The 47,684-nt window shown below is 66.4% G+C and carries 46 protein-coding genes and 1 tRNA gene; 15 read left to right on the top strand and 32 right to left on the bottom strand.

The genetic code is table 11. The features are described from left to right. Positions 1-98: 98 nt before the first annotated feature. The gene (locus AUP43_RS07485) at positions 99-869 is read right to left on the bottom strand and encodes a class II aldolase/adducin family protein (protein ID WP_067554581.1); all 771 of its coding nucleotides are present in this window, start codon (positions 867-869) and stop codon (positions 99-101) included. Between the two features lie 19 nt (positions 870-888). Further along, a complete protein-coding gene (locus AUP43_RS07490; RefSeq protein ID WP_067554584.1) occupies positions 889-2,130 on the bottom strand; it encodes an MFS transporter in 1,242 nt (413 codons plus the stop codon). A 209-nt stretch (positions 2,131-2,339) separates the two neighbouring features. Here AUP43_RS07490 and AUP43_RS07495 point away from each other — a divergent pair, with 209 nt between their 5' ends. Further along, the gene (locus tag AUP43_RS07495; RefSeq protein WP_067554588.1) at positions 2,340-3,542 is read left to right on the top strand and encodes a pyridoxal phosphate-dependent aminotransferase; all 1,203 of its coding nucleotides are present in this window, start codon (positions 2,340-2,342) and stop codon (positions 3,540-3,542) included. 42 nt (positions 3,543-3,584) lie between these two features. Here the strand turns inward: AUP43_RS07495 and AUP43_RS07500 are convergent, their stop codons facing one another. After that, a complete protein-coding gene (locus tag AUP43_RS07500) occupies positions 3,585-4,772 on the bottom strand; it encodes an AI-2E family transporter (RefSeq protein WP_067554591.1) in 1,188 nt (395 codons plus the stop codon). Between the two features lie 188 nt (positions 4,773-4,960). Between AUP43_RS07500 and AUP43_RS07505 the strand changes: the two genes are divergently transcribed. Next, positions 4,961-5,272, top strand: coding sequence for a DUF883 family protein (locus AUP43_RS07505; protein WP_067554594.1), 312 nt, complete (start codon positions 4,961-4,963; stop codon positions 5,270-5,272). Positions 5,273-5,283: 11 nt separating this feature from the next. Further along, entirely contained in the window at positions 5,284-5,766 is a 483-nt protein-coding gene (locus AUP43_RS07510) for a hypothetical protein (RefSeq protein WP_157089269.1), read from the top strand. A gap of 13 nt (positions 5,767-5,779) precedes the next feature. Here the strand turns inward: AUP43_RS07510 and AUP43_RS07515 are convergent, their stop codons facing one another. The 4 genes from AUP43_RS07515 to AUP43_RS07530 all read right to left on the bottom strand — a co-directional run bounded on the left by AUP43_RS07515 (position 5,780) and on the right by AUP43_RS07530 (position 8,873). Beyond that, entirely contained in the window at positions 5,780-6,634 is an 855-nt protein-coding gene (locus AUP43_RS07515) for an alpha/beta hydrolase (protein ID WP_067554600.1), read from the bottom strand. Next, positions 6,634-7,482: a fumarylacetoacetate hydrolase family protein gene (locus tag AUP43_RS07520; protein WP_067554603.1), complete on the bottom strand. Its 849-nt coding sequence runs from the start codon at positions 7,480-7,482 to the stop codon at positions 6,634-6,636. Before AUP43_RS07520 ends, AUP43_RS07515 begins: the two co-directional genes overlap by 1 nt. Before the next feature lie 34 nt (positions 7,483-7,516). Beyond that, positions 7,517-8,260, bottom strand: a complete 744-nt coding sequence (locus tag AUP43_RS07525) for an SDR family oxidoreductase (RefSeq protein WP_067554606.1) — start codon at positions 8,258-8,260, stop codon at positions 7,517-7,519. Between the two features lie 94 nt (positions 8,261-8,354). Then, positions 8,355-8,873, bottom strand: a complete 519-nt coding sequence (locus AUP43_RS07530; protein WP_232314913.1) for a hypothetical protein — start codon at positions 8,871-8,873, stop codon at positions 8,355-8,357. Between the two features lie 249 nt (positions 8,874-9,122). On the opposite strand from AUP43_RS07530, the gene AUP43_RS19560 reads away from it, so the two are divergent. Then, positions 9,123-10,199 (top strand): methyl-accepting chemotaxis protein, encoded by a 1,077-nt coding sequence (locus tag AUP43_RS19560; RefSeq protein WP_067554711.1) that lies wholly within the window; start codon positions 9,123-9,125, stop codon positions 10,197-10,199. A gap of 13 nt (positions 10,200-10,212) precedes the next feature. Here the strand turns inward: AUP43_RS19560 and AUP43_RS07540 are convergent. Beyond that, positions 10,213-10,287: transfer RNA gene (locus tag AUP43_RS07540), tRNA-Val, on the bottom strand. Between the two features lie 57 nt (positions 10,288-10,344). Further along, the gene (gph, locus tag AUP43_RS07545) at positions 10,345-11,037 is read right to left on the bottom strand and encodes a phosphoglycolate phosphatase (RefSeq protein WP_067554609.1); all 693 of its coding nucleotides are present in this window, start codon (positions 11,035-11,037) and stop codon (positions 10,345-10,347) included. A gap of 79 nt (positions 11,038-11,116) precedes the next feature. Between gph and glmU the strand changes: the two genes are divergently transcribed. Continuing rightward, positions 11,117-12,478, top strand: coding sequence for a bifunctional UDP-N-acetylglucosamine diphosphorylase/glucosamine-1-phosphate N-acetyltransferase GlmU (gene glmU / locus AUP43_RS07550; RefSeq protein ID WP_067554612.1), 1,362 nt, complete (start codon positions 11,117-11,119; stop codon positions 12,476-12,478). Between the two features lie 6 nt (positions 12,479-12,484). Here glmU and AUP43_RS07555 read toward each other — a convergent pair whose 3' ends face one another. The 4 genes from AUP43_RS07555 to AUP43_RS07570 form a co-directional block, all read right to left on the bottom strand. Continuing rightward, the gene (locus AUP43_RS07555; RefSeq protein WP_067554714.1) at positions 12,485-13,030 is read right to left on the bottom strand and encodes a hypothetical protein; all 546 of its coding nucleotides are present in this window, start codon (positions 13,028-13,030) and stop codon (positions 12,485-12,487) included. 81 nt (positions 13,031-13,111) lie between these two features. Then, a complete protein-coding gene (rnd, locus tag AUP43_RS07560; RefSeq protein WP_067554615.1) occupies positions 13,112-14,281 on the bottom strand; it encodes a ribonuclease D in 1,170 nt (389 codons plus the stop codon). A 46-nt stretch (positions 14,282-14,327) separates the two neighbouring features. Then, positions 14,328-15,080: a GGDEF domain-containing protein gene (locus AUP43_RS07565; RefSeq protein WP_067554618.1), complete on the bottom strand. Its 753-nt coding sequence runs from the start codon at positions 15,078-15,080 to the stop codon at positions 14,328-14,330. 170 nt (positions 15,081-15,250) lie between these two features. Continuing rightward, positions 15,251-16,219 (bottom strand): 2-hydroxyacid dehydrogenase, encoded by a 969-nt coding sequence (locus AUP43_RS07570; RefSeq protein ID WP_067554621.1) that lies wholly within the window; start codon positions 16,217-16,219, stop codon positions 15,251-15,253. A 129-nt stretch (positions 16,220-16,348) separates the two neighbouring features. Between AUP43_RS07570 and AUP43_RS07575 the strand changes: the two genes are divergently transcribed. Beyond that, entirely contained in the window at positions 16,349-17,155 is an 807-nt protein-coding gene (locus AUP43_RS07575; RefSeq protein WP_198154845.1) for a cell envelope integrity EipB family protein, read from the top strand. 35 nt (positions 17,156-17,190) lie between these two features. Here AUP43_RS07575 and AUP43_RS07580 read toward each other — a convergent pair whose 3' ends face one another. Next, positions 17,191-18,474 (bottom strand): DNA polymerase IV, encoded by a 1,284-nt coding sequence (locus AUP43_RS07580; protein WP_067554627.1) that lies wholly within the window; start codon positions 18,472-18,474, stop codon positions 17,191-17,193. Then, on the bottom strand, positions 18,461-19,396 hold the full coding sequence (locus AUP43_RS07585) for an ROK family protein (RefSeq protein ID WP_067554630.1): 936 nt from the start codon (positions 19,394-19,396) through the stop codon (positions 18,461-18,463). Before AUP43_RS07585 ends, AUP43_RS07580 begins: the two co-directional genes overlap by 14 nt. 199 nt (positions 19,397-19,595) lie before the next feature. On the opposite strand from AUP43_RS07585, the gene AUP43_RS07590 reads away from it, so the two are divergent. Both AUP43_RS07590 and AUP43_RS07595 read left to right on the top strand, forming a co-directional pair. Next, positions 19,596-19,961 carry a response regulator gene (locus AUP43_RS07590; protein WP_067554633.1) on the top strand — a complete coding sequence of 122 codons (366 nt, stop codon included), beginning with the start codon at positions 19,596-19,598 and terminating at the stop codon, positions 19,959-19,961. Between the two features lie 4 nt (positions 19,962-19,965). After that, positions 19,966-21,396 carry a PleD family two-component system response regulator gene (locus tag AUP43_RS07595; RefSeq protein WP_067554636.1) on the top strand — a complete coding sequence of 477 codons (1,431 nt, stop codon included), beginning with the start codon at positions 19,966-19,968 and terminating at the stop codon, positions 21,394-21,396. Positions 21,397-21,465: 69 nt separating this feature from the next. Here the strand turns inward: AUP43_RS07595 and rpmG are convergent, their stop codons facing one another. From rpmG to AUP43_RS07630, 7 genes are all read right to left on the bottom strand, one after another. Next, positions 21,466-21,633, bottom strand: coding sequence for a 50S ribosomal protein L33 (gene rpmG, locus AUP43_RS07600; protein WP_067554639.1), 168 nt, complete (start codon positions 21,631-21,633; stop codon positions 21,466-21,468). Between the two features lie 115 nt (positions 21,634-21,748). Next, positions 21,749-23,311 carry a S41 family peptidase gene (locus tag AUP43_RS07605; RefSeq protein ID WP_198154846.1) on the bottom strand — a complete coding sequence of 521 codons (1,563 nt, stop codon included), beginning with the start codon at positions 23,309-23,311 and terminating at the stop codon, positions 21,749-21,751. A gap of 237 nt (positions 23,312-23,548) precedes the next feature. Then, complete coding sequence (gene rnr, locus AUP43_RS07610; protein ID WP_067554645.1) at positions 23,549-25,831, bottom strand: ribonuclease R; 2,283 nt, start codon at positions 25,829-25,831, stop codon at positions 23,549-23,551. After that, entirely contained in the window at positions 25,832-28,363 is a 2,532-nt protein-coding gene (topA, locus tag AUP43_RS07615) for a type I DNA topoisomerase (RefSeq protein ID WP_067554648.1), read from the bottom strand. It lies immediately after the preceding gene. 60 nt (positions 28,364-28,423) lie between these two features. After that, positions 28,424-29,563: a DNA-processing protein DprA gene (gene dprA / locus AUP43_RS07620; RefSeq protein ID WP_067554651.1), complete on the bottom strand. Its 1,140-nt coding sequence runs from the start codon at positions 29,561-29,563 to the stop codon at positions 28,424-28,426. 89 nt (positions 29,564-29,652) lie between these two features. Beyond that, entirely contained in the window at positions 29,653-30,333 is a 681-nt protein-coding gene (locus AUP43_RS07625; RefSeq protein WP_067554653.1) for a response regulator transcription factor, read from the bottom strand. A 92-nt stretch (positions 30,334-30,425) separates the two neighbouring features. Next, positions 30,426-31,853 carry a sensor histidine kinase gene (locus AUP43_RS07630; protein WP_067554656.1) on the bottom strand — a complete coding sequence of 476 codons (1,428 nt, stop codon included), beginning with the start codon at positions 31,851-31,853 and terminating at the stop codon, positions 30,426-30,428. A gap of 146 nt (positions 31,854-31,999) precedes the next feature. Here AUP43_RS07630 and AUP43_RS07635 point away from each other — a divergent pair, with 146 nt between their 5' ends. Next, positions 32,000-32,974 carry an NAD(P)H-dependent flavin oxidoreductase gene (locus AUP43_RS07635; protein ID WP_067554659.1) on the top strand — a complete coding sequence of 325 codons (975 nt, stop codon included), beginning with the start codon at positions 32,000-32,002 and terminating at the stop codon, positions 32,972-32,974. 57 nt (positions 32,975-33,031) lie between these two features. On the opposite strand, the gene AUP43_RS07640 is transcribed toward AUP43_RS07635, so the two are convergent. From AUP43_RS07640 to AUP43_RS07675, 8 genes are all read right to left on the bottom strand, one after another. Beyond that, complete coding sequence (locus AUP43_RS07640; protein ID WP_067554662.1) at positions 33,032-33,217, bottom strand: Thivi_2564 family membrane protein; 186 nt, start codon at positions 33,215-33,217, stop codon at positions 33,032-33,034. 173 nt (positions 33,218-33,390) lie between these two features. Further along, a complete protein-coding gene (locus AUP43_RS07645) occupies positions 33,391-33,849 on the bottom strand; it encodes a molybdenum cofactor biosynthesis protein MoaE (RefSeq protein ID WP_067554665.1) in 459 nt (152 codons plus the stop codon). Between the two features lie 4 nt (positions 33,850-33,853). Then, on the bottom strand, positions 33,854-34,105 hold the full coding sequence (gene moaD / locus AUP43_RS07650; RefSeq protein ID WP_067554668.1) for a molybdopterin converting factor subunit 1: 252 nt from the start codon (positions 34,103-34,105) through the stop codon (positions 33,854-33,856). Next, positions 34,102-35,373, bottom strand: a complete 1,272-nt coding sequence (locus AUP43_RS07655; RefSeq protein WP_067554671.1) for a molybdopterin molybdotransferase MoeA — start codon at positions 35,371-35,373, stop codon at positions 34,102-34,104. Before AUP43_RS07655 ends, moaD begins: the two co-directional genes overlap by 4 nt. Before the next feature lie 13 nt (positions 35,374-35,386). Next, positions 35,387-35,890, bottom strand: a complete 504-nt coding sequence (mobB, locus tag AUP43_RS07660; protein WP_067554673.1) for a molybdopterin-guanine dinucleotide biosynthesis protein B — start codon at positions 35,888-35,890, stop codon at positions 35,387-35,389. Between the two features lie 10 nt (positions 35,891-35,900). After that, complete coding sequence (gene pgsA / locus AUP43_RS07665; protein WP_067554676.1) at positions 35,901-36,545, bottom strand: CDP-diacylglycerol--glycerol-3-phosphate 3-phosphatidyltransferase; 645 nt, start codon at positions 36,543-36,545, stop codon at positions 35,901-35,903. 51 nt (positions 36,546-36,596) lie between these two features. Next, positions 36,597-38,522, bottom strand: coding sequence for an excinuclease ABC subunit UvrC (uvrC, locus tag AUP43_RS07670; RefSeq protein ID WP_198154847.1), 1,926 nt, complete (start codon positions 38,520-38,522; stop codon positions 36,597-36,599). A 507-nt stretch (positions 38,523-39,029) separates the two neighbouring features. After that, positions 39,030-39,791, bottom strand: coding sequence for an SDR family oxidoreductase (locus AUP43_RS07675; protein ID WP_067554679.1), 762 nt, complete (start codon positions 39,789-39,791; stop codon positions 39,030-39,032). A 126-nt stretch (positions 39,792-39,917) separates the two neighbouring features. Here AUP43_RS07675 and AUP43_RS07680 point away from each other — a divergent pair, with 126 nt between their 5' ends. The 4 genes from AUP43_RS07680 to AUP43_RS07695 are packed head-to-tail and all read left to right on the top strand — an operon-like array spanning position 39,918 to position 43,841. After that, entirely contained in the window at positions 39,918-41,732 is a 1,815-nt protein-coding gene (locus AUP43_RS07680; protein WP_067554683.1) for a monovalent cation:proton antiporter-2 (CPA2) family protein, read from the top strand. Beyond that, entirely contained in the window at positions 41,729-42,625 is an 897-nt protein-coding gene (locus tag AUP43_RS07685) for a DMT family transporter (RefSeq protein WP_067554686.1), read from the top strand. Before AUP43_RS07680 ends, AUP43_RS07685 begins: the two co-directional genes overlap by 4 nt. A 33-nt stretch (positions 42,626-42,658) precedes the next feature. Next, positions 42,659-43,525, top strand: coding sequence for a S49 family peptidase (locus tag AUP43_RS07690; RefSeq protein WP_067554689.1), 867 nt, complete (start codon positions 42,659-42,661; stop codon positions 43,523-43,525). Between the two features lie 13 nt (positions 43,526-43,538). After that, a complete protein-coding gene (locus tag AUP43_RS07695) occupies positions 43,539-43,841 on the top strand; it encodes a hypothetical protein (RefSeq protein WP_067554692.1) in 303 nt (100 codons plus the stop codon). Positions 43,842-43,844: 3 nt separating this feature from the next. Here the strand turns inward: AUP43_RS07695 and AUP43_RS07700 are convergent, their stop codons facing one another. Both AUP43_RS07700 and AUP43_RS07705 read right to left on the bottom strand, forming a co-directional pair. Beyond that, entirely contained in the window at positions 43,845-44,246 is a 402-nt protein-coding gene (locus AUP43_RS07700) for a type II toxin-antitoxin system VapC family toxin (protein ID WP_067554695.1), read from the bottom strand. Next, complete coding sequence (locus AUP43_RS07705) at positions 44,246-44,509, bottom strand: type II toxin-antitoxin system Phd/YefM family antitoxin (RefSeq protein WP_067554698.1); 264 nt, start codon at positions 44,507-44,509, stop codon at positions 44,246-44,248. The genes AUP43_RS07700 and AUP43_RS07705 overlap by 1 nt, the downstream gene beginning before the upstream one ends. Positions 44,510-44,674: 165 nt before the next feature. Between AUP43_RS07705 and AUP43_RS07710 the strand changes: the two genes are divergently transcribed. Then, complete coding sequence (locus AUP43_RS07710; protein ID WP_067554701.1) at positions 44,675-45,601, top strand: glycine--tRNA ligase subunit alpha; 927 nt, start codon at positions 44,675-44,677, stop codon at positions 45,599-45,601. 2 nt (positions 45,602-45,603) lie between these two features. Next, positions 45,604-47,658 (top strand): glycine--tRNA ligase subunit beta, encoded by a 2,055-nt coding sequence (gene glyS, locus AUP43_RS07715; RefSeq protein ID WP_067554704.1) that lies wholly within the window; start codon positions 45,604-45,606, stop codon positions 47,656-47,658. Positions 47,659-47,684: the final 26 nt, after the last annotated feature.

Below are 47,684 nucleotides of genomic sequence, written 5' to 3' on the forward strand. Positions count from 1 at the left end.
TGGCTCCTCAGCATGAGGTCATATGTGGCAGCGGTTAGTATTATAATAGCTTGTGCTGCGTTTCCCCCCTGCGCCCACTATGCCGAGGATATGGCCACCTACTCCCTGTAGCTGGGGTCCAGCTTGTCGAGGCGGCGGAGGTGGCCGGGCCAGTCGCGCGATCCCAGGATGCCGAATGCCTCGTACTGGCGGGCGGTGTGCTCGCAGACCTGGCCGGGCGGGAGGGTGAGCTTCTGGCCGCCGGAGAGCGCGTCGATCTGCGACTGGCAGCATTTCTCCAGATAATGGATCAGGCTGAAGGCTTCCGGGATGGTGCGCCCGGCGCTGAGCAGGCCGTGATTGCGCAGGATCATCGCGCGGTGCGTGCCGAGGTCGCGGACCAGCCGCTTCTTCTCGTCCTCGTCCTGCGCCAGCCCCTCGTAATCGTGATAGCCAAGGCGGTTGTAGAAGCGCATCGAATGCTGGCTGATCGGCAGCAAGCCGCATTCCATCGCCGAGACCGCCATGCCGGCGCGGGTATGGGTGTGCAGCACGCAATCGACATCCTCGCGCGCGGCATGGATCGCGGAATGGATGACGTAGCCGGCGCGGTTCACCGGATAGGGCGAGGGCAGCAGGATGTTGCCGTCATGATCGACCTTCACCAGGCTGGAGGCGGTGATCTCATCGAAGAACATGCCGTGCGGGTTGATCAGGAACTGGCCTTCCACCCCCGGCACGCGGGCCGAGATATGGGTCGCGGTCAGGTCGGTCATGCCATACAGCGCGGTCAGCCGGTAGCAGGCGGCGAGGTCGATCCGGGTCTGCCATTCCTCGGGGCTGACCAGCTCGCGGACCGGGCGGTTCGACGGCATCGTCACGGCGTTCATCTCTTCATCCTCCCTTGATCTAATCTCCGGTTCCAGCTTCCAACGCCTGCGCCATGCGGGGCAAGCGTTTCCGGCACCAGGCCCAGGCCAGCACCGACAGGATACAGGCGCCGACCAGCGGCCAATGCAGGCCGAACATGTCCGACGCCGCGCCCAGCGCCAGCGCGCCGAAGGCCGGGCCGCCGCGGAAGATCATCCAGTACAGCCCCATCACCCGGCCGCGCATCTCGCTGGTGACGGCGTTCTGCATCAGTGTCTGCATGCCGACGCCGTTCATCAGCAGCGTGGCGCCGGTGATGCCGATGGTCAGCATGCCGAACCAGAGAATCTCGGTGGCGGCGAAGGCGGTGAGGCTGAGGCAGCTGCCCAGAATGCCCCACAGCGATATCCGGGTCAGGCCCTGCACGCTGCCGCGCAGCCCCAGCCACAGCCCGGCCACGATGGAGCCCGCGCCGGTGGCGGCGGTCAGCAGCCCCAGCCCTTCCGGGCCGGCATGGAACATCTGATCGGCATAGGCGGGCATCAGCTCGAACACCCCGCGCAGGCAGGTGGAGGTGATGATCACCAGCACCAGCAGCGGCCCGATGCCGGGGTGCTGCACGGCATAGCGATAGCCTTCGCCGACATCGGACAGGACTGAGCGCTTTTCGCCCAATCGGGGCGTGAAGGGCGGTATCTTCAAAAGCACCAGCGAGACGAAGAAGGCGATATAAGTCAGCGCGTTGGCGGCGAAGGCCCATTGCGCGCCGCCGGCCGCGATCAGCGCGCCGGCGATGGCTGGGCCGATGAAGCGGGCCAGGTTGAAATTGATCGCGTTCAGGGCGATGGCGGCCGACATGTCCTCGCGTGGCACCAGCTGCGGTATCAGCGCCAGCCGCGCCGGCTGGTAGAAGGCGGTCACCGTGCCCTGGAAGGCGGTCAGCAGGATCAGCAGCCAGATATTGATCGTGCCGGTCAGCACCAGCGCGGCCAGGGCGAGGGCTTGCACAACCTGCAGAATCTGCGCCACGCGGGCCACGCCCATCGGGCCGATGCGGTCCACCCAGACGCCAGCGAAGATGGTGACCAGCACGGTCGGCGCCAGGTCGGCGAAGGCGACGATGCCGAGCCAGGCGCTGGAGCCGGTCAGCTCCCACGCCACCCAGCCGATGCCGATGCGCTGCATCCAGGTGCCGATCAGCGACAGCGCGTTGCCGGCGAAATAGACGCGGTAATTGGCATGCGAGAAGGCGCGCCCGAACGGGCCCAGGCGGGAGAGCATTGGCATGGCTCAAGTATAGGCGGCGACGCGGCAAAAAGTCCCGCCATGCTTGCTGGGCGGCCATGTGTTTAGGCGGGGGCAGTCTTGCGGGGTAAATCTCCCGGATCGCCGCGAAAAGCCGTTGAACGGGCTACCGCCTGGGCGTAGGGTTCGCGCCTGCCAGCAACACTGACAAATCGCCCCTTAAACAGCCGTCAACGAGGAATATTATGGCTCTGATCGCCCAGCGCCTGAACCGGATCAAGCCGTCTCCCACCATCGCCGTCTCGATGAAGGCGCGCGAGCTGCAGGCGCAGGGCCGCAAGGTCATTGCCCTGTCCGCCGGCGAGCCGGATTTCGATACCATCGATTTCGTCAAGGAAGCCGCCATCGAGGCGATCCGCAAGGGCCAGACGAAATACACCAATGTCGATGGCACCAACGAGCTGAAACAGGCGATCTGCGACAAGTTCAAGCGCGAGAACGGGCTGGACTACAAGCTGTCGCAAGTGACCGTCGGCACCGGCGGCAAGCAGGTGCTGTACAACGCGCTGATGGCGACGCTCGATCCGGGCGACGAGGTCATCATCCCGGCTCCCTACTGGGTCAGCTATCCCGACATGGTGCTGCTGGCAGAGGGCACGCCGGTCATCGTGCAGTGCCCGCAGGAGAATGGCTTCAAGCTGCAGCCGGCCGATCTGGAGAAGGCGATTACGCCGAAGACCAAATGGATCATCCTGAACAGCCCGTCCAACCCGACCGGCGCCGGCTATACCTGGGACGACATGAAGGCGGTCACCGACGTGCTGCTGAAGCACCCGCACGTCCACATCATGACCGACGATATGTACGAGCATCTCGTCTATGACGATTTCAAATTCTGCACCCCGGTCGAGGTCGAGCCGAAGCTGTATGACCGCACGCTGACCTGCAACGGCGTGTCCAAGGCCTATTCGATGACCGGCTGGCGCATCGGCTACGCCGCCGGGCCGGAGGCGCTGATCAAGGCGATCGGCGTGATCCAGTCGCAATCGACCTCGAATCCGTCCTCGATCAGCCAGGCGGCGGCGACCGCCGCGCTGAACGGCGACACCGGCTACATCAAGGAGCGCAACGAGGTCTTCAAGCAGCGCCGCGATCTTGTCGTCTCGATGCTGAATCAGGCCAACGGCCTGTCCTGCCCGAAGCCGGACGGCGCGTTCTATGTCTATCCGTCCTGCGCCGGGTCGATCGGCAAGAAGACGCCGGAAGGCAAGGTGATCGAGACCGATACCGACTTCGCCACCGCGCTGCTGGAGGCCGAGGGCGTGGCCGTGGTGCAGGGCGAGGCGTTCGGCCTGTCCCCGCATTTCCGCATCTCCTACGCCACCTCCACCGAACAGCTGGAGTTGGCCTGCACGAAGATCCAGCGCTTCTGCAATTCGTTGCGCTGAGGACGGTCGGGCGAGGGGCCTTATCCGGCCCCTCGCTTGCTTCTATTCCATCGCGGCGCGCAGGGCGGGCGGGGATTCTTCGAGATTGTTCACGATGATCTTGCCGATGGCGAGAATCGGCACGGCGAGCAGTGCGCCCGGCACGCCCCAGAGCCAGCCCCACAGCAGCACGGTGCCGAACACCAGGATCGGGTTCAACGTCAGCTGGCGGCCTAAAATCATCGGCGTTATCACCTGCCCCTCGATCGAGGTCAGCACGTAGAAGCCCAGCGGCGGCAGCAGGATCTGGGTCCAGGAATCGAAGGTCAGCAGCGCCACCAGGGCGATGATCCCGGCGGTGATGGCCGGCCCGACATAGGGCAGGAAATTCAGGAAGCCCGCCATTGCGCCCCAAAGCAGGGGGCTTGGCATGCCCAGCGCCCACATCAGCCCGGCGGTCAGAATGCCGAGGGCCGTGTTGATCAAGGTCACGGTGCGCAGATAGACGGAAATCTTCCACTGGATTTCCAGGAACACCCGGCGGGTGCGCCGTCGTCGCTCGTTCACCTGCATCGATTCCACGATACGGCCGATCGTCCGCGGGCCTTCCGCCAGCAGGAAGAACAACAGCACCACCGTGATGACGCCGGTGAAGATGACCGACTGGACATGCTCGGCCATGGTTTCGGCCAGGCTTTTGTCCATGACGACGACACGGGCGGGCTGGCTGCCATCCTTCTCCTCGATGTTCGTCATCTCGGCGATTTTCTCGGAGGCTTCGCGCGCCTTTTGCAGCGGCAGTTTCAGATCGGCCAGCTTGCGTTCGACGTTCAGCACCAGGTTGGGGCCGAAATCCAGATATTCCAGCGCCGGTCCGGCCAGTTGGTAGCCGCCGACGCCCGTGGCCCCGGTCAGCAGCGCCACCACCAGAAACGAGCCCAGGGTTTGCGGGATGCCGATCTGGCAGATCAGCTTCACCAATGGCAACAACAGGATCGCCAGCAGCAGGGCCAGAAAGACCGGCAGCAGGATCGGCTTGGCGAAATAGACCGTATACATGAGGGCGAGGCCAAGCATGATGAGCCCCACCATCTTGGTGACGTCCTGCGCCTCGAAGAGATCCTTGAAAGTTGCGGGCCGCGGCGGATTCGGCACCGCCGGTTTCGGCTGCACGGCCTCGTCGGGCGCGGCGTCCGGCGATTCTGAGCCCGCTGGATTTGCGTTTTCTGGCGATGCCGATGTATCGGCCATGAAAAGCCTCTTTCCCCCAATGCGCGAAAGGCATTCTGCCGCTCGTCCATAACCAACGGCTAGGACGGTCATTCGTTCCCTTGCGTTTTTTCGCGCCTCAGCGGGAACTTTTCTCCATTATGGGTGGTTCTATAGGCAACCGGCAAAACAGCCGGCTTTGTTGTATATGAAAGTTTAAGGAGACGGTTATGGCGAATTCGCAACCCGCAGAAATCGATGCGATCAAGGCTGATCTGGCCGCCCTGCGCAAGGACATCGCCTCCTTGACCAAGACGGTCGGCGAAACCGCCTCGGCCAGCGTCGATGAGAAGACTGCGCAGCTTCGCGAAAAGGTCGCCACCATGCGCGAAGAGATCGAGCGTATGGCCGGCACTGCCAAGGTGCGCGGTCAGGAGGGTGTGGCCGCCGTGGAACGCCACATCGAGGACAAGCCGCTGCAGAGCATGCTGATTGCCTTCGGCGCAGGGTTGCTGCTGGGCAAGCTGTTCGATCGCCATTGATCGGCGGCAGCGTGAATTACCTGCTCAACATCGTCGGTCCTCTCGCCAAGGCGGAAATCCGTTCGGCGAAGGATTCGGCCGCACGTCTTGGCGTGCGCGTCGCGGGTTATGTCGTCGCCGGGGGCGTGGCCAGCATTGGCCTCGTCTTCCTGGCGATTGCCGGCTATCTCGGCCTGGCCCGGCGCATACCGGCACCCGATGCCGCCCTGATCGTCGCTGCCGTCGCCCTGCTGCTGGCGGCGGCCATCGGCGTCGGTGTCTGGGCGATCACCCAGCGCAAGGCAGTGCGGATACAAAATCAGCGCAGCGCCGCCGCGGCCGCAACGGCGGCGGAGCTGCAGTTGCTTCAGGCGGAGCTGGAATTGGCGCTGCATAAGAACGCCAAGGCTGGCACGCTGGGCATGCTGGCGGCTGGCGTGGCGCTGGGCGCAAGCCCTGCCTTGCGCCGTGACGCCACCGGCCTGCTGCGCGATCTGTTGCGTCAGATGCGCTAACGCCGCGAGTTCCTCAAAGTCCCATCTGGGCCAGCATCGCCCGCGTCAGCGGGTGATGCGCCTCGCCCATGCGGTCGCAGATCGAGAAGTGATTCTCGCTGCCGATTTCCCAGTAATCCGTCACCAAGCCGCGCTGCCGGCACAGCCGCGCGAATTCCAGGGACTGGCGGATCCAATCGCCGGTCTCGCCGCCGCCGACCGCCACCAGCACCGGGCAGATTGGCAGAGGCGGATGCGCCACCAGACTCGTCGCCGCCGCATGGTCGGGCGTCAGGCCAATCTCCGCATTCACCGCCAGCAACGTTACCGGCTCCAGGTCATAGACGCCGGAGACGGCAATAACGCCCTTCAGAACATCGCCCGGCAATCCTTGAGCCGCCCAATCCTGCGCCAGCATCATCGCCGCCAGATGCCCGCCCGCCGAGTGGCCGGACAGGTATAGCCGGTCCGGATCGCCGCCCAGCGCGCCGCCATTGGCGTAAATCCAATGCACCGCCTGCCGGGTCTGCTCGACGATCTCGCCAATGGCCAGCGCCGGCGCAAGGTCGTAATTCAGCATTACGACCGTGGCCCCGGCGGCGACCAGCGGTTCGGCGATGAAGCTGTAGACGCTCTTGTCCAGGCCGCGCCAATAGCCGCCATGAATGAACACATGGATCGGCGCGCGCGGATCGGCGGCGGGGAACACGTCCAGCGTCTGCAGCGGCCCGTCGCCGTAGCGCACGTCAAGGCTGCAGCGCAGCGCCTTGCGGGTTGCCGCGCTGCGGGCGATCTGGCTATCGAGGAAGCGCTGAAAGTCCGGGACCGCGCGGCGCGGGTTATACTCCCGCTCCAGCGCGTCCCCGGACAGGCCGTTATATCCGCTCATCAGCCTTGATACGCCTTTACGTCCTGACGCTGCTCGCCCAGGCCCTCGATACCCAGGCGCATGACGTTGCCCGGTTTCAAAAAGACCGGCGGCTTCATGCCCGCGCCGACGCCCGGCGGGGTGCCGGTGGGAATCACGTCGCCAGGCATCAGCGTCATGAACTGGCTGATATAGCTGACCAGATGCTTCACGCCATACACCATCGTCTTGGTCGAGCCATCCTGGTAGCGCTGGCCGTCGACATCGAGCCACATCTTCAGATTCTGCGGATCGGCGATTTCGTCCTTGGTCACCAGCCAGGGGCCGATGGGGGCAAAGGTGTCGGCGCTCTTGCCCTTCACCCACTGGCCCTGGCGCTCGATCTGGAATTCACGCTCGGACACGTCGTTCACCAGCACATAGCCGGCGACGTAATCGAGTGAGTTGGCCTCGTCGACATATTGCGCCTTCTTGCCGATGACGATGCCCAGCTCGACTTCCCAGTCGGTCTTCTTCGAGTTTTTCGGGATGATCACAGGATCGTTCGGGCCGTTGATGGCGGTGGTCGCCTTCATAAAGATGATCGGCTCGGACGGCACCGCCATGCCGGTTTCGGCGGCATGGTCGGAATAATTCAGGCCGACGCAGATCACCTTGCCGATATTGGCGATCGGACAGCCCAGGCGCGGGCTGCCAGCGACTTCCGGCAGGCTCTTCGCATCGATGCCGGCCAGCTTCTTCAGCCCGTCCGGGGTGAGGGCGTCGCCGGTGATGTCCGGCAGGTGGCCGGACAGGTCGCGCAGCTTGCCGTCCGCATCCAGAATACCCGGCTTTTCCTTACCCGCCTCGCCATAGCGCAGCAACCGCATGATAATCCTCCCAGTTTAAGGCTTCGTGTTCAGCTTAGAGCGTCAGCCCGCCATCGATCATATGGGCTACGCCGGTGGTGTAGGCCGATTCGTCGGAGGCGAGATAGAGCGCCAGCGCGGCGATCTCCTCGGCCGTGCCCAGCCGGCCCATGGGCTGGCGGGCGATGAAGGCCTGCCGGGCGGCGACGGGATCGGCGAAGGCGTCGATGCGGCCCTGCAACGACGGCGTCTCCACCGTGCCGGGGCAGATCGCATTGCAGCGTATGCCCTTGGCGATGAAGTCGATGGCGATGGATTTCGTCATGCCGATCACCGCCGCCTTGCTGGCGGAATAGACGAAGCGGTTCGGCACGCCCGCCGCCGAGGAGGCGACGGAGGACATCAGGATGATCGACCCGCCGCCCCCGGCGATCATCGCCGGCAGGAAGGCGCGGGTGACGCGGTACATCGCCTTGGTGTTCAGCTCGAAGGAAAAATCGTAATCCTTCTCCTCACATTCCAGGATCGTGCCATTGGCGACGAAGCCGGCGCAACTGAACAGCACATCGACCGCGCCGGTCTCTTGCGCCGCCGCGGCGACGGCGGCGCTGTCGGTCACATCCAGCAGGCGGGTGGCGATGCCCGGCGCCTCGGCGGCCAGGCTGTCGAGCGCCGCGGCGTTGATATCGGTGGCGACGACTCGCGCGCCCTCCCGGGCGAAGGCGAGGGCCGAGGCGCGGCCGATACCCTGGCCGGCGGCGGTGACGAAGGCTTTTTTGCCGGCGAGCCTTTGGCCCATCCTGATTATCCTCCCGTTTTTCTTATCTCTTCGTGTAGCGGGTTCCGGCGGCGGCTGGCAAGAGGCGGCAGGGCAAGCGCGTCATGCGGCGGCGTTATGCGGTTTCCCGCTTGGAGAAGTCGAGCAGGCTGGGCGCGCGCTCGATGACTTCGGTGAGGATATTTTCCGCGACCCGCAGGTTGCGCTGGGTCTCCTCGTCCAGCAGATGCTCGTAGCGCGGTTCCGACAGCTTGTTGCGCGCCTCATGCAGGCTGCGCAACTCCTGCAGGAACACCTCGCGCGAACCGAGCGGCAGGGCGGGGCTCTTGCTGAGCGCCAGGAAGAATTTCGTGCTCGCGCGGATCACCGATTTGGAAATCAGGATGTTCAGCGCGTCGAACTGCTCGTCCAGCCGTTCGTCGCGGCCGGTTTCCAGATTGCGCAGCCGGTTCTCGATCAGAATGCCGAACGTCTCGAATTCCGAGACCCGGTCGCGAAATTGCCGATACAGGTTGAAGCTGTGCTTGGTGGCGGTCTGTTCCGCCTTCGCCGCCACCATGACGATATCCCGCGCCTGCCGTTCCAGCGCGACCAGCATCTCCTGCGCTTCCCGTTTGGTGTAGCTTCTCGACATGCATTTCCCTCGGCTGCCCGGCGGCTGTCCCCATGCCCTTGTCTACGGAACTCGTTAATCTTTTTATCGGAGTGTCGCCGCCGCCGCCATGCGTATTCTCGTATGAACCCATGATAATGAAAATCAATGAAAAATTAACCTTTGCCGATAATGCTGCATGCATAATAAACGCGGTTCTGATTAAGGGCGGCGACAAAAGCGCAAGGGGAGCTTTACGAGTTATGCCGGCTTGGGGGAGCGGTGACGATGATGTTGTCTGTGCATAAGCGAAGCGGTGACGAGGGGGAGGCCGGCGCAGCCAGCGTGCGGCCGGAACGCATCGTCGAGCTGACGGGCGATGTCGCCGGGGTAACGCGGGAAAAGGTGGCGGCGATCCGCGCGATCACCGGGCGCACCAAGATGCTGGCGCTGAACGCGCTGATCGAGGCGGCGCGGGCAGGCGATGCGGGGCGTGGCTTCGCGGTGGTCGCCGGCGAGGTGCGCGACGTTTCCACCGAAATCGAGACCATCTCGAACGCGCTGGAAAGCGAGCTGGCGCAGCGGGTCGACGCCTTGCAGCGGCTCGGCAGCGCCATGGTCGAGCAGATCAGCGGTCATCGGCTGGTCGATCTGGCGCTGAACGCGGTGGAGCTGATCGATCGCAACCTCTATGAGCGGACATGCGACGTGCGCTGGTGGGCGACCGACAGCGCCATCGTCGAATGCGCCGCCGACCCCACGCCGGAGCGCTGTGCCCATGCCGCACAACGCCTGGGCGTCATCCTGTCGGCCTATACCGTCTATCTCGATCTCTGGGTCGCCGATGCCGAGGGGCGGGTGATCGCCAATGGCCGGCCGCAGCATTATCCCATGGCCGGCCGGGACGTATCGCGCGAGCGCTGGTTCCAGGACGGGCTGGCGACCCGCACCGGCGACGATTATGCCGTGGCCGATATCGCCATCGCGGCCGATCTGGGCAAGCGGCCGGTTGCTACCTACGCCACGGCGATCCGCGAAGGGGGGTTGGCCAACGGCAAGGTGCTGGGCGTGCTGGGCGTGCATTTCGACTGGGGGCCGCAGGCCGAGAGCATCGTGCAGGGCGTGCGGCTGACCCCGGATGAGCGGGAGAAAACCCGCGTGCTGCTGCTCGACCGACAGTTTCGCGTGCTTGCCGCGTCCGACGGCAAGGGCGTGCTGACCGAAACCCTGCCGTTGCAGGCCGGCGTCCGGCGCGATGGCTTCTATCGTGACGAGAAGGGCAATACGGTCGGTTTCGCCGCCACCCCCGGCTACGAGACCTATCGCGGCCTTGGCTGGTATGGCTGCATCGTGCAGCAGCCCATGTAGCGCCTTGGGGGAATGGTGGGCGGTACTGGGATTGAACCAGTGACCCCACGCGTGTGAAGCGTGTGCTCTCCCGCTGAGCTAACCGCCCGTCTTCCGCAGCGTTCGCCGCGAAGGGCCTTCGTATAGGGCGGCAGGGGCGGCCCTGTCAAGCGATGCTCTCGCCCCAGATGCAATTGATCGCGCCGGGCAGCTCGGCGAATCGTTCCAGCAGGGCGGCGGCGCCCAATTCGGCGACCGGCACGCGCGGATAGCCGTACAGCATGGCGATGAAGGGCACGCCGCAGCCTCGCGCGACGGCGGCGTCATTATCGTTGTCGCCGATCATGATCGCCCGGTCGTTGGCGATGCCCAGCCGGTCGATCACGGCCTGCAGATGCGCCGGCGCCGGCTTGCGCACCGGCAGCGCGTCACCGCCCACCACTGCATCGAACAAATCGCCCAGGCCAAGTTGCGGCAGCAGCTTTTCCGTGGCGCTCTGCGGCTTGTTGGTGCACAGGCCGAGGCGCAGCCCGGTCTGCCGCAGCCCGGCCAGCACGGTCGCCACATCGGGATAGAGCTGCGCCGGCGTCGCCGGGATCGATTCATAGATCGCGATGAATCGCTGCGTCAGCGCCGGCAGCGTATCAAGGGCGTCCGGGCCGCCCGTCGCGGCGAAGGCGCGTTCCACCAGCTTCAGTGCCCCGTCGCCGACGAATCCCTTTACCTGGGCCAGCCGGACGGCCGGTCTGTGCCGTTCCGCCAGCAGCACGTTCAGGGCCTGGGCCAGGTCGATCACGCTGTCGATCAGCGTGCCGTCCAGGTCGAAGATCAGGGCGCGGGAAGCGTCGGAGGGGAGCATATCGCTACGATGGTCGTTGATCCAGATAGGGCCGGAACGATAGAACCGTCAGACAATCCGCACCAGGATCATATCCGCCATGACCGATTACACGCCGAAGCATCCCGTCGCCGCCATCGTCCTCGCCGCCGGCAAGGGCACGCGGATGAAGTCCGACCTGCCGAAGGTGCTGCATCCGCTGGCTGGCCGGCCAATGATCCGCCACCTGCTCGACACAGTGACGCGCCTGACGCCGGAGCGGATTGTGGTCGTGGTCGGGCCGGAGGGGGAGGCGGTGGCCCAGGCGGTCGCGCCCCTGCCGACAGCGGTGCAGAATCCGCCGCAGGGCACTGGCCACGCGGCGCAGGCGGCGCTGCCGGCGCTGCGCGGCTTCGAGAACGGCACGGTGCTGGTTCTGGCGGGGGCGGACCCCTTCGTGTCCGAGGCGACGCTGCGCACGCTGCTGGAGCGCCGCGAGGAGGGGGCGTCCGTGGTGGTGGTCGGTTTCCGCCCGGCCGATCCGGCGCGCTATGGCCGGCTGGTGGTGGGGGCGGGGCATCTCTACAAGATCGTCGAATATGCCGAGGCATCGCCGGAACAGCGCGCCATCGATCTGTGCAATGGCGGTTACATGGCGATCGACGCCGCCCATCTCCGCGACATGCTGGCCGAATTGTCGAACGACAACGCCAAGGGCGAGTATTACCTGACCGACCTGGTGGAGATCGCCAACCGGCGCGGCCTGCGCGCCACCGTGGTCGAGGTCGAACCGTCGGAGGTGATGGGCATCGACACCCGCGCCGGGCTGGCCGTCGGCGAGGCGATGGTGCAGCAGTCTCTGCGCGCCGCCGCCATGGAGAACGGGGCGACGCTGACCGATCCCGCCACGGTTTACCTGTCCTGGGACACCAGGCTGGGCCGCGATGTGACGGTCGGTCCGTTCTGCGTCTTCGGCCCCGGCGTTACGGTTGGCGACGGGGTCGATATCCGCGCCTTCAGCCATCTCGAAGGGGCGACGGTGGAGTCGGGCGCGGTCGTCGGCCCCTATGCCCGGCTGCGCCCGGGCGCGCATGTCGGGCGCGACGCCCATGTCGGTAATTTCGTCGAATTGAAGAACACCACGCTGGGCGCGGGCGCCAAGGCCAATCACCTGACCTATCTGGGCGACGCCACAGTGGGGGCGGGGGCCAATATCGGCGCCGGCACCATCACCTGCAATTATGACGGCTTCTTCAAGGAGCATACGTCCATCGGGACGGGGGCTTTCATTGGCTCCAACACTGCCCTGGTCGCCCCGGTGAGCATCGGCGACGGGGCGATCGTGGCGGCCGGCAGCGTGATCACCGCCGACGTTCCCGCCGACGCGCTGGCCCTGGGGCGGGGCCATCAGGTGGAAAAACCCGGCCGCGCCAAGGCGTTCCGCGACCGCCGCGCGGCGGAGAAGGCGGCGAAGCGGGGATAGGGTGACTTACGCCTGCGCCAATATTTCCTGGCACCAGGCGATGCGGGAGTCGATCTGGGCGATTTCCTGGTCCAGCCAGGCAGGCAGCAAGCCGTCGACGATGGTGGCATCCTCATTGGCGCGCAGATCGATCAGGCGGGAGCGTTCGGCGCGGAACAGATCCTCCAGCATCTCGATCTGGCCCAGCCGGGCCTCGCGGTCGAGCAGGTGCAGGAAGCGCAGCTTCAGCGCCAGCACCAGCTTGTTCAGATCGTTCACCACCGGGCGCATGCTGGCTGTCAGCAGATCGGTCAGCGCCTTCTGGCCATCGGTCGTCAGGCGCAGGCTGGGATTATCCTCCATGCTCTCGCCATCGAGCGGGGCAACCAGCCCCTCGAAGCGCAGCAGCTCCAGCGACGGGGCGAGCAAATCCAGCGACGGCCCGGCCACGCGGGTGGCGAAGCGGCGCACCATGGCCGCCAGATCGGCGTAACGCTTTGGCCCCTCGGCCAGGAAGCCCAGCATGGCGAGGCGCAGCGCCTCGGTCGGGATCAGCGAATTGTCGCGATACATCGGCATGTCCTTCTCGCTTGATCCTAGAAATAGGATACCGGACCGCGATAGTCCAGTATTAAGAGCGAGTCGCAATTGGGATTATTGCGCGGCCAGCCCCTGCACGGGGACGATCTTCACCGTCATCCCGTCGGCCGTCAGCGCCAGGCGGCCCTGCTTGAGGTCCAGCGCATCGTCGCCGAACATCTCGCGCCGCCAGCCTTGCAGGGCCGGCACGTCGGCCTTGTCGTCTGCGGCGATGGCTTCCAGATCGCCGGTATTGGCCACCAGCTTCTGCGCCACGCCATTCTCCTCGCAGCGCAGCTTCAGCAGCACCTTCATCAGTTCGACGATGGGGCCGCGGCCGGCCGGCAGTTCGACGCGCTCGGGCAGTTGCGGGCGATCTTCCTTCGGCACTTCGGTTCCGCGCTTCACGGCGTCCAGCAACTGCTTGCCCATGGCGCCCTCGGCGAAGCCCTTGGACAGTGCGCGGATCTTGCCAAGCTCGTCGGCGTTCTTCGGCTCGCGGGCGGCGATTTCCAGCAATGCCTCGTCGCGCAGGAAGCGGTTGCGCGGCAGATCGCGCTTGCGGGCCTCCAGCTCGCGCCAAGCGGCGATTTCGCGCAGCACGGCCAGGAACTTGGTGCTGTTGGTGCGCGGCTTCAGCCGGCGCCAGGAATCCATCGGGTCGGCATCGTAGGTCGAGGCGGCGGTCAGCACCGCCATCTCCTCGGTCAGCCAATGGGCGCGGCCGTTTTTCTCCAGCATCTGGGCCAGCTTTTCATAGACGATGCGCAGATGCGTCACATCGGCCAGCGCATAGTCGAGCTGCTTGTCGGAAAGCGGCCGGCCGGCCCAGTCGCTGAACCGGAAGCTTTTGTCGATGCGCGCATTGGCCAGGCGCGAGGCCAGCGTCTCGTAGCCCACCGAATCGCCGAAGCCGCAGACCATCGCGGCGACCTGGGTGTCGAACAGCGGCGCCGGGATGACATTGCCGAGGAAATAGAAAATCTCGATATCCTGCCGGGCGGCGTGAAACACCTTCAGCACGGCGGGATTCGCCATCAGCGCGAAAAGCGGCTTCAGGTCCATGCCGAGGGCCAGCGGGTCGATGGCGGCGGCGGCGTCCGGACCGGCGAGCTGCACCAGGCAGAGCTGCGGATAATAGGTCTTCTCCCGCATGAACTCCGTGTCGACGGTGACATACTCGGCCTTGGCGAGGGACTCGCAGAAATCGGCGAGGCTTTTGGAATCTTGGATCAGAATGGTCATGCCGTCTCAATAGCATCCGCCGCGAGGACGGACCAGACGGGAAAGCTTACTCGACGCTCACCAGACGGCGATTTGCCTGCTTGTTGCGGTACATCTGCTGATCGGCGCGGGCCATCAGCGTCGCCTCGGTGTCCTGCGGGCCGAAGGCGACGGCGCCGACGCTGACGCGAAGCTGGATCGTCGCGCCATTATATTCCACCGTCAGCCGGTTGAGCTGGCGCAGCAACTGGCGCGCCCGGGCGAAGCCGGAGTCGGAGCTGGTGCGCGTCAGCAGCGCCGCGAATTCGTCGCCGCCCATGCGGGCTACGCTGTCATGACGGCGCACCCGGTCGGCCAGGGTCTCGCTGACCTTCTTCAGCGCTGCGTCGCCGGCGGCGTGGCCGTGGCAATCGTTGATCGCCTTGAAATCGTCGATGTCGGCATAGATCAGCACGCCGCCGATCTCGGTGCGGCGCGATTCCTCCAGCGCCGTCGACATCTGCAAGGCAAAGCCCCGGCGGTTGAACAGGCCGGTCAATTCGTCGGTGACGGACAGGTTCTGCAGCTTCTCGATCTGCTCCTGCTGCTGGGCGATGATCTGCCGCGCCTCGGCGACGGCAAGGGCCAGCCGCATGATCTCGGCGGAGGTCAGGCTGTTCGTGTCGCCCAGCAGGGCTGCTGTGTCGGCCAGCCAGGCTTCGATGCCGGATTCATGCTCCGCCGCGTCGCCCAATCGCCGCATCAAGGCGGCCACGCTGATCGGGCTCATGCCGACGGCAGCGTCAAGGGTGGGTGGCAGGACGGTCAAAGCGATGGACATGGCGTGATCGGGCTCTCCCAAGCCAATAACGAATTCCTGTCCTCTCCTAAGCAACCGCCATGCCAACGGGTTATGGGATGGTTAATATGTTAAATAACAATGGGTTGAGAAATTCCCTTAAGTCGTCCGACCGGCAAATCCTGCCGGTCGGACAGTGTTTGCCGGGTAAACTAGGTCACGATGTCGGCCGGCCGGCGGCCGGCGAAGAAGGCGTCCAGATTGTCCAGCGCCCGGAATCCCATGGCGTCGCGGGTCTCGGTCGTGGCGCTGCCGATATGCGGCAGCAGGAAGCAATTGGCAAGATCGCGGTAGCCCGGATGGATCGCCGGTTCGTTCTCGAACACGTCCAGGCCGGCGGCCGCCAGCTTGCCGGATGTCAGCGCCGCGATCAGGGAATCGTCATGCACGATCGTGCCGCGCGCCGTGTTTATCACCACCGCGCCGTCAGGCATGCTGGCGATGCGCTCGGCATTGAGGAAATGATGCGTTTCCTCGGTCGACGGGCAGTTGATCGACAGGAAATCGGCGATGCCCAGCATCTCCGTCGGGTCTTCGTGGAAGATCGCTCCCCGTTCCAGCTCGGGCGACAGGCGGCTGCGGTTGCTGTAGTGGATTTCCATGTCGAAGCCGCGGGCCCGCTGGGCGACGGCGCGGCCGATGCGGCCCATGCCCAGAATCGCCAGCCGCTTGCCGGTGACATGCACGCCCAGCAGGCCGGTCGGCTCCCAGCGGCCCCAGCGATCCTCGCGCACCATGCGCTCGCCCTCATAGGCGCGCCGCGCGGCGGCCAGCAGCAGCAGCAAGGTGGTGTCGGCGGTGGCGTCGGTCAGCACGTCGGGCGTGTTGGTGACGGTCAGGCCGCGCGCCTGCGCGGCGTCGATATCGATATGGTCATGGCCGACGGAGAAGGTGGCGGCGATCCGCACCTCGGGGGGCAGCGCCTGGATGACGTCGGCGCTCAGCTTTTCGGTCGGGCAGAGAAGCAGGCCGTCATGGCCGGCGCTGGCGCGAAGCAACGTCTCGGCATCGTAGGCGGTGTCCTGCGGGTTGAAGGTCGCCGCGTAATCGCGGGCGAGCCGCGCTTCCACCTTCGCGGGCAGCTTGCGGGTGATGAGGATTCGGGGACGGGCCTCTGCCATATTTCCTCCAGATGTGTGAGCCAAGCTCTTGTGGTTTCATGATTTGCGGTGCGGTTGCACCTTCCGTTGGGCACTATAGATCATCACATGAAGAATGCGCGGATAACCCAAGGGTTTCGGAGAATGACGATGCGCGGGCGGTATGGAGTGCGGCGGGCGGTCGGGTGCGTTCTCGTGCTGGCGACCCTATCGAGTCCGGCGCTGGCGTTCGATATCGCGCCGCACCGCGCGGTCTACAAAATGTCGCTCGGCAAGACCGCCAGCAACAGCGAGGTGGTGGCCGCCGAGGGCGCGATGCTGATGGAATGGGGCGATAGCTGCGAGGGCTGGACGGTCGAGCAACGCTACCGTCTGCGCATGCTCTACAATCAGGGCGGCGAATCCGACATGGCTGTCACCTTCGTCACCTATGAGGCGAAGGACGGCTCCACCTACCGTTTCTTCGTCGAACGCGCCCGGCCGACGGGCGATACCGAGAGCGTCAGCGGCAGGGCCGAGCATGCCGGCGGGAATGATGGCCTAGCCACCTTCACCCAGCCGCAGGCCGAGAAGATCGAGCTGCCGAAGAATGTGATGTTCCCGACCGAACATACCCTGGCCATCCTGAAAGCGGCGGAGGCCGGCAAGCGCTTCCTGGGCGCCCGGGTGTTCGACGGCAACGAAGTCGAGGGCGCGATGGAGGTGACGGCCGCCATCGGCGCGCTTATTCCCGCCGCGACGGACGAGAAAACCCCCGCCCTGCTGCGCCGCCCCTCCTGGCCGATCCGCCTCGCCTTTTTCGGCAAGGATGCGAAGGCCAGCGGCCAGCCCGACTATGAGCTTGGCCTGCGCCTGTTCGACAATGGCGTGGCCACGGAGCTGAAGCTGGATTATGGCGATTTCGTCATCGAGGCCAATCTCGACCAGATCGAAAGCATGAAGAGCCCTGGCTGCTAAAGGCTCTCCGGCCGCAAAAGCCTGCTTCTGCCCGGTTATTTTCTCGCCGCCAGGCCTCGGCCTTTCAGGATCGCGGTGTCGCCGAGCTTCTTGCGCACCGCGTCCATGGCGCCCTCGATCTTCTTCTGCCGGTCGCGGTTGCGGTCGATCAGGTCGGGCGGGTCGGCCTGGGAGGGATCGGCGAAGTCGCTGGCGCCGATGCCGATCAGCCGGAAGGATGTGCCCGTCGCCTCGCGCTCCAGCAGCGGCAGGGCGGTGCGATAGAGCCGGTCGGCCAGCAGGGTCGGGCTGTCGAGATGCTTGGAGCGGGTGATGGTGCGGAAATCCGCCGTCTTCAGCTTCAGCGTGATGCCGGCCCCGGCCAGTTCGGCCGCCTTCAGCCGCTTCGCCAGCTTTTCCGAAAGCCGCCAGAGGATGCGCTTCAGCTCCTCCGGGTCGGCGATATCGTCGTCGAAGGTGGTCTCGGCGGAGACACTCTTGGTCTCGCGTTCGACCTCCACCCGGCGGGGATCGATGCCCTGGGCGAAGCTGGCCAGCCTCTCGCCCATCGCGCCATAACGGGCGATCAGATCGCGCGCCGGCATCTGCTGCAGATGGCCGATATGGGTGACGCCGTCCTTCACCAGCTTGGCCTGTAGGGCCTGGCCGACTCCCCAGATCAGCGAGACCGGCTGCTTCGCCAGGAAATCCAAAGCCTCCGCCTGGCCGATGATGGCGAAGCCCCGCGGCTTGTCGAGGTCGGAGGCGATCTTGGCCAGGAACTTGTTGTAGCTGAGGCCGATGGAGACGGTGATGCCGATCTCGGTCTCAATGCGTTTGGCCAGCATGGCCAGCGTGTGCGCCGGGCTGCCCTTGTGCAGCGTTTCGGTGCCGCCGAGATCGAGGAATGCCTCGTCGATGGACAGCGGCTGCACCAGGGGCGTCACCCCCTGCATCAGGGTGCGGACCTGATGGCCGACCGCGCTGTATTTCGCCATATCCGGCTTGATGACCACGGCGTTGGGGCACAGCTTCAGCGCCTTGAACATCGGCATGGCGGAGCGGCAGCCATAGAGCCGGGCGACATAGCAGGCGGCCGAGACCACGCCGCGCTTGCCGCCGCCGATCAGCACCGGCTTGTCGCGCAGGCCCGGATCGTCGCGCTTCTCGACGCTGGCATAGAAGGCGTCGCAGTCGATATGCGCGATGGACAGGCTGTGCAACTCGGCATGGCGGATCAGCCGGGGCGAGCCGCAGGCCGGGCAACGCACCTCGGCCGCGCCCGCCGGCAGGCGGGTTCCGCAATCGCGACAAAGCCCCGGGGCGTCAGGCGTCGGCATTCATCCCAATATCCTGGCTGGCCGGCTCCGGCCATAGCCAGGCGGCACCGCGCACGCCGCTGGAATCGCCATGCATCGGCGGCACCAGGGGCGTCACCACTGTATCGGAAAACACATAGCGGCCCCACAGCTTCGGCACGTTCACATACAGCCGCTCCAGCGTGGACAGGCCGCCGCCCAGCACGATCACGTCGGGGTCCAGTATGTTCATCATGCTGGCCAGCGCGCGGGCCAGCCGGTCCTCGTAGCGTTGCAGCGCCAGCTCCGCCGCTTCCTCGCCTTGCGCGGCGGCGGCGCAGATATCCGGGCTGGTGAGTGACTGGCCGGTGGCGGCGTTGTAGTCCAGCGCCAGGCCGCCGCCGGACAGGAAGGTCTCCAGGCAGCCATCCAGCCCGCAATAGCAGCGCGGGCCCGGCCGCTCGGCATCCTGCGGCCAGGGCAGGGGGGTATGGCCCCATTCGCCGGCGATCGAGTTGGGGCCGACCAGCGGACGCCCATCGACCACGATGCCGCCGCCGCAGCCGGTGCCGAGGATGGCGCCGAACACAACGCCCGCCCCGGCGGCCGCACCGTCCGTGGCCTCCGACAGGGCAAAACAATTGGCGTCGTTGGCCAGGCGCACCGGCCGGTCGAGAATCGCCTCCAGATCCTTATCCAGCGCATGGCCGATCAGGCAGACCGAATTGGCGTTCTTGATCAGCCCGGTCGCCGGTGAGATGGTGCCCGGTATGCCGATGCCCACCGTGCCGCGCCGGCCGGTGCGCTGTTCGGCCATCCGCACCAGCCCGGCGATGGCGCGCAAGGTGCCGTCATAGTCGCCCTGCGGCGTCGGCACGCGCTCGCGCAGCAATGCCTCCCCGGTGCGCTCGTTCAGGGCGATGATCTCGATCTTCGTGCCGCCCAGATCGATTCCGAGCCTCATGCTTGCCTCATGTCGCATTTGTCCTGTTTCATGACTTATGGTTAAAAGGCTTGGCCGATATACGAAACAAACCGTTTCGGAAAAATCGCGTGGTCTTGGTAATAATCGGATAAGCTTGTCGGGAAAAGCGCGCTGGGGGCCCAGAGGTTCCAGCGGGGCGCCGATGCCGGGCGGCAGGAAGCCGCCAAACGGAGGAAGAATGCCGAAGACAGTTCTGATCGTCGAGGATAACGAACTGAACATGAAGCTTTTCCACGATCTGCTGGAAGCGCATGGCTACGACATTCTGCAGACCCGCGACGGTATGGAGGCGCTGCGGATCGCGCGTGAGCATCATCCCGACCTGATCCTGATGGATATTCAGTTGCCGGAGGTTTCCGGCCTGGAGGTAACCAAATGGATCAAGGAGGATGACCGGCTGAAATCGATCCCGGTGATCGCCGTCACGGCCTTCGCCATGAAGGGGGACGAGGAGAAAATCCGGGAGGGCGGTTGCGAGGCCTATATCGCGAAGCCGATCTCGGTGCAGAATTTCCTGGAGACCGTTCAGAAATTCCTGAGCTGAGCCCATGCCTGGTCGCGTGCTGGTCGTCGACGATGTTCTGCCGAATGTGAAGCTGCTGGAAGCCAAGCTTTCGGCGGAGTATTTCAACGTGATCACGGCGATGAACGGCCCCGACGCGCTGATCCTGGCGGATAAGGAATCGCCGGATATCATCCTGCTCGACATCATGATGCCGGCAATGGACGGCTTTGAGGTGTGCCGGCGGCTGAAAGCCAATGTGAAGACCCAGCACATCCCCGTGGTCATGGTGACCGCCCTGTCGGACAATAGCGACCGGGTGAAGGGGCTGGAATCCGGCGCCGACGATTTCCTGACCAAGCCGGTGAACGACATCGCGCTGTTCGCGCGGGTGCGGTCCCTGGTGCGGCTGAAGACCATGATGGATGAATGGCGGTTGCGCGAGCAGACCTCGCACGAACTGGGCGTCATGTTGCAGGCCGACCAGGTGAAGGAGGTCGACACCGCTGACGCGGCTATCCTGATCGTCGAGGACAACCCCATCGATATCGCCAATATCGAGGATATCCTGCGCGCCGGCGCGTCGCGGATCGACACCGAGATGTCGCCCACCAAGGGTGTGGAGCGGGCGGCTACCGGCGATTACGATCTGGTCATCACCAGCCTGGGGTTGAGCCAGGGCGACGCGCTGCGCGTCTGCTCGCAATTGCGCGCGCAGGAGAAGACCCGCCAGGTGCCGATCCTGCTGGTCGGCGAGGATGATCAGATGCCGCGCATCGCCAAGGGTCTCGACCTCGGCGTGAACGATTATCTGATCAAGCCGATCGACCGCAACGAATTGATGGCCCGGGTGCGCACCCAGATTCGCCGGCGGCGCTACCAGGACCGGCTGCGCGACAATTACGAGAAGAGCCTGTCGCTGGCGCTGACCGACAGCCTGACCGGCCTGTATAACCGACGCTATCTGTTCAGCCATCTGCAGGGGCTGACCACGCGCACCGGCGGCAGCAACAAGGCGATGTCGATCCTGCTGATGGATCTGGATCACTTCAAGCGGGTGAACGACACCTATGGCCATGTCGTCGGCGACGATGTGCTGCGCGAGATCGCCAAGCGCATCCTGGTGAATGTGCGGAATTTCGATCTTGTCGCGCGGCTCGGCGGCGAGGAGTTCGTCATCGTCATGCCAGACGCCGACCGTGAAATCGCCGAACGGGTGGCGGAGCGGCTGCGCCGCAAGATCGCCGAGGCCCCCTTCATGCGCGACGCGGCGTCGACCGAGAGCATCGATCTGTCGGTCAGTATCGGCATCGCCGACAATGCCGAGGTGCAGGGCGACCCGACCGAGCTGCTGCGCCGGGCCGATATCGCGCTATATCACGCCAAGAATGCCGGGCGCAATTGCGTGCGGCTATACGATCCGGCCATCGAGACGCCGGGGAATAAGGGCGTTCGCACGCTGAATTCGGCCGATTGAGGCTGCCCGGAAACGACAAAGGCCGCCCGAAGGCGGCCCCACTATCGAGATACGCTCAAAAGAGCGGTCTTACTTGATCTTCGATTCCCGGAAAACGACGTGCTTGCGCACCTTCGGGTCGTACTTCTTCAGCTCCAGCTTGCCGGTCATCGTCCGCGGATTCTTCTTCGCGACGTAGAAATAGCCCGTGTCGGCGCTGCTGATGAGCTTGATCAGAAGGGTATTCGACTTCGCCATGGCGGCCGGTCCACTGTTAGAGCTGTTGAATAAGAGGCGCAGAACATAGCCGCAGGAAATCTCCTGTCAAGGCATAAGCTGCGCTGTCACGCGCTTTCGCGCCCCCGCTGAGTCTTCACTGGGCCTTCTGGGCAACAGCGACGACTGACATTTCACGCATCCGGGTCAGCAGTTCGGGGTCGTGGACCAGCAGGCGGGCGACATCGAGGTCGATGCTCTCATTATGCGCCGGCTTGGAGGGGCACGCCTCGCGCAGCTCCTTCTGCCGGTTGGCGTCCAGGTCGGCGACCACGCGGCGTGCGTTCAGCAGGGCGGAGGGACGCACCGCGCCCCGCCGCAGGTCGCTGATCACCTGCACCGGGTCGTCGGTGTAATTGGCCGTGCACACGGTCGGCAGCACGCCATAGGTAGACAGCGCATAGCCGGAGGGGGCGAACAGCCGCGCCCAGGTCAGCGTCATCTCGCCCTCGTTCGGCAGGCGGATCACGGTCTGCACCGAGCCCTTGCCGAAGGAGCGGGTGCCGATCACCAGCGCCCGGCCGGTATCCTGCAAGGCGGCGGCCACGATCTCCGAGGCGGAGGCGGATGCGCCATTGATCAGCACCACCATGGGCAGGCCCTGGGCGATATCGTCGCTGCGCGCATCGTAGCGCTGCATCGAATGCGGGTGCCGGCCGCGCGTGGAGATGATCTCCCCGGTCGGGATGAACATATCGGCCACCGACACCGCCTGGTCCAGCAGCCCGCCGGGATTGCCGCGCAGATCGAGGATCACCCCGGCCATGCGCGGGCCGATCTCGCGCCACGCCTCGACCATCGCCTTGGACAGCGAGGCGGTGGTGTCCTGGTTGAAGCCGTTCATGCGGATATGGGCGATGTCGTCCACCCGCTCGAAGGTAACCGTTGTCGGCACGATTCGCGCCCGGCGCACGGAGACGTTCAGCGTCTCCGCCGAAGCGCCATTGACCGGGCGATGCAATGTGAGCGCCACCGGCGTGCCGATCACGCCGCGCAGCCGGTTCACCACGTCGCGGCTGGACAGGCCCTGGACCGGTTGGCCGTCGATCTGAGTGATCTCGTCGCCGGCCTTCAGCCCGCCGCGCGCCGCCGGGGTTTCCGGCATGACGTTGGCGATAACCACTTTTTGCTCGTCCGGCAGCAAGGAGACGCCGATGCCGCCGAAACCCTCGCGCTGCGCCCGGTTGTCGCGCGCCGTGTCGTAGTCGGCATAGCGGGAGAACCGGTCGAGATCCTTGAAGGACGCCTCGAACACGGTGCGGTAGAGCTGCTCCGGCGGGGTTTTGGCCAGCTCCGCGGAGGAGGAGCGGCCGGCCAGGATGACGGCCGCCGTCAGCATGCCCCAGCGCACCGAATCATCCTCGCGCGGGGCGGGAAACTCGCCGATCACGGCGCGCCCGACCGACAGGCGCACCTTCTCCTCGCCGCTGGAAACGGAAACCGCCGGGTCCAGCCCCTGCAAGCCCTGCATGCCGTGCAGCGCCACGCTGCCGATCTGCACCGGCTCCAGGTAATATTCGCGGATATTGTCGTAGCCGGCGGCGAAAACCTCGGCTGCGTCGCGGGCCTGAAACTCGCGCGGCGCAGGGGATGGGTCGACCGTGCTGGCGCAGGAATTGGTCAAGACCAGCACCGCCGCCAGGATGAGCGTCGATCTCACACGATGGGCCAAGCCTGACATCTGCCCGTCCAGGCCGTTAAATTCCGACATGATGTCCTAACGCGCCACTCCGTAAGCCATTCCGACGACGCCGAACCGTCCTCAGCGTCGGCCCTGCCTTGGCCGGCGACCGGGGAGGAACGCGATAACGCCAATCGATGCGGCGGCCGCGCCGCCCCGCCGATTACACTATTGTTTGCGCAAACCAGTTTGGAAAACCAGAGGATTCCAGCGGAATTATCGTTTACGCGCCGCTTTGGTCGATTTTTTCCCGCCCTTGCGCGGCAAGGCGGGGCGGCGCGATTTTCCGGGACCGGTCCGGCTGCCCATTTTCTGCCGGGCGGAGCGGCCGGCCATCGGCTCGCCCTGGGTGCCGCCCTCCATCAGCTCGAACAGCAGGCCGCCGGTCACCTGGTCGGCTTCCGCCAGCCGAACCTCGACCCGGTCGCCCATGGTCAGCGTCAGGCCGCGCGACCGGCCGACCAGTTGGTGGCGCACATCGTCATGGTCGTAATAATCGTTCGGCAGGGTGCGGATCGGCACGAAGCCGTCGGCCCCGGTCTCGTCCAGCGTGATGAACAGGCCGAAGCGGGTGACGCCGTTGATGCGGCCCTGGAACAGCGCGCCCACCCGGTCGGCCATGAAGGCGGTGACGTAGCGGTCGATAGCGTCGCGCTCGGCATGGGCGGCGCGGCGTTCGGTGATGGAGATATGCTCGCCGATCTCAGCGAAGCGCGGCAGCTCATCGTCGGACAGCGCGCCGGTGCCCAGCTTCAGGCCGCGGATCAGGGCGCGATGCACCAGCAGGTCGGAATAACGGCGGATCGGCGAGGTGAAATGCGCGTAGCGCTGCAAGGCCAGGCCGAAATGCCCCAGATTGTCGGGGCTGTAGACCGCCTGCGCCTGGGAGCGCAGCACCAGCTGGTTCACCATCTGCTCGTTCGGGCCGCCGCGAACCTGGGCCAGGATATGGTTGAAATGCTTCGGCGTCATGACCTGGCCCTTGGCCAGATTGAGCTCGATGCCGTGCAGCACCTCGCGCAGGCCTTCCAGCTTTTCCGCATCCGGCTCGTCATGCACGCGGTACATGCAGGGCAGACGCAGGCTCTCAATGGTCTCGGCGGCGCAGACATTGGCCAGGATCATGAATTCCTCGATCAGCTTGTGGCTGTCGAAGCGTTCCCGGTTGCGGATCGACTGCACCATGCCGTCCGCCCCCAGCACGACCTGGCGCTCCGCCAGATCCAGCTCCAGCGTGCCGCGCAGCCGGCGCGCCTTGTCCAGCGCCTTGTAGGCGGCGAACAGCGGCTTCAGCACCGGCTCGACCAGCGGCTCCGTCGTCTCGTCGGTGCGGCCGTCGATGGCGGCCTGCGCCTGCTCGTAGGTCAGCCGGGCGGTGGAGCGCATCAGGCCGCGCACGAATTTATGGCTGATCTTCCTGCCCTGCGCATCGATCCACATATGCACGGCCATGCAGGCGCGGTCCTCGTGCGGCCGCAGCGAGCAGAGATCGTTGGACAGCGCTTCGGGCAACATCGGCACCACCCGGTCGGGGAAATAGACCGAATTGCCGCGCTCATAGGCGCTTTTGTCCAGCGCGTCGCCGGGGCGCACATAATGCGCCACGTCGGCGATCGCGACCATCAGGTGCCAGCCGCCGGGATTCTGCGGGTTGGCGTCCGGCTCGGCGAACACCGCATCGTCGAAGTCGCGCGCATCCGCGCCGTCGATGGTGACCAGGGGAATGCCGCGCAGATCCTTGCGCTTGCCCAGCGTCACCGGCTTCGCCTTCTCCGCCTGGGCCAAGGCCGCGGGCGGGAATTCGGTCGGAATGTCGTTGGTGTAGATCGCGATCAGGCTGATCGAGCGCGGATTGCCGGTCGAGCCCAGCAACTCCACCACCTTGGCGCTCTGCACGCCCAGGCGGGGGGCGCGGATAATCTCCGCCACCACCAGGTCGCCGGGCTTGGCCCCGGCGGAATCGCGCTTGTCGATGCGGTATTCCTGGCGGTGCTTGCGATCGGTCGGGCGCAGCACGCCGCCGTCGCCGCCCAGATCGTAGACGCCGAGCACGCGGTTGGCCGGCCCGCCCAGCTTGCGGATGACGCGGCCCTCATAGAGGTCGGGACCGACGCGGCGCAGCCGGGCCAGCACCCGTTCGCCGGTGGTGATTGATGGGCTGCCGGGGCGGTCCGGGGCCAGCATGATGCGCGGCGGCCGGCCGGCCTCCTTCCAGATCGCGGGGACGCCGATGGGCTCGCCATCGGCATCGATCTCCACCACCTCGACCACGATTATTTCCGGCAGGCTGCCGGGCTTGGCCAGCTTGCGCTTGCGGCCGCGGTCGATGTCGCCGCTGGCCTCCAGCTCGCGCATCACCTTCTTCAGCAGCATCCGGTCATCGCCGGAGATGCTGAAAGCGCGCGCCACCTCCCGCTTGCCGACGGGAACCGGGCTGTCGCGGATGAATTCGGCGATCTGCTCGCGCGTGGGGAAGCCGGGCGTCGGTTTCTTGGCCACCTAGTCGGCCTTCCACGGGGGAGGCTGGGTTGCGTCGTCCGTCTTGGCCGGCTTCTTGGCCGCAGCCTTCTTCGGGGCGGCCTTTTTCGCCGGGGCCTTCTTTTCCGCGCCGTTGGCCGCCGCTTTCTTGGGCGCGGCCTTTTTCGGGGCGGCTTTCTTGGCCGGGGCTTTTTTTGCGGTCGCCTTCTTGCCCTTGGCCGGGCCCTTGGCATCGACCAGCGCGACAGCCTGCTCCAGCGTCACCGCCTCGGCATCCATGTCCTTCTTCAGATTGGCGCGCACCCCGTCATGCTGCACATAGGGGCCGAAGCGGCCCACATAGGGGCCGAAGCGGCCGATGCCGGCGGTGATCTGCTCGCCCGATTCCGGGTCCTTGCCGATCTCGCGCGGCAGCGACAGCAGGGACAAGGCGCCTTCCAAATCGATGCTGGCCGGCGACGCCCCCTTGGGCAGCGAGACGCGCTTCGGCTTCTCCTCGCCATTGGCCTCGCCAAGCTGGATATAGACGCCGTACGGCCCCTTGCGCATAGAAACGCCAAGGCCGGTGGCGGGGTCGGTGCCCAGTTCCTTCGTGCCGCCGTCGGGCAGGCCGCCTTCCGCCGAATCATCGTCGCCCGGCAGGGTCAGCGCGCGGGTGTGGCGGCATTCGGGATAGTTGGAGCAGCCGATGAAGCCGCCATTGCGGCCCAGCTTCAGCCCCAGCCGGCCGGTGCCGCAGGACGGGCAGCGGCGCGGGTCGGTGCCGTCCGCCGTCTCGGGGAAGAAATGCGGCCCCAGATCGGCGTCCAGCGCATCCAGCACCTGGGTGATGGTCAGATCCTTGGTGCCGTCGATGGCGCCCCGGAAATGCTGCCAGAAATCGCGCAGCACCTGCTTGTAGTCAATCCGCCCGCCGGAGATGTCGTCGAGCTGGTTCTCCAGTTCGGCGGTGAAATTATACTGGACGTACCGCTCGAAGAAATTCGACAGGAAGGCGGTGACCATGCGGCCCCGGTCCTCCGGCACGAAGCGGCGCTTTTCCAGCCGCACATAGTTCCGGTCCTGCAGCACCTGCAGGATGCTGGCATAGGTGGAGGGGCGGCCGATGCCCAGCTCCTCCAGCTTCTTCACCAGGCTGGCCTCCGAATAGCGCGGCGGCGGCTGGGTGAAATGCTGGTCCGGCTTCACCAGGCCCAGGCCCATCGGGTCGCCCTTCGCCATCGGCGGCAGCAGGCGGCTTTCATCATCCTCGGCCGGCTCGTCGCGGCTTTCCTGATACAGCGTCAGGAAGCCGTCGAAGGTGATGATGGAGCCGGTCGCGCGCAGCACCACCGTGCCGTCCGGCGTGGCAATGTCGGCGGCGGTCTGGTCCAGCGCCGCGCTCTGCATCTGGCTGGCGACGGTGCGCTTCCAGACCAGCTCGTACAGCTTCAGCTGGTCCGGCTCCAGGAAGCGGGCCACATCCTTCGGGCGGCGGAACAAATCGGTCGGGCGCACCGCCTCATGCGCTTCCTGGGCGTTCTTCGCCTTGGTCGAATAGGCGCGGGGCACGTCCGGCACGTATTTGTCGCCATAGTCGCGGGCGATCAGGCCGCGCGCGGCCCCCACGGCCTCACGGCTGATCTGCACGCCATCGGTCCGCATATAGGTGATCAGACCCTGGGTCTCGCCGCCGATATCCACGCCCTCATACAGGCGTTGGGCGACCTGCATGGTGCGGCTGGCGGAGAAGCCCAGCTTGCGCGAGGCCTCCTGCTGCAGGGTGGAGGTGGTGAAGGGCGGCTGCGGGTGCCGCTTGACCGTCTTCTTCTCCAACTCGGCGACGGCATAGCGCCCGGCCTTGATGGCGGCCACGGCGCGTTCGGCGGCGGCCTGGTCCTTCAAATCCATCTTGCCCAGCTTCTTGCCGTTGAGCTGGGTCAGGTTGGCGGTGAATTTATCGCCCGCCTTGGTGGTCATCTCGGCGGCGACCGACCAATATTCCTGCGGCCGGAAAACCTCGATCTCGGCCTCGCGCTCGCACACCAGCCGCAAGGCGACCGATTGCACGCGCCCCGCCGACTTGGAACCGGGCAGCTTGCGCCACAGCACCGGCGACAGGGTGAAGCCGACCAGATAGTCCAGCGCGCGGCGCGCCAGATAGGCGTCGACCATCTCGCGGTTCAACTCGCGCGGGTTGGCCATCGCGTCGAGCACGGCGTTCTTGGTGATCTCGTTGAAGGTGACGCGCTTCACGTCCACGCCCTTCAGCACCCGGCGCTGCTCCAGCACTTCCTTCACATGCCAGGAGATCGCCTCGCCCTCGCGATCCGGGTCGGTGGCGAGATAGAGCCGGTCGGCCCCCTTCATCTCCTTCAATATGTCCTTGATGTGCTTTTCCGAGCGGCCATCGACCTCCCAGATCATCGCGAAATCCTGCTCCGGGTCGACCGAGCCGTCTTTCGGCGGCAGGTCGCGGACATGCCCGAAGCTGGCCACGACCCTATAGTCGTCGCCCAGATACTTATTGATCGTCTTGGCCTTCGCGGGCGATTCGACGATGACGACGTTCATGGCCGGGCCACGTTACCTTTCGTGGTTTCGGGACGATGGCGGGCGAATGGAGCCCTACGATCAGTCGCCGACGACCCGGAGGGCGACCTTGTTGCCGGGCAGCCTTTCCAGCCGTCCCGCGAGGTCGATTTCCAGCAGCACCGTCAGGACAATCGACGGTGACAATTGGCATTGGCGGATCAGTTCGTCAACAGAGACAGGTGAAGGGCCTAATAATTCAATGACTTGCCGCCGCGCTTGGGTCAGGGTTCCGGCATCGGGCTCGACCGGAGGCTGGTCGAACAGGTCGGGCGTGCCCTCCGAAAGCGGGCGTCGCAGCATCGGCGACACCGCCTCGATCACATCCTCGGCGGTCTCCACCAGGGTGGCGCCGGTGCGGATCAGCCGGTTGGTGCCGCGGCAGCGCGGGTCGAGCGGGGAGCCGGGGACGGCCATCACCTCGCGCCCCTGCTCGCCGGCGAAGCGCGCGGTGATCAGCGAGCCGGAACGCTCCGCCGCCTCCACCACCACCGTGCCCAGCGCCAGGCCGGAGATGATGCGGTTGCGGCGCGGGAAGTGCCGCGCCGTCGGCTGCGTGCCGGGGGCGGATTCGGCGATGATGACGCCCTGCTGCCAGATATCCTCGTAAAGGCCGGTATTCTCCTCCGGATAGATCACGTCGATGCCGCCGGCCACCACCGCCGCCGTGCCCTGCGCCAGCGAGCCGGCATGCGCCGCCGCGTCGATGCCGCGCGCCAGGCCGGAGGCGACCAGGAACCCGGCCTCGCCCAGCCCGCGCGCGATGCGCTCCGCCAGGGTGCGCCCATTGGCCGAGGCGTTGCGCGCGCCGACGATGGCCACGGTCGGCTTTTCCAGCAGATACGCATGGCCGCGCAGTGAGAAGACCGGCGGCGCGTCGGGCACGGCGGCCAGGGCCGGGGGATAAGCGGGGTCGACCAGCGTCACCAGCGTGGCGCCGAGCCGCGCCAGCGCCGCCAATTCGCGCTCCGCCACCGCTTTCGGATACAGGCTCAGCGGCTTCGCCCGGCCGCCCTGACGCGCCAGCTCCGGCAGCGCCTCCAGCGCCCGCCCGACGCTGCCATAGCGGCCCAGAAGCTGGCGGAAGGTGACCGGCCCGACATTCTCGGTGCGGATCAGCCGCAGCCAGTCCACACGCTCCTGCTCGCTGGGAATGCGGCGGTATCCGGGGGTGTCGATCATGCCCGAAACGATCCGCGACGCCGCTGCCGCCGTCAAGACCTATGGTTGCGTCGTGAGGAATTATGCGCCTCAAACCTGCAGGCGAAGGTCTAAGCCGGATCGGCCCCGGTGAAGATGTAGCCCTTGCCGTAGCTCATCTTGATCGGGGCGGGCAGGCCGGTGGCCTGCTCGATCTTGCGGCGCAGGCGGCGGACGACGGCGTCGAGGTTGCGGTCGGTGCCGCTTTGCGCCGGGCGGTCGAGGGCCTGGGTCAGGCTTTCCCGGGTGCAGGCGGCCCCCGGATTGGCCATCAGGGCGGCCATGAAGGCCAGCTCGGTGGCGGTCAGCTGCACGCTCTGGTCGTTCGGGGCGATCAGTAGCCAGTTGGTCGGGTCCTGCCGCCAGCTTTTCGGCGTTGGCGCGTCGGCCAGCGCCAGGCGGCGCAGCAGGCTGCGCACGGTGGCCTCGATCTCGCGCAGGGTGGCGGTTTTCACCAGATAGATGTCGGCGCCGCTGTCCAGCCCGTCGATGCGGGTCTGCGCGCCGCTATGCGCGGTCAGGATGATGATGCCGCAGCGCGACTGGGCGCGCAGCTGGCGCGCCAGGCTCAGCCCGTCGCCGTCCGGCAGGGTAATGTCGAGTATGACGATATCGGCCGGCTGTTCCGCCAGCAGCGGCAGCAGGGCGCGGGCGGAGCCGGCGCCCGCCACGTCATGACCGCAGCCGCGCAGATATTCCACCAGATCGGTACGCAGCGACGGTTCGTCTTCGACAACAATGATGCGTGACATGCCTTGTCTGTGGCTAACGTCGTGAGTTCCAAAATTTTTATGTAAAGCATGCATACGGATTGCTGCCGGTTCTTGCAACCTTCGAAGGCCGGCTATACGGCTTTTTGCTGTTTCGGCAGCGACAGGGTGATGCGGGTGCCCTGGCCGATATCGCTGTCGACGCTGAGCTGGCCGCCATGGGTTTCCGCCAGCCGCCGGGCGGTGTAGAGGCCGAGGCCGGTGCCGGAGATCGCGCGCGCGTTGGAGGCGCGGAAGAAACGGGTGCCGACCGAGGCGACCTCGCGCCGGGGAATGCCGATGCCGTTATCCTCCACCCGCAGCGTCACCCGGTCCCCCACTGTGCTCAAGGACAGCGTGACCGGCTCCTCGGCCGGGGAATATTTCAAGGCGTTGTCGACCAGATTCACCAAGACAGTGTGCAGCATGGTGCGGTCGCCCTCGATGGTGGTCACCGCATCGGGCTGGTGATGCAGCACGATGCGGGCCATGGCGTCATGCTCGGCGAAATGCCGGCGCACCTCGTCGATCATCGCCGGCATGTCCAGCGGCTCAAGCCGCAGCGCGCCTTCGTCCAGCCGCTCCATCGACAAGAAGGTGTCGATCAGGATGACTAGCCGGCGCACCGCGTCGCGAATCGCCGCGATGCGCGTCAGCACCGGCGCGCCGGGGGCAGAGAGCAGCATGCCGATCATCTCCGCCGCGCGGTCGATGACCGCCAGCGGGGTGCGGAATTCATGGCTGACCATATGTAGGAAATATTGCTGCTCCTGGCGCAGCATCCGTTCCTTGGCGAAGGAGGCGGACAGATCCTCCTGCAACGCCCGGCGCTGATCCACCTCCAGCGTCAGCGCGCGGTTCTTGTCCTGGATGTCGGCGGTCAGCCGGGCCGCCACCATCGCCACCAGCCCGACGAAGATGAAGATCATCGAGATCAGCGTCTCCAGGAAGAACAGCCCGTGCAGCATGTTCTCGTCGGCCACCATGTCGCTCGTCGGGTCCTGGAACAGCGCCAGCAGCCCGCGCACGGCAAGGAAGGCGCCGTGGCCGCTCAGCAGCGCCATCATGCTCCAGCGCAGCGGCCGGGGCAGGCTGCGGTCCCGCCAGAAGCACAGCGCCATGACGCCGAACAGCGAGCCCAGCAGCAAGCCCGCCATGGCGACCCGGATGCCGACATTCTCCGGCGCCAGATAGGTCGCCAGCGGCCAGAAGGTCACGGTGATCAGGATGGCGGCGCCGCCGACCCACCAGCGGCGCGGCTGGTTCAGGAAGCGGGCGATGCCGTCGGCAATCCAGACATGGCCGAGATTGATCAGGAAATTGGCGAGGATCACGCTGTAGAACGGGTCGATGATGTCCCGCAGCGACATCAGCGCGATGCCGATGCTGAACATGATCAGCGTCACGCCGAAGGTCCGCAGCCCGCGCAGCTTGCGTTGCGCGCTCCAGATGACGAACCAGCCGATCCCGAGCAGGAACGACGTGATGCAGATCACGATCAGGAGAGTTCTGACGTCGAGCATGGGCTTGTGACGAATGGCTGTTGGAGCGCTATTATCGGCAAGCCTTCCCGCAGGGGAAGGATAATTTGGGATGCGTCTAATATTCGCTGCCGAAGGCAGGGCCGAAACGCCGGTCCGCCTGCTGGCACCGACCGAGGGAGCCTGCCATGCCGATCCGCACACGCCTGACCGAACGGCTGGGCTTGCGCCATCCGATCCTGCTGGCGCCGATGGCGCTGGTCTCCGGCGGGCGGCTGGCGGCGGCGGTGAGCGCCGCGGGCGGGCTGGGCATGATCGGCGGCGGCTATGGCGATGCCGACTGGCTGGAACGGGAGTTCGCAGCCGCCGGCAACCAGCGCGTCGGCTGCGGTTTCATCACCTGGTCGCTGGCCAAGCAGCCGCATCTGCTGGATCTGGCGCTGGCGCATCGGCCGGCGTCGGTGATGCTGTCCTTTGGCGATCCGGCCCCGTTCGCGCCGAAAATCCGGCAGGCGGGCATCCCGCTGATCTGCCAGGTGCAGACGCTCGACCATGCCCGCGCGGCGCTGGCGGCCGGGGCGGATATGCTGGTGGCGCAGGGCGGGGAGGCAGGGGGGCATGGGGCGACCCGCGGCACCGTCGCGCTGGTCCCGGCGGTGGCCGACCTGGCCCGCGAGACGGCGCCGGAGACGCTGGTGCTGGCCGCCGGCGGCATCGCCGACGGGCGCGGCCTCGCGGCGGCGCTGATGCTGGGGGCGGACGGGGCGCTGGTCGGCACGCGATTCTACGCCGCCGAGGAATCGCTGGCGGTGGCGGAGGTGAAGCAGCGCATTGTCTCCCTGGGCGGCGACGAGACGCTGCGCACCACGGTGTTCGACGTCGCCCGGCAGCTCGACTGGCCGCAGCCCTTCACCATCCGGGCCGCGCGCAACCGGTTCACCGAGGCGTGGCACGGCCGGGAACCGGCGCTGGCCGAGAATCGCGAGACGGCGGTGGCGCACTATCAGGACGCCGTGGCCGCGCGTGATGTCAGCGTCGCCGGCGTGTTCGCTGGGGAAGGGGCGGATATGATCCGCGATATCGCGCCGGCCGAGGCGCTGCTGGAACGGATGGCGGCGCAGGCCGAGGCGCTGCTGCGCGGCACCGCCGGCTGGCTGGCGTAGCAAAGAAAAAGGGCCCGGCGTCGCCGCCGGGCCCTCGATCTCAGTGGGTTTGTGCGTTTAGCTGACGGTCGGCACGCCGCCGCCCAGCACGCCGAACACGTTCAGCAGCCACAGGATCACCAGAATCACCACGACCACATTCAGGATCGATTTGATTTTGCGGTCCATCGGAATGTAGGTGTTCACCGCCCACAGGATGACGCCCACGACGACCAGCGTCAGGATCAAGGAAATGATAGACATTCTTCTTCTCCGATATTTGTGCGGGGAACGAACCGCAGCATAAAGAGTTGCAGTGACCTTTTTCGAACCAGGACAGGCTTTTGAATTTCTGGTCCGTCAGTGCATAAACGCCGCACGGGACAAAATGTTCACATCGGAAAAGCAGAGGGTATGGATTAGCGGGCCCGGATGGGCTATCGCGCCGGTTTGCGCCAGCGTTCCAGGGCGGATTCGTCGCTCTCGCGGGCATCGACCCAGCGGGCATCGCCGCCGGTATCCTCCAGCTTCCAGAACGGGGCCTTGGTCTTCAGGAAGTCCATCAGGAACATCGCGGCGTCGAAGGCGGCCTGGCGATGGGCCGAGGCGGTGACGACCAGCACGATGCGCTCGCCCGGCCCCAGCCGTCCATAGCGATGGACGATGAGGCTGGCTTCCAGCGGCCAGCGCGCCTGCGCCTCCGCCTCGATGCGCGCCAGCTCCTTTTCCGTCATGCCGGGATAATGCTCCAGCGTCATGGCGGAAATATCGTCGCCGCCGGCCATGTCGCGCACCAGCCCGGCGAAGCAGGCGACGCCGCCGATGGCGTGGTTGCCCGCGGTCAGCGCCGATATCTCCGCGCCGATGTCGAAATCCTCGCGCTGCACCCGGATCATGGCGTCACCCTCCGGTCACCGGCGGGAACAGGGCGATCTCGTCGCCCGGCCGCACCGGATGGTCGCGGCGCACATATTCCTGGTTCACCGCCACCTTCACCACGCGCTCGTCGCGCAGCGCCTCGGCATAGGCCGGGCCGCGCCCGCGCAGCCAGTCGATCAGCCCGGCAACGTCGGTAACCTCGGCGGGGGGCGTCACATCCTCCTCCGCCGTTCCGATCTTCTGGCGCAGCCAGGCGAAATAGAGCAGCTTCACAATCCGACCTCGCTGAAGGGCAGGAAATCGACAAGGCCCCCGGCCTCGATGCGGGTGATCGCCTCGCCGATCTCGACCAGCCCATCGGCCGCGACCATCGAGGACAGGATGCCGGCCCCGTCGCGCGGGAAACGGCTGGCGACCAGCTTGCCATCGCCATCGGCGGCCAGCGTCACGCGGACATATTCGCGCCGGTCCAGCTTCTTCTTGTAGTCGAATCCGGCGGTCACCGGGAACAGCCGCGCCGGCGCGGGGATGCCGCCGGACAGGCGCTGGATCAGCGGCCGGGCGACGCGCAGGAAGGTCACCATCACCGCCACCGGGTTGCCCGGCAGGCCGATGAACGGCACCGCGCCCACCTGGCCCAGCGCCACAGGGCGGCCTGGCTTGATCGCCAGACGCCAGAAATGCAGCGAGCCCTGTTGCTCCACGGCGGCCTTCACATGGTCCTCCTCGCCGCCCGACACGCCGCCGGAGGTGAGGATCAGGTCATGGCCGTCGGCGGCCCGGCCCAGCGCCCGTGCGATGGCCGCGCGGTCGTCGGGCAGGATGCCCAGGTCGGTGACGGCGCAGCCCATGCCGTCCAGCAGCGCCGCCAGCGTATGCCGGTTGGAATCGTAGATCACGCCGGGGGCGAGGTCGGCGGGCGGGTCGCGCACCTCGTCGCCGGTGGAGAAGATCGCCACGCGCAGCGGCCGGTAGACGGTCAGATGCGTCAGCCCCTGGGCGGCGGCGAGGCCGATATCCTGCGGGCGCAGCAGATGGCCCCGGGTCAGCAGCGGGTCGCCGGCCTGCACATCCTCGCCGGCCTTGCGCCGATTGGCGCCGCGCTTCAGCCCGGCGGGAACCAGCACCGCGCCGTCTTCCTCGGTGCAATCCTCCTGCATCATCACCGTGTCGGGGCCGGAACCATTCTCTCCCGCCGGCATCGGCGCGCCGGTGAAGATGCGGATGGCGGTCCCGCGCCGCGCTGGCCCGTCCAGCATATGGCCGGCGGCGATGCGGCCGGCCAGCGGCAGGCGCGTGGTGCCCTCGGGCAGCAGATCGTCGAAATACAGGGCATAGCCGTCGACGGCGGAATTGTCGTGCGGCGGCACGTCCAGTGCTGCGGTCAAATCCTCGGCCAGGTAGCGTCCGCGCGCCTGGCGCAGCGCCGCTGATTCGATCTCCGCCACCGGCCGGATGCGGCGGTCGAGATCGGTCAGCGCCTCCTCGATGGGGATGAGGCGGCCGCCGAAGGCGAAGCAATCGTCGGTGAGCTGGGCCATGCCGTAATACTGGTTACCGCGCGTCCAACCCGCAATAGCCGACGATGAAGCGGGCGATCGCCTCGGTATCGTTCAGCGGCAGCAGCGGCACGGCCAGGTCGGGCAATTCGGCATCGCTGGCGACCGCGACGACCATCGGGTCGCTGGCGTGCAGCGGCGGCTTGCCGACCGAGGGGCGGTAGACTTCCAGCTTCGGATGGCCTTCATGCTTGAAGCCTTCGACCAGCAGCAGGTCGACCGGCGTCATGTTGCGGATCAGCATCGCCAGATCCGGCTCGGCGTCGCCGCGATGCTCGTGCATCAGCGCCCAGCGCGCGGCGGAGCTGATCATCACCTCGGTCGCCCCCGCCTCGCGATGGCGGTAGGAATCCTTGCCCGGCTTGTCGACGTCGAAGGCGTGATGCGCGTGCTTCACGGTGGAGACGCGCAGGCCGCGCCGCACCAGGGCGGGCAGCAATTCGGCCATCAGCGTCGTCTTGCCGCTGCCGCTCCAGCCGGCGATGCCGAAGATTTTCATGCGCTGAGCGTCAGCCAATCGGCCGGGCCGGTTCGGCGCGCTTCAGCACCGCGTCGGGCTTCGGGGCCGGCTCGCTGGGCGCACGCATATGGCGCAATCCGGCGCGCAGGTAGTCATAGCCGGTGATCAGCGTCAGCAGCGCCGCCAGCCACAGGAGGATTTCGCCGATCAGCATCAGGGGCAGGTCGATCTGCAGGATCGGGCGGATCAGCATATTGCCGACATCGCCCATGATCAGCACGCCGATGGAGGCCATCTGGATGCCGGTCTTCCATTTCGCCAAATTGGTCACCGGCAGGCTGGCGGCGGTGCCGGCCAGGAACTCGCGCAGGCCGGAGACCAGGATTTCCCGGCACAGGATGATCAGCACGGCCAGCACGCTGATCTCGCTGACCCGCTCGGCATGCACCAGCATCAGCAGGGTCGCGGCGACGAACAGCTTGTCGGCGATCGGGTCGATGAACCGGCCGAAGGCGGAAATCTGCCCCATCGAGCGCGCCAGATAGCCGTCGAAATAATCGGTGATCGCGGCCAGCGCGAACAGCCCGCAGGCCAGCCAGCGATACAGCGGCGCGTCGAAGAACAACAAGGTGACGAGCCCCGGAATCGCGGCGATCCGCGACAGGGTCAGTAGATTCGGCAGGCTGGTGAGCATAAGAACGACCCGATGTTTCGGTGCTCAGGGCCTTTCGCCCTTCGGGCGATCCTACCCTTCGTCATGGAAGTGATCATATATTTTTTTAGCGACGGTTTTACTGATGCCGTCGACATTCTCCAAATCCGTCAATCCGGCGCGCTCGACCGATCTTGCGGAACCGAAATGCAGCAGCAGCGCCTTCTTGCGCTTGGCCCCGATGCCCGGAACGCCGTCCAGGCTGGAGACGCCCATCGCCTTCGCCCGCTTGGCGCGGTGCGTCTCGATGGCGAAACGGTGCGCCTCGTCGCGCAGGCGCTGTAGGAAATACAGCACCGGGTCGCGCGGTTCCAGGCTGAAAGGCTCGCGATCTGGCATGAAGAAGCGCTCGCGCCCGGCATTGCGGTCCGGTCCCTTGGCGATGGAGACCAGCGGCACGTCGCCGATGCCCAGCTCCGCCAGCACCTCGACCGCGATGCCGAGCTGGCCCAGGCCGCCATCGATTAGCACCAGATCGGGCCAGGCATTGGTCTCGCGGTCCGGGTCTTCCTTCAGCGCGCGGGCGAAGCGGCGGGTCAGCACCTCGCGCATCATGCCGTAATCGTCGCCGGCCACCTCGGTCGCGCGGATGTTGAATTTGCGGTAGGCGTTCTTCATCAGCCCGTCCGGCCCGGCGACGATCATCGCGCCGATCGCGTTGGTGCCCTGGATGTGGGAATTGTCGTACACCTCCACCCGGTCCAGCGGCCCCTCGATGCCGAAGGCGGCGGCCACGCCGTCCAGCAGCTTGCGCTGCGAGCTGCTCTCCGCCAGCCGCCGGCCCAGCGCCTCGCGGGCGTTGGAGACGGCGTGCTCGACCACCTTGCGCTTCGGCCCGCGCTGCGGCACCGACAGCTCCACCCTGACGCCGGCGCTGATCGACAGCGCCTCGGCCAGCAATTCCTGCTCCTCCGGCGCGTGGCTCAGCAGGATCGTGCGCGGCGGCGTCTTGTTGTCGTAGAACTGGCCGAGGAAGGAGGCCAGCACCGCCTCCAGCTCCAGATTCTTCTCATGGCTGGGGAAATAGGCCCGGTTGCCGTAGTTGCGGCCGCCGCGGAAGAAGAATACCTGGATGCAGGTCGCCCCGCCTTCCTGATGCGCGGCGACGATGTCGGCATCCTCCAGCCCGGCCACGTTGATGTCCTGGTGCGACTGGATGTGCGACAGGCCGCGGATGCGGTCGCGGAACAGGGCGGCGGCCTCGAAATCCAGCGCCTCGCTGGCGGCCTGCATCTGGTCGACCATCATCTGCTGGATCTGCCGGCTCTTGCCGCTGAAGAAGTCGCGCGCCTCGCGCACCTGCTCGCCATATTGCTCCTTCGTCACGTAATCGACGCAGGGCGCGGTGCAGCGCTTGATCTGATATTGCAGGCAGGGCCGGGTGCGGCTGGAGAACATTGCGTCGGTGCAGTTGCGCAGCAGAAAGGCGCGCTGCAGCGCGGTCAGGGTCTGCTTCACCGCGCCGGCCGAGGCGAAGGGGCCGAAATAATGCCCGGGCCGCCCGCGCGCGCCGCGATGCTTCACCACCTGCGGGAAATCATGGTCGCCGGTGATCAGGATGTAGGGGAACGACTTGTCGTCGCGCAGCAGCACATTGTAGCGCGGCATGAAGCGCTTGATGTAGTTGCTCTCCAGCAGCAGCGCCTCGACCTCGGTGTGGGTGCGCACCACCTCCAGCGTCACCGTCTCCGCCACCATGCGCTGCAGCCGGTAGGGCAGGCGCTCGGGCTGGGTATAGGCGACCACCCGCTTCTTCAGGCTGCGCGCCTTGCCGACATAGAGCGCGTCGCCACGCTTATCCAGCATGCGATAGACGCCGGGCGCGTTCGGCAATGTGCGCAGCTTCGCCTTCAGCACGGCGATGCCGGCGGCCAGCGACACCGGGCCGCCGCGTTTGCGACCGGCGGACTCGGCGTCGTCGTCGGCGGGCTCCTCCAGCCTGTCGTCGCTAAGCCCCATCCCAGGGGGCGGGGTCACCCGGCCTGGGCTGGGTTCGAAGGGATGTCTATCTCGTGCTGCCTTGGCCATTCGCGATTCTATATGTGGAAGCCTGATGCGTTATGACAGGCCGTGTCGCAATGGGGTATCCGGCGATACCCCCTTCGGCTTCTCCGTTTTGTCACTCTATCCACGATTCCTGTGGATAAGTATGTGGGGAAACCCCTGCACTTGTTCCGGAGCGAGCCAAGCGCTTGGGTTCCGACAGGCTTGCTTAAAAAATAGGCAAAAACAATCATCATATTGATTTTATTGTATTTTATTGTTGTCAATCTGAGAAGGGGAGCCGTTCCGAAATTTTCGGATTGACACATATTCGCTGCGAGAGTCTGCCCCTTTGTGCTGTGCACAACTTCCTTATATGACGCTCTTGTCGAAGCCGAAAATCGTCAGATTCTGGAAGCTCTTACAGTGTCATATTAACGCCATCTTAACGCTTCGACCCGAATCGCCCCGCGCAAATACAATTCACGCACGAATCCCGGTCATATGCTGGCCGCCATCCAGGGCGATCATTTGCCCGGTCATCGCGGCCGCTTCCAGCAGAAACCGCAATGTGCGGCAGATTTCCGCCGGGTCCGTGCCGCGCTGCAAGGGAACGCCCCGGCATTCGGCGGCGAATTCCGCCTCGCTCTGGTGGATGCTGCGCAGCACCGGCCCGGGGCCGATGGCATTGACCCGGATGCGCGGCGCCAGCGCCAGCGCCAGGGTTCTGGTCAGCGTCAGCAGGGCCGCCTTGCTGACCGTATAGGATAGGAAGTCGGCCCCCGGATTCCAGACCCGCTGGTCGATCAGATTGACCACGCAGCCGGCGCGATCGGCCGGCAACTGGCGCGCGAAGGCCTGGGTTAGCACCAGCGGCGCGCGCAGGTTGGGCTCGATATGCGCCTCCCAGCTCGCCCGGCTGGCGGTGGCGATATCGTCCTTCTCGAAGGTGGAGGCGTTATTGACCAGAAGGCCCAGCGGCCCCAGCGCCGCCACCGCCGCCGGCACCAGCGTCTCGACCGCCGGCTCGTGCGCCAGATCGGCCTGCAGCACCACCGCCTTGCGCCCCAGCGCCGCGATTTCCGCCGCCAGCCGGTGCGCCTCGTCCAGCGAACGGTTGGCGTGCAGCGCCACATCCCAGCCATGCCCGGCAAGGTCGAGCGCGATGGCGCGGCCGATGCGCCGGGCGGCGCCCGTCACCAGCGCGGCGGGGGGATAGGAGGCGAGGGCGGGATTGTCGATCATGGCGAGAAAGCTACCCTCCGGCGCGGCCCGGTCAAGCGTCATCGCGGCAGGGAGACGGGATAGGCTGGTCGGCGCGCATGCGACCGCTTAGGCTAGCCTATCCCGTAGCGCCGAGGAGCCGTCCGCTTGGAAGAACTCGCCAAACTGATCTGGAATCCGGAAGCGCTGCATGGCGCGCCAATCGAGGATGTGTTGGTGTTTCTGGTCGCCGCCGTGCTGGTGGCGCCGTTGTTCAGCCGGCTGCGCTTCAGCCAGGTGCTGGGCTATCTGACGGCGGGCGCGCTGATCGGGCCGTTCGGCCTGGGCATGATCGACGATGTCGAGGGCACGCGCGCGCTGGCCGAGTTCGGCATTGTCTTTCTGCTGTTCGCCATCGGCCTGGAATTGAGCTTCGAGCGTCTGCGCGTCATGCGCCGGCTGGTGTTCGGCCTGGGGGCGGCGCAAGTGCTGGTGACCGGCGCGGCGATCGCCGGCATTTCCCTGACGCTCGGCTTCGAGATGGCGGGGGCGCTGGTGATCGGCGGCACCTTGGCGCTGTCCTCGACCGCCTTCGTTATCCAGCTTTTGAACGAGCGCGGGGAATTCGCCACCCGGCATGGCCGCGCCGCCTTCGCCACGCTGCTGTTCCAGGATCTGGCGGTGGTGCCGCTGCTGGTCATCGTGCCGTTGCTGAGCGCGCCGTCGGAAGAATCGATCCTGATCGGCCTGGGCGTCGCCATCGTGAAGGCGGCGGTGGCGCTGGTGCTGATCGTGCTGATGGGGCGGCTGCTGCTGCGCCCGCTCTACAGGGTAATGGCCGCCGTGCGGTCGCGCGAGGTGTTCACCGCCATGACGCTGCTGGTGGTGCTGGGCATCGGCGCCGCGACGCAGATGGCCGGCCTGTCGATGGCGCTGGGCGCGTTCCTTGCCGGCCTGCTGATTTCGGAATCGGAATTCCGCCACCAGGTCGAGGCGGACATAGAGCCGTTCCGCAACATCCTGCTCGGCCTGTTCTTCATGACGGTCGGCATGGCCATCGATCTGGGGGCCGCCTTCAGCAATCTGGGGCCGCTGCTGTTGGTGGTCGGTTCGCTGATCGCCCTCAAGATGGCCATTCTGTTCGTATTGGCCCGGCTGTTCGGCCTGACCAGCGTGGCCGGGCTGCGGGTCGCGGCCCTGCTGTGCCAGGGCGGGGAGTTCGCCTTCGTCATTCTGGGCGTGGCGGTCAGCGCCCAGGTGATCGCGCCGGAGATCAGCCAGGCGCTGTTCCTGATCGTCGCCACCAGCATGGCGCTGACGCCGCTGGTCACCCTGCTGGCGGGCCGCCTGGCGGAAAAGCTGGATGCCGCGGAGGATATGACGCTGGGCGTCGGCGACGAGGAGATTGGCGAGTTGCACGATCATGTGATTCTCGGCGGTTATGGGCGGTTCGGCCGCACCGTCGCCCGGCTGATGGATGCCCGCGCCGTGCCCGTGGTGGCGCTCGACATGGACGCGGTGGAAGTCTCCGAGGCGCGGGTCGCCGGCCGCACGATCTATTACGGCGATGCCAGCCGGCCGGAAGTGCTGCGCCTGGTCGGGGCGGAGCGGGCGCGCGCCCTGGTGCTGACGCTGGATAATTACAAAGCCCTGCCAGACGTGGTGCGCCAGCTGCGCGCGGAATTCCCCGATCTGCCGATCTTCGCGCGCAGCCGCGACGCCAAGCTGGCGGCGGAGCTGGAGGAGGCCGGAGCCTATGTCGCCGTGCCGGAATTGCTGGAGGCCAGCCTGCAGCTTGGGGCGGAGGTTCTGGTAAAGCTGGGCCTGCCGACCGCCGAGGTGGACGACCTGGTTGATGCGTTCCGGCATTTCGGGGCCTCGTCGCAACCCCCGGCGGGGCAGGAGGAAAACGGGCACGATCCCGTCATTGCCGCCAGCGAGGCGTTGGACCGCGAGGACGAGAAGGCGGCGGAGGCCCGATGAACCGCTCCGCCGAGTTGAAGCTGGCCTACGCTCTGCTGGCCATCGCGCCCGCTTTGTTCGCCAGCAACATGCTGACCGCGCGCCTGGTGCACGACATTGTGCCACCGGTCGGCCTGGCCTTCTGGCGCTGGGCGGTGACCCTGCTGCTGCTGTTGCCCATCGTCGGGCGCGATCTGTGGCGGGAACGCCGGCAGGCGCTGGCGGAATGGCGCGACCTGCTGGTGCTGGGGGCGTTCGGCATGGGGGTGTGCGGCGCGGTGATGTATATCGGCGCGGCGACCACCTCGGCCAGCAATATCGGGCTGATCTACAGCGCCTCGCCGATCCTGATCGTGCTGATCACCGGCGTGTTCTACGGCGAGCGGCTGACGCCGCGCCAGGGCTGCGGCATCGCGCTGTCGCTGGCGGGCGTGCTGGCGATCATCGTGAAGGGCGATCCGGCGGTGCTGCTGTCCTTCGGCTTCAACCAGGGCGATCTGTGGGTGCTGTGCTCCACAATCGCCTGGGCGCTCTATGCCGTGCTGCTGAAATACCGGCCCAGTAAGCTGGCGATGATGACGCGTTTCGGCGCGGTGATCATCGGCGGGCTGATCGTGCTGCTGCCCTTCTATCTGTGGGAGACGGCTTCCGGCCGGCCGGTGCAGCCGAACCGCGAGACAGTGCTGGCGATCCTGTTCCTGGCCTGCGTCGCCTCCTTCGCCGCCTATCAGGTCTATGCGAAGATCCAGACCGTGCTGGGGGCGGGGCGCACCGGCCTGCTGATGTATCTGGTGCCGCTCTATACTAGCGGCCTCGGCTATGTTTTGCTGGACGAACCGATCCGGCTTTACCACCTGCTGGGGGCTGCCCTGGTGTTGCCCGGCATCTACCTCGCCACGGTCACCCGGCGGTAGCGTCCTGTCCGTTGCCCCGATAAGGTGGTGCGCATGCCGAAGACGACCTTTCTTTCCCGCCTGATTTCGCCTTTCACCCGCCGCCGCGATCCTATTGTGCCGGTGGTTCGGCTGTCCGGCGTGATCGGCCAGGTCGGACCGCTGCGCGCCGGGCTGACGCTGCACGGGATCGCCCCGCTGCTGGAGCGCGCCTTTTCCATCCGGAAGGCCAGGGCGGTGGCCATCGTGCTGAACTCGCCGGGCGGCTCGCCGGTGCAATCCTCGCTGATCTATCGCCGCATCCGCGATCTGGCCGACGAGCATAAGCGCACCGTGCTGATCTTCGTGGAGGATGTGGCGGCCTCCGGCGGCTATTGGCTGGCCTGCGCCGGCGACGAGGTTTTCGTCGACCGCAGCTCCATCGTCGGCTCCATCGGCGTCGTCTCGGCCGGCTTCGGCTTCGTCGATCTGATCGGCAAGATGGGCGTCGAGCGCCGCGTCTACGCCACCGGCGAGAACAAGGCGATGATGGACCCGTTCCAGCCGGAAAACCCGGAGCATGTCGCCCGGCTGCGGCAGATTCAGGCGGAGATGCTGGATACCTTCACCACGCTGGTGCGCGACCGCCGCGAAGGCAAGCTGACCGCGCCGGAGGAGGTGCTGTTCGATGGCGGCTTCTGGACCGGCGTGAAGGCGGTGGAGCTGGGACTGGCCGATTCCGTGGGCGAATTGCGCTCTGTCCTGCGCGCCCGGTTCGGCGATAAGGTGCGGATGCCGATGATCAGCCAGCGCCGGCCGCTGCTGCCCTTCCTGGGGCCGCGCAGCGCCGGAGGGCTGATCGACGGCGCGGTGGAGCGGCTGCCGGACGCCGTGCTGGCGGCAGCGGAGGAACGGGCCCTCTGGGCGCGCTACGGTCTCTAGTCGGGAAGGGCATATGTTCGGGTTGAGCTTCGGTAAGCTTCTGGTGCTGGCGGCGGTGATCGCCGGCGTCTTCTTTTTCTTCCGCATGGTCACCAAGCTGGAGCGCAGCCGCCGCGACCTGGCGCGGGGCGAGCGCGGCGGTGCCGTGCGCGGCGAGCAGGGCGGCGGCCTGGGGGCGATGTTCCGCCGCAAGCCGGCGCCGTCGCGCGCCGAGCCGGAGACCCAGGAAATGCACGCCTGCCCATCCTGCGGCACCTACGTTCCCGCCCGCGGCGCCCGCGATTGCGGGCGGGAGTTGTGTCCTTACGGGGTGTGAGGCTTACAGCCGCGCATCCAGCGTCGCCAGACCGCCGCTCCAGCCCAGGAGGCGGCGGTCGGCGGTGACGAGGGTGCTGTTGTCGGCAAGGCAGGTCGCGGCGATCAGCCGGTCCGCGGGATCGCCATGCAGACCCGCTAGCTGTACCGATAGAATGCCGATATCGCCGGTAAGCGGAAGTTCATGGAAACCCAATTCCACGACCCGGCTTCTCCAGAGGGGGAGAGGGCGCGATATCGTGACCCGATCCTTGGAAACCAGCAAGGCGACCTCCCAGAAGGTAATCGCGGTGACGGCGGCCTGACTCCGGGCGAGCGCAGTCTCGATGGCGTTCTTAGCCTTGACGCCCAGCCTGGGAGAGGCGTCCATGTACCAGACGATCGTGTGCGTATCGAGCGTTAGCATCAGGGAAGGTTCGGCTCCGTGCCGGCGATCACTTCCCATTCAACCTCGACGGGTTCGATGAGATCGTCGTTCGGGTCGGTTGCCACAACCCAGCCCTTCAGCGCCCCGAACGCTTCCTTGGGATCCTCCCGCGCGGGGACGATGCGGGCCACCGGCTTGCCGCGCTTGGTGATGGTGACGGCCTGGCCGGTGCGGGCGACTTCGTCCATCACTTGCAGGCAATGGGCCTTGAACTCGGTGGCGTTCATCGTGCTGGCGGTCATCGGCGGTCTCCTTCCTGACCACATATATGGTCATATCAGCGGATGCGCCAGCGTCATTGCCCTGCGGCATTCGCGGCCATGAGGGTTTCTTGACCCTGCCGCTACCCGCCGCTATGTTGCGCCGCACTGAAAATTGGGTTCCGATCCCAGAGCGCGAGAGACCGAATGTCCGCCGCAAGGCCTTCTGCGTCCCCCCGGGCGGCTAATCCCGCCACCAGCTTCCAGTCGATCATCCTGACTCTGCAGCAGTACTGGGCGGCGCAAGGCTGCGTGATCCTGCAGCCCTACGACATGGAGGTCGGCGCCGGCACCTTTCATCCGGCGACCACGCTGCGGGCGCTGGGGCCGGACCATCACTGGAACTGCGCCTATGTGCAGCCCTCGCGCCGGCCGACCGACGGGCGCTATGGCAACAATCCGAACCGGCTGCAGCATTACTACCAGTTCCAGGTGCTGATGAAGCCCTCGCCGGAGAATATCCAGGAGCTGTATCTGGGCAGCCTGGCGGCCATCGGCATCCATGCGCACGAGCACGATATCCGCTTCGTCGAGGATGATTGGGAAAGCCCGACTTTGGGCGCCTGGGGCCTGGGCTGGGAAGTCTGGTGCGACGGCATGGAGGTGACGCAGTTCACCTATTTCCAGCAGGTCGGCGGCATTGAGTGCAAGCCGGTCCCGGCCGAGCTGACCTACGGCCTGGAACGGCTGATCATGTATATTCAGGATGTCGAGAACGTCTACGACCTGGATTATGACGGCGTGGCGAAGGACAAGGGCGGCAAGAGCTATGGCGACGTGTTCCTGCAGTCCGAGCGGGAATTCAGCGCCTTCAATTTCGAGCATGCCGACACAGACATCCTGTTCCAGCATTTCAAGGATGCCGAGAGCGAGTGCCAGCATCTGTTGGGCCTCGGCAAGCCGCTGGCGCTGCCGGCCTACGACAAATGCATGAAGGCCAGCCATCTGTTCAACCTGCTGGATGCGCGCGGCGTCATCAGCGTGCAGGAGCGCGCCTCCTATATCGGCCGCGTGCGCGCCCTGGCGAAGGGCTGCTGCGAGGCGTGGGTCGCCTCTCATAAGGTGGGGGCGTAAGCATGGCCGAGCTGCTGCTGGAGATTTTCTCCGAGGAGATACCGGCGCGTATGCAGGCGCGCGCCGCCGACGATCTGAAGCGCCTGGTCACCGAGGCGATGACCGCCGCCGGCCTCACCTTCGACAGCGCCGCGGCCTATGCCACGCCGCGTCGCCTGGCGCTGACGGTCGACGGGCTGCCGCTGACCCAGCCGGACGTGACCGAGGAACGCCGCGGCCCGCGCGTGGGATCGCCGGCGCAGGCGCTGGCCGGCTTCATGAAGGCCAACAACCTCACCTCCATTGAGGCGTGCGAGCAGCGCGACACCGGCAAGGGCGTATTCTACTTCCTGACCGTCGAGAAGCCGGGGGCGGAGACGCGCGACGTGCTGCCGGGCCTGCTGATCGAGGCGATCCACAAGCTGCCCTGGCCGAAATCCATGGTCTGGGGCGAAGGCAGCTTCCGCTGGGTGCGGCCGATCCATTCCATTCTCTGCCTGTTCAGCGGCCAGGAACTGCCGGGCCGGCTCGATCTCGGCGGCGGGCGGGAGATAATGTTCGCCGACCGCACGCGCGGCCACCGCTTCCTCGCCCCGGCCGAGCTGGCGATCCATAATTTCGAGGATTACCAGGCCAAGCTGAAGGCCGCCAAAGTGATCCTGGATCCGTCCGAACGCCGCGCCGCGATCCTGTCCCAGGCCGAGGCGCTGGCCGCCAAGGCGGGCCTGGCGCTGAAGCGAGATGACGGGCTGCTGGACGAGGTGACCGGCCTGGTCGAATGGCCGGTGGCGCTGATGGGCCGCATCGACGACGCCTTCATGGATGTGCCGCCGGAGGTGCTGACCACCTCGATGCGCGCGCACCAGAAATACTTCGCGCTGGAAACGGCGGATGGCGCGCTGGCCCCGCATTTCATTGTCGTCTCCAACATGCAGCCGGCCGATGGCGGTGTTGCCATCGTGGCGGGCAACGAGCGCGTATTGCGCGCCCGCCTGTCGGACGCGAAATTCTTCTGGGATCAGGACCGCCGACAGAGGCTGGATTCCCGCCTGCCGGCGCTGGCCAACATCACCTTCCACGCCAAGCTGGGCACGCTGGCTGACAAGGTGGCGCGGGTGCGCGCCCTGGCCGGGCATCTGGCGACGCTGATCCCCGGCGCCGAGCCGGCCACCGCAGACCGCGCCGCCCAGCTCGCCAAGGCCGATCTGGTGACCGGCATGGTCGGCGAGTTCCCGGAGCTGCAAGGCATCATGGGCCGCTATTACGCCCGGCAGGACGGCGAGGGGGAGGCGGTCGCCCAGGCCATCGCCGATCATTACTCCCCACTTGGCCCGTCCGACCGCTGCCCGACCGCGCCGAATTCCGTCGCCGTGGCGCTGGCCGACAAGCTCGACACGCTGGTGGGATTCTTCGCCATCGACGAGAAGCCGACCGGCTCGAAGGATCCCTACGCGCTGCGCCGTGCGGCGCTGGGCATCATCCGGCTGATCGTGGAGAATGGGCTGCGGCTGCCGCTGAGCGCCATCTTCGCCCAGGCCGGCGCCAAGCCGGAGACCGTGGGCGATCTGATGGCCTTCTTTGCCGACCGGCTGAAGGTGGCGATGCGCGAGCAAGGCGTGCGGCACGATCTGGTGTCCGCCGTGTTCGCGCTGGGTAACGAGGACGATCTGGTGCGGCTGCTGAAGCGGGTCGAGGCGCTGGCGGCGTTCCTGGCGAGCGAGGATGGCGCGAACCTGCTGACCGCCTATCGCCGCGCCGCCAACATCGTCGCCATCGAGGAGAAGAAGGACGGCCGCGTCTATGTCGGCCCGGCCTCGGCGGGAAGCGAGCCGGCGGAAGCGGAACTGCATCGCGTGCTGGGCGTTACCGAGGAGCGGATTTCCCAGACGCTCCAGGCCGAGGATTTCGCCGCCGCCATGGGCGCGCTGGCGGCGTTGCGCGGCCCGGTCGACCGTTTTTTCGAGACCGTGACGGTGAATGCCGAGGATGCGGCGCTGCGCGAGAATCGCCTGAAGCTGCTGGCGACGATCCGCGACACGATGAACCGCATCGCCGATTTCTCGAAGGTGGAGGGGTAGGGATACCCCTCACCCAGCTCCGGCTA

The organism is Oceanibaculum pacificum, from assembly GCF_001618175.1.
Taxonomy (GTDB): Bacteria; Pseudomonadota; Alphaproteobacteria; order Oceanibaculales; family Oceanibaculaceae; genus Oceanibaculum; species Oceanibaculum pacificum.

Coding starts and splice junctions, on each gene's coding strand:
- AUP43_RS07580 (WP_067554627.1), bottom strand. CDS start 18,474: ATGCCGACGCCTGACGCCCCGGGGCTTTGTCGCGATTGCGGAACCCGC.
- AUP43_RS07705 (WP_067554698.1), bottom strand. CDS start 44,509: ATGACCGCCAGCACGATGAACGCCACCGAGTTCAAGGCCCATTGCCTG.
- AUP43_RS07525 (WP_067554606.1), bottom strand. CDS start 8,260: ATGGGCCAAAGGCTCGCCGGCAAAAAAGCCTTCGTCACCGCCGCCGGC.
- AUP43_RS07655 (WP_067554671.1), bottom strand. CDS start 35,373: ATGGCCCAGCTCACCGACGATTGCTTCGCCTTCGGCGGCCGCCTCATC.
- AUP43_RS07575 (WP_198154845.1), top strand. CDS start 16,349: ATGCGCGGGCGGTATGGAGTGCGGCGGGCGGTCGGGTGCGTTCTCGTG.
- AUP43_RS07490 (WP_067554584.1), bottom strand. CDS start 2,130: ATGCTCTCCCGCCTGGGCCCGTTCGGGCGCGCCTTCTCGCATGCCAAT.
- AUP43_RS07595 (WP_067554636.1), top strand. CDS start 19,966: ATGCCTGGTCGCGTGCTGGTCGTCGACGATGTTCTGCCGAATGTGAAG.
- AUP43_RS07645 (WP_067554665.1), bottom strand. CDS start 33,849: ATGATCCGGGTGCAGCGCGAGGATTTCGACATCGGCGCGGAGATATCG.
- AUP43_RS07505 (WP_067554594.1), top strand. CDS start 4,961: ATGGCGAATTCGCAACCCGCAGAAATCGATGCGATCAAGGCTGATCTG.
- topA (WP_067554648.1), bottom strand. CDS start 28,363: ATGAACGTCGTCATCGTCGAATCGCCCGCGAAGGCCAAGACGATCAAT.
- AUP43_RS07635 (WP_067554659.1), top strand. CDS start 32,000: ATGCCGATCCGCACACGCCTGACCGAACGGCTGGGCTTGCGCCATCCG.
- AUP43_RS19560 (WP_067554711.1), top strand. CDS start 9,123: ATGTTGTCTGTGCATAAGCGAAGCGGTGACGAGGGGGAGGCCGGCGCA.
- AUP43_RS07590 (WP_067554633.1), top strand. CDS start 19,596: ATGCCGAAGACAGTTCTGATCGTCGAGGATAACGAACTGAACATGAAG.
- pgsA (WP_067554676.1), bottom strand. CDS start 36,545: ATGCTCACCAGCCTGCCGAATCTACTGACCCTGTCGCGGATCGCCGCG.
- AUP43_RS07585 (WP_067554630.1), bottom strand. CDS start 19,396: ATGAGGCTCGGAATCGATCTGGGCGGCACGAAGATCGAGATCATCGCC.
- AUP43_RS07695 (WP_067554692.1), top strand. CDS start 43,539: ATGTTCGGGTTGAGCTTCGGTAAGCTTCTGGTGCTGGCGGCGGTGATC.
- AUP43_RS07685 (WP_067554686.1), top strand. CDS start 41,729: ATGAACCGCTCCGCCGAGTTGAAGCTGGCCTACGCTCTGCTGGCCATC.
- AUP43_RS07520 (WP_067554603.1), bottom strand. CDS start 7,482: ATGCGGTTGCTGCGCTATGGCGAGGCGGGTAAGGAAAAGCCGGGTATT.
- AUP43_RS07690 (WP_067554689.1), top strand. CDS start 42,659: ATGCCGAAGACGACCTTTCTTTCCCGCCTGATTTCGCCTTTCACCCGC.
- glyS (WP_067554704.1), top strand. CDS start 45,604: ATGGCCGAGCTGCTGCTGGAGATTTTCTCCGAGGAGATACCGGCGCGT.
- AUP43_RS07555 (WP_067554714.1), bottom strand. CDS start 13,030: ATGTATCGCGACAATTCGCTGATCCCGACCGAGGCGCTGCGCCTCGCC.
- glmU (WP_067554612.1), top strand. CDS start 11,117: ATGACCGATTACACGCCGAAGCATCCCGTCGCCGCCATCGTCCTCGCC.
- AUP43_RS07500 (WP_067554591.1), bottom strand. CDS start 4,772: ATGGCCGATACATCGGCATCGCCAGAAAACGCAAATCCAGCGGGCTCA.
- AUP43_RS07515 (WP_067554600.1), bottom strand. CDS start 6,634: ATGAGCGGATATAACGGCCTGTCCGGGGACGCGCTGGAGCGGGAGTAT.
- dprA (WP_067554651.1), bottom strand. CDS start 29,563: ATGATCGACACCCCCGGATACCGCCGCATTCCCAGCGAGCAGGAGCGT.
- AUP43_RS07625 (WP_067554653.1), bottom strand. CDS start 30,333: ATGTCACGCATCATTGTTGTCGAAGACGAACCGTCGCTGCGTACCGAT.
- AUP43_RS07570 (WP_067554621.1), bottom strand. CDS start 16,219: ATGGCAGAGGCCCGTCCCCGAATCCTCATCACCCGCAAGCTGCCCGCG.
- gph (WP_067554609.1), bottom strand. CDS start 11,037: ATGCTCCCCTCCGACGCTTCCCGCGCCCTGATCTTCGACCTGGACGGC.
- AUP43_RS07495 (WP_067554588.1), top strand. CDS start 2,340: ATGGCTCTGATCGCCCAGCGCCTGAACCGGATCAAGCCGTCTCCCACC.
- AUP43_RS07530 (WP_232314913.1), bottom strand. CDS start 8,873: ATGTCGAGAAGCTACACCAAACGGGAAGCGCAGGAGATGCTGGTCGCG.
- AUP43_RS07640 (WP_067554662.1), bottom strand. CDS start 33,217: ATGTCTATCATTTCCTTGATCCTGACGCTGGTCGTCGTGGGCGTCATC.
- rnd (WP_067554615.1), bottom strand. CDS start 14,281: ATGACCATTCTGATCCAAGATTCCAAAAGCCTCGCCGATTTCTGCGAG.
- AUP43_RS07565 (WP_067554618.1), bottom strand. CDS start 15,080: ATGTCCATCGCTTTGACCGTCCTGCCACCCACCCTTGACGCTGCCGTC.
- AUP43_RS07675 (WP_067554679.1), bottom strand. CDS start 39,791: ATGATCGACAATCCCGCCCTCGCCTCCTATCCCCCCGCCGCGCTGGTG.
- mobB (WP_067554673.1), bottom strand. CDS start 35,890: ATGAAAATCTTCGGCATCGCCGGCTGGAGCGGCAGCGGCAAGACGACG.
- AUP43_RS07700 (WP_067554695.1), bottom strand. CDS start 44,246: ATGCTAACGCTCGATACGCACACGATCGTCTGGTACATGGACGCCTCT.
- rpmG (WP_067554639.1), bottom strand. CDS start 21,633: ATGGCGAAGTCGAATACCCTTCTGATCAAGCTCATCAGCAGCGCCGAC.
- uvrC (WP_198154847.1), bottom strand. CDS start 38,522: ATGGGGCTTAGCGACGACAGGCTGGAGGAGCCCGCCGACGACGACGCC.
- AUP43_RS07630 (WP_067554656.1), bottom strand. CDS start 31,853: ATGCTCGACGTCAGAACTCTCCTGATCGTGATCTGCATCACGTCGTTC.
- AUP43_RS07485 (WP_067554581.1), bottom strand. CDS start 869: ATGAACGCCGTGACGATGCCGTCGAACCGCCCGGTCCGCGAGCTGGTC.
- AUP43_RS07710 (WP_067554701.1), top strand. CDS start 44,675: ATGTCCGCCGCAAGGCCTTCTGCGTCCCCCCGGGCGGCTAATCCCGCC.